This window comes from Massilia luteola, from assembly GCF_034420155.1.
Classification (GTDB): Bacteria; Pseudomonadota; Gammaproteobacteria; order Burkholderiales; family Burkholderiaceae_D; genus Telluria; species Telluria luteola.
Genome location: NZ_JAXOFN010000047.1, coordinates 1 through 41,883 on the forward strand (window position 1 = coordinate 1; position 41,883 = coordinate 41,883).

General features: G+C 66.8%; 39 protein-coding genes. 16 read left to right on the plus strand and 23 right to left on the minus strand.

Annotated elements, in window-relative coordinates:
• Window positions 1-61: 61 nt before the first annotated feature.
• The gene (locus tag U9J41_RS27425; protein WP_322402055.1) at window positions 62-1,387 is read right to left on the minus strand and encodes an ISNCY family transposase; all 1,326 of its coding nucleotides are present in this window, start codon (window positions 1,385-1,387) and stop codon (window positions 62-64) included.
• Between the two features lie 186 nt (window positions 1,388-1,573).
• Between U9J41_RS27425 and U9J41_RS27430 the strand changes: the two genes are divergently transcribed.
• Window positions 1,574-2,074, plus strand: a complete 501-nt coding sequence (locus tag U9J41_RS27430) for a hypothetical protein (RefSeq protein WP_322405341.1) — start codon at window positions 1,574-1,576, stop codon at window positions 2,072-2,074.
• A gap of 224 nt (window positions 2,075-2,298) precedes the next feature.
• On the opposite strand, the gene U9J41_RS27435 is transcribed toward U9J41_RS27430, so the two are convergent.
• The 9 genes from U9J41_RS27435 to U9J41_RS27475 form a co-directional block, all read right to left on the minus strand.
• Window positions 2,299-4,344 (minus strand): NADPH-dependent 2,4-dienoyl-CoA reductase, encoded by a 2,046-nt coding sequence (locus tag U9J41_RS27435; RefSeq protein ID WP_322405342.1) that lies wholly within the window; start codon window positions 4,342-4,344, stop codon window positions 2,299-2,301.
• An 80-nt stretch (window positions 4,345-4,424) separates the two neighbouring features.
• A complete protein-coding gene (locus U9J41_RS27440) occupies window positions 4,425-4,880 on the minus strand; it encodes a hypothetical protein (RefSeq protein ID WP_322405344.1) in 456 nt (151 codons plus the stop codon).
• A 21-nt stretch (window positions 4,881-4,901) separates the two neighbouring features.
• Entirely contained in the window at window positions 4,902-5,348 is a 447-nt protein-coding gene (locus tag U9J41_RS27445) for a DUF2721 domain-containing protein (RefSeq protein ID WP_322405345.1), read from the minus strand.
• 77 nt (window positions 5,349-5,425) lie between these two features.
• The gene (gene pip, locus U9J41_RS27450; protein WP_322405346.1) at window positions 5,426-6,382 is read right to left on the minus strand and encodes a prolyl aminopeptidase; all 957 of its coding nucleotides are present in this window, start codon (window positions 6,380-6,382) and stop codon (window positions 5,426-5,428) included.
• Between the two features lie 55 nt (window positions 6,383-6,437).
• Window positions 6,438-7,757 (minus strand): amino acid deaminase, encoded by a 1,320-nt coding sequence (locus tag U9J41_RS27455; RefSeq protein WP_322405348.1) that lies wholly within the window; start codon window positions 7,755-7,757, stop codon window positions 6,438-6,440.
• A gap of 14 nt (window positions 7,758-7,771) precedes the next feature.
• On the minus strand, window positions 7,772-8,158 hold the full coding sequence (locus U9J41_RS27460) for a DUF2750 domain-containing protein (protein ID WP_056445274.1): 387 nt from the start codon (window positions 8,156-8,158) through the stop codon (window positions 7,772-7,774).
• Between the two features lie 113 nt (window positions 8,159-8,271).
• A complete protein-coding gene (locus U9J41_RS27465) occupies window positions 8,272-8,598 on the minus strand; it encodes an AAA family ATPase (protein ID WP_322405349.1) in 327 nt (108 codons plus the stop codon).
• 64 nt (window positions 8,599-8,662) lie between these two features.
• Complete coding sequence (gene phbB, locus U9J41_RS27470; protein ID WP_322405351.1) at window positions 8,663-9,403, minus strand: acetoacetyl-CoA reductase; 741 nt, start codon at window positions 9,401-9,403, stop codon at window positions 8,663-8,665.
• Window positions 9,404-9,498: 95 nt separating this feature from the next.
• The gene (locus tag U9J41_RS27475; protein WP_322405352.1) at window positions 9,499-10,674 is read right to left on the minus strand and encodes an acetyl-CoA C-acetyltransferase; all 1,176 of its coding nucleotides are present in this window, start codon (window positions 10,672-10,674) and stop codon (window positions 9,499-9,501) included.
• Window positions 10,675-11,144: 470 nt separating this feature from the next.
• Between U9J41_RS27475 and minC the strand changes: the two genes are divergently transcribed.
• From minC to minE, 3 genes are read left to right on the plus strand one after another with little or no spacing between them, the layout of a single operon-like run.
• Window positions 11,145-11,915, plus strand: coding sequence for a septum site-determining protein MinC (gene minC / locus U9J41_RS27480; protein WP_322405353.1), 771 nt, complete (start codon window positions 11,145-11,147; stop codon window positions 11,913-11,915).
• 51 nt (window positions 11,916-11,966) lie between these two features.
• Entirely contained in the window at window positions 11,967-12,782 is an 816-nt protein-coding gene (gene minD / locus U9J41_RS27485) for a septum site-determining protein MinD (protein WP_322405355.1), read from the plus strand.
• Window position 12,783: 1 nt separating this feature from the next.
• The gene (minE, locus tag U9J41_RS27490) at window positions 12,784-13,035 is read left to right on the plus strand and encodes a cell division topological specificity factor MinE (RefSeq protein ID WP_036231293.1); all 252 of its coding nucleotides are present in this window, start codon (window positions 12,784-12,786) and stop codon (window positions 13,033-13,035) included.
• Window positions 13,036-13,058: 23 nt separating this feature from the next.
• Here the strand turns inward: minE and U9J41_RS27495 are convergent, their stop codons facing one another.
• Window positions 13,059-13,559 carry a hypothetical protein gene (locus U9J41_RS27495; protein WP_322405356.1) on the minus strand — a complete coding sequence of 167 codons (501 nt, stop codon included), beginning with the start codon at window positions 13,557-13,559 and terminating at the stop codon, window positions 13,059-13,061.
• Window positions 13,560-13,769: 210 nt separating this feature from the next.
• On the opposite strand from U9J41_RS27495, the gene U9J41_RS27500 reads away from it, so the two are divergent.
• The 9 genes from U9J41_RS27500 (at window position 13,770) to U9J41_RS27540 (ending at window position 23,582) form a co-directional block, all read left to right on the plus strand.
• Window positions 13,770-14,459: a response regulator transcription factor gene (locus U9J41_RS27500; protein WP_056445216.1), complete on the plus strand. Its 690-nt coding sequence runs from the start codon at window positions 13,770-13,772 to the stop codon at window positions 14,457-14,459.
• A gap of 53 nt (window positions 14,460-14,512) precedes the next feature.
• Window positions 14,513-15,787, plus strand: coding sequence for a glutamyl-tRNA reductase (gene hemA / locus U9J41_RS27505; RefSeq protein ID WP_322405358.1), 1,275 nt, complete (start codon window positions 14,513-14,515; stop codon window positions 15,785-15,787).
• A 72-nt stretch (window positions 15,788-15,859) separates the two neighbouring features.
• Window positions 15,860-16,936, plus strand: coding sequence for a peptide chain release factor 1 (gene prfA, locus U9J41_RS27510; protein ID WP_322405360.1), 1,077 nt, complete (start codon window positions 15,860-15,862; stop codon window positions 16,934-16,936).
• A 129-nt stretch (window positions 16,937-17,065) separates the two neighbouring features.
• Window positions 17,066-17,536 (plus strand): disulfide bond formation protein B, encoded by a 471-nt coding sequence (locus U9J41_RS27515; RefSeq protein ID WP_322405362.1) that lies wholly within the window; start codon window positions 17,066-17,068, stop codon window positions 17,534-17,536.
• Window positions 17,536-18,366 carry a peptide chain release factor N(5)-glutamine methyltransferase gene (prmC, locus tag U9J41_RS27520; RefSeq protein ID WP_322405364.1) on the plus strand — a complete coding sequence of 277 codons (831 nt, stop codon included), beginning with the start codon at window positions 17,536-17,538 and terminating at the stop codon, window positions 18,364-18,366. Before U9J41_RS27515 ends, prmC begins: the two co-directional genes overlap by 1 nt.
• 64 nt (window positions 18,367-18,430) lie before the next feature.
• Window positions 18,431-20,245: a DUF885 domain-containing protein gene (locus U9J41_RS27525; protein ID WP_322405366.1), complete on the plus strand. Its 1,815-nt coding sequence runs from the start codon at window positions 18,431-18,433 to the stop codon at window positions 20,243-20,245.
• 88 nt (window positions 20,246-20,333) lie between these two features.
• Window positions 20,334-21,929, plus strand: coding sequence for a glutamate--cysteine ligase (gene gshA / locus U9J41_RS27530; protein ID WP_322405367.1), 1,596 nt, complete (start codon window positions 20,334-20,336; stop codon window positions 21,927-21,929).
• A gap of 160 nt (window positions 21,930-22,089) precedes the next feature.
• On the plus strand, window positions 22,090-23,100 hold the full coding sequence (locus tag U9J41_RS27535; protein ID WP_322405369.1) for a histone deacetylase family protein: 1,011 nt from the start codon (window positions 22,090-22,092) through the stop codon (window positions 23,098-23,100).
• A 14-nt stretch (window positions 23,101-23,114) separates the two neighbouring features.
• Complete coding sequence (locus U9J41_RS27540; RefSeq protein ID WP_322405389.1) at window positions 23,115-23,582, plus strand: GNAT family N-acetyltransferase; 468 nt, start codon at window positions 23,115-23,117, stop codon at window positions 23,580-23,582.
• On the opposite strand, the gene U9J41_RS27545 is transcribed toward U9J41_RS27540, so the two are convergent.
• The 4 genes from U9J41_RS27545 to U9J41_RS27560 form a co-directional block, all read right to left on the minus strand.
• Window positions 23,575-24,885 (minus strand): MFS family transporter, encoded by a 1,311-nt coding sequence (locus U9J41_RS27545; RefSeq protein WP_322405372.1) that lies wholly within the window; start codon window positions 24,883-24,885, stop codon window positions 23,575-23,577. The two genes, U9J41_RS27540 and U9J41_RS27545, sit on opposite strands and share 8 nt — an antisense overlap.
• Before the next feature lie 133 nt (window positions 24,886-25,018).
• Window positions 25,019-27,244: a PEP-CTERM sorting domain-containing protein gene (locus U9J41_RS27550; RefSeq protein WP_322405373.1), complete on the minus strand. Its 2,226-nt coding sequence runs from the start codon at window positions 27,242-27,244 to the stop codon at window positions 25,019-25,021.
• A 95-nt stretch (window positions 27,245-27,339) separates the two neighbouring features.
• The gene (locus U9J41_RS27555; protein ID WP_322405375.1) at window positions 27,340-27,819 is read right to left on the minus strand and encodes an FKBP-type peptidyl-prolyl cis-trans isomerase; all 480 of its coding nucleotides are present in this window, start codon (window positions 27,817-27,819) and stop codon (window positions 27,340-27,342) included.
• Between the two features lie 101 nt (window positions 27,820-27,920).
• On the minus strand, window positions 27,921-29,798 hold the full coding sequence (locus tag U9J41_RS27560) for a potassium transporter Kup (RefSeq protein ID WP_322405377.1): 1,878 nt from the start codon (window positions 29,796-29,798) through the stop codon (window positions 27,921-27,923).
• Window positions 29,799-30,003: 205 nt separating this feature from the next.
• Here U9J41_RS27560 and rarD point away from each other — a divergent pair, with 205 nt between their 5' ends.
• Both rarD and ettA read left to right on the plus strand, forming a co-directional pair.
• Entirely contained in the window at window positions 30,004-30,888 is an 885-nt protein-coding gene (gene rarD / locus U9J41_RS27565) for an EamA family transporter RarD (protein WP_322405378.1), read from the plus strand.
• Window positions 30,889-31,055: 167 nt separating this feature from the next.
• Complete coding sequence (gene ettA / locus U9J41_RS27570) at window positions 31,056-32,723, plus strand: energy-dependent translational throttle protein EttA (RefSeq protein ID WP_056450432.1); 1,668 nt, start codon at window positions 31,056-31,058, stop codon at window positions 32,721-32,723.
• 17 nt (window positions 32,724-32,740) lie between these two features.
• On the opposite strand, the gene trxB is transcribed toward ettA, so the two are convergent.
• Genes trxB through mrtJ form a run of 8 tightly spaced genes read right to left on the minus strand, consistent with a single transcriptional unit; the run spans window position 32,741 to window position 40,770 of the window.
• Window positions 32,741-33,676 carry a thioredoxin-disulfide reductase gene (trxB, locus tag U9J41_RS27575; protein WP_425261228.1) on the minus strand — a complete coding sequence of 312 codons (936 nt, stop codon included), beginning with the start codon at window positions 33,674-33,676 and terminating at the stop codon, window positions 32,741-32,743.
• 9 nt (window positions 33,677-33,685) lie between these two features.
• Entirely contained in the window at window positions 33,686-35,530 is a 1,845-nt protein-coding gene (gene dsbD, locus U9J41_RS27580) for a protein-disulfide reductase DsbD (RefSeq protein ID WP_322405380.1), read from the minus strand.
• Complete coding sequence (locus U9J41_RS27585; protein ID WP_322405381.1) at window positions 35,527-36,441, minus strand: FAD:protein FMN transferase; 915 nt, start codon at window positions 36,439-36,441, stop codon at window positions 35,527-35,529. The genes dsbD and U9J41_RS27585 overlap by 4 nt, the downstream gene beginning before the upstream one ends.
• Window positions 36,435-37,583: a DUF3570 domain-containing protein gene (locus tag U9J41_RS27590; RefSeq protein WP_322405382.1), complete on the minus strand. Its 1,149-nt coding sequence runs from the start codon at window positions 37,581-37,583 to the stop codon at window positions 36,435-36,437. Before U9J41_RS27590 ends, U9J41_RS27585 begins: the two co-directional genes overlap by 7 nt.
• A 9-nt stretch (window positions 37,584-37,592) precedes the next feature.
• Window positions 37,593-37,808 carry a DUF4266 domain-containing protein gene (locus U9J41_RS27595; RefSeq protein WP_322405383.1) on the minus strand — a complete coding sequence of 72 codons (216 nt, stop codon included), beginning with the start codon at window positions 37,806-37,808 and terminating at the stop codon, window positions 37,593-37,595.
• Window positions 37,805-38,314 carry a TlpA family protein disulfide reductase gene (locus U9J41_RS27600; RefSeq protein WP_322405384.1) on the minus strand — a complete coding sequence of 170 codons (510 nt, stop codon included), beginning with the start codon at window positions 38,312-38,314 and terminating at the stop codon, window positions 37,805-37,807. The genes U9J41_RS27595 and U9J41_RS27600 overlap by 4 nt, the downstream gene beginning before the upstream one ends.
• Window positions 38,314-40,419, minus strand: a complete 2,106-nt coding sequence (locus U9J41_RS27605; RefSeq protein WP_322405385.1) for a choice-of-anchor D domain-containing protein — start codon at window positions 40,417-40,419, stop codon at window positions 38,314-38,316. The genes U9J41_RS27600 and U9J41_RS27605 overlap by 1 nt, the downstream gene beginning before the upstream one ends.
• An 18-nt stretch (window positions 40,420-40,437) precedes the next feature.
• The gene (mrtJ, locus tag U9J41_RS27610; protein ID WP_322405386.1) at window positions 40,438-40,770 is read right to left on the minus strand and encodes a JDVT-CTERM system glutamic-type intramembrane protease MrtJ; all 333 of its coding nucleotides are present in this window, start codon (window positions 40,768-40,770) and stop codon (window positions 40,438-40,440) included.
• A gap of 322 nt (window positions 40,771-41,092) precedes the next feature.
• On the opposite strand from mrtJ, the gene U9J41_RS27615 reads away from it, so the two are divergent.
• Entirely contained in the window at window positions 41,093-41,668 is a 576-nt protein-coding gene (locus U9J41_RS27615; protein ID WP_322405387.1) for an REP-associated tyrosine transposase, read from the plus strand.
• Window positions 41,669-41,883 lie beyond the last annotated feature (215 nt).

Genomic DNA, 41,883 nt, shown 5'->3' on the forward strand with positions numbered 1-41,883 from the left:
TGTAAAGGCAAAGTTAAAATGTCCGCTTTGAGCAAAGTTGAAATGTCCGTCATGTGACATTTCAAATGCGCTTCTGAGCGGACGTTTTCCTTGCCGTCATCACCCCCTGCACGACGGCGGCGGCAACTCGATCTTCGCGGTAGTTGCGATTGCGTTTCTTCTTGTCGAGAGTTGCGTGCAGCGTTTTGCTATCCACGTCGACATCCTTCGCCCGCAGCGGTTGCTCCATACGGATATAGGCGAGCACGTTGCCGTTAGCGCGCATTTCAACTCGACCATCAGCATAGGTATGGATGTTGATGGACTGACCGATCAGCTTGCGAAGCTCAGGCTTATCGTCAAACCGATACGGTACGCCGCCGTGATGCAAGGTGAGTTTGGCGCTGAGTTTTCGGCTGTCGCAAATGGCCAGGATCAGATCCAGGTTGTAAGTTGAGTTAAGGGCGACATGCAGGTCAAGCGGATTGCCCGGCTCGACTGAAAAGCGTGCGTTGTAGTTCTGGATGAAATCACCGCACCAGGCGTTTGCGGTCTCGATGTCGTTGATGCCGTCCAGTCGCAAGGTTTTAACCAGACGGTCTTGCAACGTACGGTTAGCCCGCTCCACGCGGCCCTTCGCTTGAGGAGAGTTGGCACAGATTAGCTCGATGCCAAGTTCATCGAGCGCACGCTGGAACTGGGTCTTCGTCTGGTTCGTTGCTGATGGTGAGCGAAAGACCGCTGCACGGTCGGCATAGAACGCTTGCGGTCTGCCGTGCTGCTCGATGTATCGTCGAGTCGCCTCAAAATAGCTGGCCGTCGTTTCTGTCTCGGCAAAGTGCAGATGCTGAATCCTGCCCGTCGCATCGTCGATATACACTAGCAAGGTGCAAGCGTCGCCACGTTTCTCGAACCAGTGATGACGACTGCCGTCTATCTGGACCAACTCTCCGATGCACCGACGTCGTTCTCGCGGCTGATAAAGACGGCTCTTGTGGGCAGATTTCGTGACCCATAGCCCGGCCTTGATCATCAAGTTGCGCAGGGTTTCCTTCGACAGTTTCAAGCCATGCCGCTCGCGTAGTTGCTCGCAAGCCAGCGTCGGCCCAAAGTCGGCATAGTGATCACGTAGCAGTCCCAGCGCCTTCTGCGCCACCTCAGGCGCAAGCCGATTGTTGCTCGGCTTGCCCCGCTGCCTGGATATCATCCCGCTCTGGCCTTCTTGTTCAAAGCGTTTTTGAAGACGGCGTATTTGACGCGTCGTTATCCCCAGCCGCCTGGCCGCAATGACCGCCGTGATCTCGCCCTTGATACTGGCGCCGATGACCCCGGCGCGTTCCAACTCCTCCATCGTAATGCTCCCGATTTTTCCCACGCTCGACTCCAAACCGTTCGGAATCGACAGCATGAGCTATCTAGCAAAAGCGGACATTTCAACTTTGCTAAATGCGGACATTACAACTTTGCCCTAACACACCCTACGGTAGTTCCAGTCCTACAAAGGTGCGCTCCTTGTTCCTCTGGAATAGCGCGTTCCCCGCGCGCATGATCCTTCTGTCAGCGCATCCGCATGCGCCGCTCACAGGAGAATCAAATGTCGAAACAAAAAGGGCCGGACACCACGCATTCGCGCGGCATTGCCAAGGAAAAAGCCGTCACCGTCGCGGAAAACAGCCAGCAGCCGCGCGCACCGGGCTGGGTGGCGCCGGGCAGCGCCAACGTCCAGTCGGCCAATATCGAACAGCAGGGTGCTGCCCTGCGTTCGCGCGGATCGCTGCAGGGCGGACTCGACAATGCGAACGTGGGCAGCCAGCGCGGCGGCGCCGGGGGCCAGCAAGCCGGCTGGAGCGCCCGCCAGAGCGCCCAGCGCATGCAGGCGCGCGGCGAGGAAGACCGCCTGAACGCGGCGCGCCAGTCGGGCTACGGCGGCATGGAACAGCAGCAGAAAGGCGGCTCGCTGGCGTCGCCGACGGGCTCGAATGGCTCCGTGCAGAGCGAAGCCAACATGCCGCGCCAGGGCGATCAGACGGCGCAGCCGGCATCGGATCATCGCAGCAGGAAGAGCAAGAAACGCAGCAGCGGGGCGGGACAATAAACCTCGAAGCCTGTCACGTCGTCCCCGCGCAGGCGGGGCCCCAATTACTTGGCGCAGCAAATTCGATCTTTCGACTCCGGATACTTAATCTTGGGCTCCCGCCTGCGCGGGAACGACGGATGATGACTGCCGGCGCGAAACGGCGTATTGGTCCCCGCCCGGACGAAACGAGGCATGGTTCCCGCCCGCGCGGCAACGCCGTATTGTCGTTCCGCGTTTCCGGGTCATAGCCGCGCCGCCAGCTCGGCGCCTTCCCGGATCGCCCGCTTCGCATCCAGTTCCGCCGCCAGCGCCGCGCCGCCGATCTTGTGGAATGCCGGCCCGCCGCGCTGGTCCTCCGGCGGCATCAGCTCCGCCAGGCTCTCCTGCCCGGCGCAGATCACCACGTTGTCCACTTCCAGCAGCTTCGCCTGGCCCCCGACCGTGATGTGCAGGCCCGCGTCGTCGATGCGGTCGTACTGCACGCCGGCCAGCATCACGACGCCGTTGCGCGCCAGGGTGGCGCGGTGCACCCAGCCCGACGTCTTGCCCAGGCCCGCGCCCGGCCGCGTGGTCTTGCGCTGCAGGAGCCAGATGCTGCGCGCGGGCGTCGTTCCGTGCGGCTTTGCCAGGCCGCCCGGTGCGGCCACGCGCAGGTCGACGCCCCATTCGCCGGCCCAGTCCTCGACCGGTTGCGGCCGCGCCGCATTCGCATCGTGGATCAGGTATTCGGCCGTGTCGAAGCCGATGCCGCCGGCGCCGATGATCGCCACGCGCCGGCCGACAGGCGCCCGTTCGCGCAGCACGTCCAGGTAGGACAGCACCTTCGGGTGCTCGATACCCTTGATGCGCGGACGGCGCATGGTGACGCCCGTCGCCACGATCACGTCGTCGTAGCCGGCCGCGACGAGTTCTTCGCGCGTGACGCGCCGGCCGAGGCGCAGCTCGACGCCGGCGAGCTCCAGCTGGCGGCGGAAATAGCGGATGGTTTCCGCGAATTCTTCCTTGCCGGGGATGCGCATGGCGATGTTGAACTGGCCGCCGATGCGGTCCCACGCGTCGAACAGCGTGACGGCGTGTCCGCACGCCGCCGCCACCGTCGCGGCGGACAAGCCGGCCGGCCCGGCGCCGACGACGGCGATGCGCTTGCGGCGCACGGCCGGCCGGTACACGAGTTCCGTCTCGTGGCAGGCGCGCGGGTTCACGAGGCAGCTCGCGCGCTTGTTGGCGAACGTGTGGTCGAGACAGGCCTGATTGCAGGCGATGCACGTGTTGATGCGGTCCGCCTGCCCCGCTTGCGCCTTGTTCACCCAGTCGGGATCGGCCAGGAACGGCCGCGCCATCGACACGAGGTCCGCGCTGTTTGTCGCCAGCAGGTGCTCGGCGTCGGCCGGCATGTTGATGCGGTTCGACGCCACCACCGGGATGCCGACCGCGTCGCGCAGCCGCGCCGCGACGGATGCGAACGCGGCGCGCGGCACCGACGTGACGATGGTCGGAATCCTCGCCTCGTGCCAGCCGTAGCCCGTATTGAGGATCGTGGTACCGGCGTCTTCCAGCGCCTGCGCCACCTGCACGATCTCGTCCCACGTGTTGCCGCCGTCGACGAGGTCCAGCACGGAATGGCGCACCATGACGATGAAATCGCGCCCGACGGCCGCGCGGATGCGCCGCACGATCTCCACCGGCAGGCGCATGCGGTTTTCGAGCGAACCGCCCCACGCGTCGGTGCGGCGGTTCGTGCGCGCGCAGAGGAACTGGTTGATCAGGTAACCCTCGCTGCCCATCACCTCCACGCCGTCGTAGCCGGCCTTCTGCGCCAGGCGCGCGCAGCGGACATACGATGCGATGGTCGACTCGACCCCGCGCGCCGTCAGCGCGCGCGGGCGGAACGGAGAAATGGGCGACTTGACGTTGGATGCGGAGACGACGAGCGGCTGGTAGCCGTAGCGTCCCGCGTGCAGGATCTGCAGCAGGATCTTGCCGCCTTCCTCGTGCACGGCGCGCGTGACGCGGCGGTGGTTGAACACGTCGCCGCGGAAGTTCAGCGTGCCGCCGAACGGCAGCAGCCAGCCCTGGCGGTTCGGCGCAATGCCGCCGGTGACGATCAGGCCGGCCCCGCCGCGCGCCCGCTCGCGATAGAACGCGGCCAGCTTCCCGTAGTTCCAGAACCGGTCTTCCAGCCCCGTGTGCATGGAGCCCATGATGACGCGGTTCTTCAGCGTCGTGAATCCGAGGTCGAGCGGCGCGAGGAGGTTCGGATAGGCGTTAACGGGCAGCGAAGCAGTCATGGGGGCGGCGAAAGTGGGAATCCCGGCATTACACCGGGATTTCCTGGAGCCGTGGTTCTAATCGCGCGCGCCGCCGGAGATCAGGCCGGATAACTCTCCGGCGTACGCAGTTCGGCGAACTGCTCGATGCTGCCGATGCGCACCGTGACGGGATTCAGGCTCGTATGCGGCGCCATCGAACGCCAGGCGAATTTCCACTCCTTTTCGCGGGCGTCGGCCGCCGTGTGCGAAAACGCCTGGCCGAGACGCGAGCGCACGCCGTATTCGACGGGACCGTCGATGCCGGCCCAGTTGGGCAGCGTGCGCTGGACGGCGCGGTGCAGGCGCTCGCCGAATTCCTCCGTGTTGTGGATCACGAGGCAGCTGTCGGCCGGGCCGAGGACGTCGAACAGCTGCCGGTTCCACGCGGTGGAAAACGACAGCGTCAGGAACCCGTTCTCGGGTTGGAGTTTGAACTGGCCGGTGGACAGCGCCAGTTCCAGCTCGGCGCGCAGGCCGTAGCGGTGCAGGGTGGGAGGGCGTTGATAGTCGTGCATGATAGTCTCGATTCGTGAAATCTAGTCCGGCCTGGCCGGATCGTCGTGACGGTGGATGCGCATGTAGCGGAACGAGACGGACACTTCGCGCAGCAGGAAGATGAAGCTGGCAATCAGCGCGACCATGGCCACCACGAACAGGCCGGCGATGTAGCGGTCCAGCGGCAGGTTCGCGGTATCGCCGAGGAACAGGCAGGCAATGATCACGCAGATCAGGAAGCCGCAGCCGGTGCTGGACGTGATCGCGTAATTGATCAGCCGCCAGCGCAGGTACAGCACGTCGAGCTCCTCGCTGCATTCGGGGTCGGGGCCGTTGCGCAACTCGATCTTGAGGTCGCGGGTACGGTCGATGATGCGCGCGAGGCGGTTCATCAGTACCGTCAGCTTGGTCGCCACGCCCGTGAGCAGGAACACGGGCGCGATCGACAGCTGGATGACATGGCCGATGTCGTTGGTCTGGATATTCATGCTGCGTAGCTTGTCGTTATTGTAAGAAGCTGGGGACAGTGTAGCAGGCGGCGGCCCGTGTCCGGATTACCATCGTTTCAATCGAAGCGGCCGTAACGCTTGAACTGTTCGGTGGCCGCGACGAGGGCGCGGGCGATGCCGACTTCCAGCGCGCCGTGGCCGGCGTCCGGGATCATGCGCAGGCGCGACCCGGTCCAGGCCTGGTGCAGGCGGTACGCGGACAGCGGCGGGCAGATCACGTCGTAGCGGCCCTGCACGATCACGGCCGGCAGGTGCGCGATGCGGCCGACGTCGCGCAACAGCTGGTCGGGCTCGAGAAAGCCGCCGTGCGCCATGTAGTGCGATTCGAGGCGGCCCACGCCCAGGTCGAGCGTGTCGGACGAATGGTCTTCTTCCTGCGGCAGCAGGAACACGCGGCGGCCTTCGAAACGGCTCCACGCGCGCGCGGCGGGCCAGTACTGCTGCGGGTCGTCGGACAACAGGCGCTTCGCGTACGCCGCCAGCAGGTCGCCGCGCTCCTCGACCGGAATCGGGGCGATGAACTCGTCGTACAGCTCCGGATAAAACCACTGCACGCCGTACAGGAAGAATTCGATCTCGGCCGGGGTGCACAGGAAAATCCCGCGCAGGACGAAGCCGAGGCAGCGTTCCGGATGCGCCTGTCCGTAGGCCAGCGCGAGGGTCGACCCCCAGGAGCCGCCGAACACGAGCCAGCGCTCGATGCCGAACATGGCGCGCAGGTGCTCGATGTCCTGAATGAGCAGCTGCGTCGTGTTGTTGCGCCATTCGCCCAGCGGGGTCGACTTGCCGGCGCCGCGCTGGTCGAACAGGATCACGCGGTACGTGGCCGGATCGAAGAAGCGGCGGTGCTGCGGCGACAGGCCCGCGCCCGGGCCGCCGTGCAGGAACACGACGGGGATGCCGTTCGGGTTGCCCACTTCTTCCCAGTAGATCGTGTGCAGGTCGTCCACGGCCAGCATGCCATGGCGATTCGGGAGGATGGGCGGGAACAGCGACGGCGGGGTGACGGGCATGGCGGATCGGTCTGTGAAAAAACGACAACCGATTGTAGCCTACCGCCCGGCCGATCTAGAAGAAAGTGTTGAGCGCGAAGCGCACGGCGTAGTCGTCGTCCACGGCCAGCAGCAGCGGCCAGCGGTCGAACGTCGTGCACGGATGCGAGATGCCGCAGCCGACCAGGTCGCCCACCGCCAGCATGTCGCGCACGGCTCCTTCCGGCAGGCGCAGGTATGCGTGCTGGTCGTTCATCTTGACGATCTCGCAGCCGTCCGGCAGCGCGTGCGCGACGCCGGGGCCGGGCCGGTGGTGCCACAGTGGCAGCGGCAGGCCGGCGTCGTGCGACGCGTCGCGCTTGCCCATCGTCAGGATCGCGAGGCCCGGTTCGGGACGCGACTGCACGACGCTCCAGATCTCCAGCGCGGCCCGCAATCCCTCGCCGTTTGCTGTGCCTTCGCGCGCGTCGAGCGCCTCGATGTGGCGCTGGTACATCCCGTGATCGCTCGTCAGGTAGCAGCCGCTGCGCAGCACCGGGACCAGCGGCAGCGACAGGCCGTGCAATTCCTGGAAGCCGCGCGCGACGAGGTCGAAGTACGACGAGCCGCCGGCCGTCACGAGGATCTCGCGCGTGCCGAACAGGCCTTCGTCGTCGGCCTCGCGCACGAGCGCGCACAGGCGCGCGACGAAGCTGGACACGGCGCGCAGATCGGCGTCGGGGTCGTCCGATACGAGCAGGCCCTCGTAACCCTCGAAGCCGGCCAGCACGAGGCCCGGCGCCCGTTCGATGGCGCGCGCCACGGTCAGCGCCTCCTCCGGCGTGCGGCAGCCGGCGCGCTTGCCCGACAGGCCCAGTTCGACCAGCACCGGCAGCGTGCGTGCGAGCGGGTGCATGTCGACTTCCTCGGCCAGGCGCGCCACGCCGGCCAGCGAATCGGCCAGCACGACGCATTCGAAACCGGGGTCCTCGTGCAGCAGTTGCAGCACCATGCGCACGTCGCTGCGCGCGACGAGCTGGTTCGCGACGAGCACGCGGCGCACGCCGAAACGGTGCGCCACCCGCACCTGCACGGCGTTCGCCAGCGTGATGCCCCATGCGCCATTGGCCAGCTGGGCGCCGAACAGCTGCGGGCACATCGTCGTCTTGCCGTGCGGCGCGATGCGCACGCCATGGCGCGCGCAGAAGTCGCGCATCCACTCGAGGTTATGGCGCAGCGCGGACGTTTTAAGCACCGCGACGGGGTAACTCGTGTCGCCATGCAGCACGTTCCATCCCTGCACGCCGATGGCCCCCTGGCGCAGCGGCGCGATCAACGGCAGCCCTTTCACACCGGGCAGCAGCACCTGTTCTTCCAGGCCGGACAAGGCGAGTGCGCCGTGCGGCAATGCGTTCATGTGTTCTTCTCCCATCAAGCGTCGAGGCTGCGCAATTCGTCCTCGAGGTCGACACGTAACAAGCCCGGCGTCGGCATCACGCCTTTCGAGCCGGGGGTACGGAAAATGCCCGGCACGAGGCCGTCCTGCTGCAGTTGGGGCAGCAATTCTCCCAGCAACTCGTCCAGCGCAAACGCGTGCGGCTCGTAGCCATCCCACTCGAATTCCGCGCACAGCCGGGCGAATTCGCGGTCCGGCCACATGGCGAACACGAGCGTGCCATCGTCCTTCTTCGCCAGCGCCCAGCCGTTGCGGTACAGGCCCCACACGGTGCCCGTGGCAGCGACGCGCTTGACGAAATATTCATAACGCTGCGGCGCCGGCAAGCGCACCACGGCCTTCACTTGTTCAGTATCGATCATTGCCCTCTTCCTCGCGCGCCCGGCGGCGGCCGTCGGGACGAGGATACGACACGTTGGCCCCATCACGGCGCGCAGGCCGACACCGGGGTCAGAGCCCGGTTTTAGGAAATTTCTCAAAATCGGGCTCTGACCCCGGTTCGTCGTCGAGAGCCCTTCGTCACGCGCAGGAGCCGGTGCAGCGGCGACACTTCCTGCTGTGCCCTGGATACGTTCTTCGTGCCACCCTCGGCCGGCAAGCCCAGCGCCACCGCGATCGCTTCCAGCACCGTCGACTTGCCGGCGCCGTTCTCGCCGACGAAAAAGGTGACGTCGGGATGCGGCTCGAGCACGCCGAGTTCGCGCACGGCGGGAATGGTAAACGGATAGCGGTCGAGGTCGATCGCGGCCCGCGGGTCGACCTGGACGGCACGCAAATACGGCTTGGCGGCAAGTGGTGGCATGATTGATCCGGAAAGAAAAACACCGCCCGGGGGCGGTGTCGATGCACGACGGCGCGACGGCCGCTTACTGCATGTGCTGGCCGCCGTTGATGGCGATGTTGGCGCCGGTGACGAAGGCTGCCTCGTCCGACGACAGGTAGGCGACCAGGCCGGCCACTTCTTCCGGCTTGCCCAGGCGGCCCATCGGGATCTGCGGCAGGATCTTCGATTCCAGCACTTCGGCCGGGATGTCGGTGACCATCTTGGTGCCGATGTAGCCCGGCGAGATGGTGTTCACGGTGACGCCCTTGCGCGCCACTTCCAGCGCCAGAGCCTTCGTGAAGCCGTGGATGCCGGCCTTGGCCGCGGAATAGTTGGTCTGGCCGAACGCGCCTTTCTGGCCGTTGACGGACGAGATGTTGATGATGCGGCCCCAGCCGCGCTCGACCATGCCGTCGGCGACGGGCTTGGTCATGTTGAACACGGAATCGAGATTGGTCTTCATGACCGCATCCCAATTGACCTTGTCCATCTTCTTGAACGTCATGTCACGCGTGATGCCGGCGTTGTTGACCAGCACGTCGACGGCACCGACTTCCTTCACGACCTTGGCCACGCAGGCCTGGGCCGAGTCGTAATCGGACACGTCGCATTCATACGCCTTGAAGTCATGGCCTTGTTCGCGCATCGCAGCGAGCCAGCCTTCCGCTTTCTTGCTGCCCGGCGAGTACGTCGTCACGACCTTGTAGCCGAGCGCCGCCAGCTTGATGCAGATCGCTTCACCCAGGCCGCCCATGCCGCCGGTCACTAATGCCACTCTAGCCATAGTCTTCTCCTCGTTTTTCGCTTAAATATTGCGCACACACTTGTTGATTACCGAACCTGCACGGCGCCCCAGCGGTGGCGCCGTGCCGGATTACTTCAGCGCTCGACCGCCAGGGCAACGCCCATGCCGCCGCCGATGCACAGCGCAGCCAGGCCCTTCTTGGCGTCGCGGCGGATCATTTCGTGCAGCAGGGTCACCAGCACGCGCGCGCCCGAGGCGCCGATCGGGTGGCCCAGCGCGATCGCGCCGCCGTTGACGTTGATCTTCGACGTGTCCCAGCCCATCTGCTTGTTGACGGCGACGGCCTGGGCGGCGAAGGCTTCGTTGATTTCCATCAGGTCGACGTCTTCGTGCTTCCAGCCGGCCTTTTCCAGGCACTGGCGGGCGGCGTCGACCGGGCCCATGCCCATGATGGCCGGGTCCAGGCCGGCCGACGAATAGGCCTTGATGCGGGCGATCGGGGTCAGGCCCAGTTCCTTGGCCTTCGAGGCCGACATCATGATCACGGCGGCGGCGCCGTCGTTCAGGCCGGACGCGTTGCCTGCGGTCACGGAACCCTCCTTATTGAAGGCCGGACGCAGGCTGGACAGGCCTTCCAGGGTGGCGCCGTGCTTCGGATACTCGTCGGTATCGAAGACGGTCGGGCCCTTCTTGGACGGGATCTCGATGGGGATGATCTCGTCCTTGAACTTGCCGGCCTTCATGGCCGCTTCCGCCTTCAGCTGCGATTGCAGCGCGAATTCGTCCTGTTCCTGGCGCGAGATCTCGTACTTGCGCGCGACGTTCTCGGCCGTCACGCCCATGTGGTACTGGTTGTAGACGTCCCACAGGCCGTCGACGATCATCGTGTCGGTCAGCTTGGCGTCGCCCATGCGGAAGCCGTCGCGCGAACCGTTCAGCACGTGCGGCGAGGCGCTCATGTTTTCCTGGCCGCCGGCGATCACGATCGACGCGTCGCCGCACTTGATGGCCTGGGCCGCCAGGTGGGTGGCGCGCAGTCCGGAGCCGCACACCATGTTGAGGGTAAAGGCCGGCACCTTGTCCGGCAGGCCGCTCTTGATGACGGCCTGGCGGGCCGGGTTCTGGCCGACGCCCGCCGTCAGGACCTGGCCCATGATGACTTCGCTGACGGCGGCCGGATCGATGCCCGTCTTCGTCAGCAGGTGCTTGATGACCTGGGCGCCTAGCTCGGCAGCCGGAACTTTTGAGAGCGTACCGCCGAACTTGCCGATTGCAGTACGGCCGGCGGCCACGATTACGACATCTTCCATATCAATCTCCGGTATCCCGGCCCCAGTGGCCGGGGTTCAATGAGTGGACAGCCCTGCTGTCGGCCTTTTTCTGACCAGGCCTGGAAGAATCCGAAAACCAGCGCAACGGTGGCACTGAACCGGCGGCAGCCGCATGCATGGGGTGCATCGGATGCGGGGGACACCGGTGTGCGCGGCAGGTCGACCATGTCGTGCGCTTGATGAATCACAATCTCCGCATAGGCTTGGACAGAAAGCCAACAATATTAGTGACCTTGCTTAAAGTTTGTTTAAGCAAAATCAATCTTATCAGCTTATTCATCGGAAAAAACAGTCCTTTTCTTCATTTTGCGCATGGCTGAGCATCTTTATCAGACATTATTTTTGTTCAGGAAACAGGGGTTGCCGCCTGTATAAACCGGACCAAAACCCTTTTCCGTTGGGTGAAAATTCACAGTAGAATGCACGGGCTAAGCCAACCACATTGATTTATGCCCAAAAGCTCGAGCTCCCTGCCCATCGAAATCAAGATCTCCACGGTCGTGGCCATTTCGACCATCCTGCACTCGGCCGATCCGATCGCGATCGATGCCGCGCTCAAGCAGATGACCGGGGGCGTCTCCGATTTCTTCGAGGATGAATTCGCCGTCATCGACGTCGCCGGCATCGCCGAGGAGGCCGCGCACATCGACTGGGAGGCGCTGGTCGCGCTGCTCAGGAAGTACCGGCTGAACGCCGTCGCCGTGCGCGGCGCGCCGGGCAAGCTGCACGACGTGATCCGGGCCCACGACCTGTTCCTCGACGACGGTACGAGCGGCCTGCAGGCCGGCGCCGGCCGCGAACGCGACATGCCTGCCGCCGCGCCGGAAGAACCGGCCGCCCCGGCGCCCGCACCGGCTCCGGCGCCGGTGCCGGCCCAGGCGATGATCGTCGACACCCCGGTGCGCGCCGGCCAGCGCATCTACGCGCGCGGAACCGACCTGATCGTGACCGCCGTCGTGAACAATGGCGCCGAGCTCATCGCCGACGGCAGCATCCACGTGTATGCGCCGCTGCACGGCCGCGCGCTGGCGGGCGCCTCGGGCAATGCCGGCGCGCGCATCTTCGCGCTGCAGTTGGAACCGGAACTGGTGTCGATCGCGGGCGTTTACCGGACGTTCGACGAAGGTGTCCCCCCGGAAGTGGCACGCCAGCCGGCACAAATCCGTTTGGTCGGCGACCGAATCGATATATCATCGCTGGGTTCGGCGACACGCAACTGAGCGCGCCCTGTACCAGCATTGACCAGATACTGAATAGGACACATTTTTTTCATGGCAAGAATTATCGTTGTAACGTCCGGTAAGGGCGGTGTGGGCAAGACCACCTCGAGCGCAAGTTTCTCGTCGGGCCTCGCGATGCGCGGCCACAAGACGGTCGTCATCGACTTCGACGTCGGCCTGCGCAATCTCGACCTGATCATGGGCTGCGAACGCCGCGTCGTCTACGACCTGATCAATGTCGTCAACGGCGAAGCGAGCCTGACCCAGGCCCTGATCAAGGATAAGCACTGCGACAACCTGTTCATCCTGCCGGCGTCGCAGACGCGCGACAAGGACGCGCTGACCGAAGAAGGCGTGGAAAACGTGCTGAACGAGCTGGTCAAGATGGACTTCGAGTACATCATCTGCGATTCGCCGGCCGGCATCGAACACGGCGCGCTGATGGCGCTGACGTTCGCCGACGAAGCGCTGATCGTCACCAATCCGGAAGTGTCGTCCGTGCGCGACTCCGACCGCATCCTCGGCATCCTGCAGGCCAAGTCGCGCCGCGCCCAGAGCGGCGGCGAGCCCGTCAGGGAACACCTGCTGATCACCCGCTATTCGCCGCGCCGCGTGGAAAACGACGAGATGCTGTCGTACGAGGACGTGCAGGAAATCCTGCGCATTCCCCTGCTCGGCATCATTCCGGAATCGGAAGCCGTGCTACACGCGTCGAACCAGGGCAATCCGGCGATCCACTTCAAGGACACCGACGTGGCCCAGGCCTACCAGGACGTCGTGTCGCGCTTCCTCGGCGACGAGATCCCGCTGCGCTTCACCAACTACGAAAAGCCGGGTTTCCTGCAGCGTCTGTTCGGAGCAAAGTGACATGCCTCTGCTCTCATTCCTGTTCCCGAAGAATCAGAAAAGCGCGACGGCGGCCAAGGAAAGGCTGCAGATCATCATCGCCCGCGAACGCAGCGGCCGCGGCGGCCCGGATTTCCTGCCCGCCCTGCACCGCGAGCTGATCGAGGTGATCTCCAAGTACACCAAGGTCAACGCCGAGGACATCAAGATTTCCCTCGACCGCCAGGGCAACCTGGAAGTGCTCGACGTCAACGTCGTCCTGCCGGACGCGTAGGGTGGACGGCTGTGCCGTCCACCCTATGCCGCGTTCCCGACCTCGCGCGCCACGCGCGTGCAGGCTTCGACGTGCTGGTAGCCCATCTGCCTGAACAAGGCGAAACCGATCGCCGCCGAGGCGATCTGCCCCGCCAGCGGCACGATCTTCGCCGCTGACTTGGCCGCCAGCTTGGCGCCCGACTTGCGTAATAGTTTCAAAACGAGTTCCTTGGTCACGATCTTGCCCACCAGCGTACCGCCCAGCGCCGCCACGGCCTGGTAGGCGGCGATGCGCATGCGCGGCTGCAGCCGGTCGATCTGGTCCGGCGACAGCCCGAACGCCTGGTTGATCTCTTCGACCATGACGGCGAAGCTGGACAGGTCGGCCACGACGTCAACGCCCGGCAACGGAATCACGGACACCCCCGCCGAAAAAGCCGCGCGCTTGCGCACGATGCCGCGGCAGCGCTCGCGCACGCGCTCGATGTCCTCGCTGGAGACCGGCAGCAGGGCCAGGTCATCCTTGCTCTTTCTCTTGAACATGTTAGCTCCTCAACCACAGTTTTGAGGACAGTGTAACCGGGAGTTTGTCCACGGTTTGACACAACTATGACGCAATTTCCCAACGAAAATGTGAATTTATCTGAGGCATCGGTAGCTTTGCGTTTTAAAAGTCTGATATATTTAGTGACATTGTAGGAATGTTCCTACAGTGACGTCCGATAGTCCCACAAGCCGAGACAGCTGAAAATCATGAGAATATCCGTACTGGACAACGACACGACCCAGGCAGAACTCATCTGCCAAGTTCTGAACGGAGCTGGGCACAGCTGTCAGGCATTCGACAGCGGCAAAGACTTGCTGGGGCAACTCCGCAAGGACAGCACCGACCTGCTGATCGTCGACTGGCAAGTGACCGACGTCCCGGCGGCGGAACTCCTGCGCCGCGCCAAGGAAAAACTGGCGCCGAATACCCCGACCATGTTCCTCGCCGGCAGCGCGGCCGAGGACGACATCGTGGCCGGCGTCACGGCCGGTGCCGACGACTACCTGGTGAAACCGCTGCGCCGCGGCGAACTGGTCGCGCGCACGCAGGCGCTGCTGCGCCGTGCCTACCCGTCGCAGAATGGCGCGGAACAGCTGCAGTTCGGCCCTTACGTGTTCGAAACCCGCCCGGGACGCCTCATGATGGACGGCGAGCAGATCGACGTCACCCACAAGGAATTCAACCTGGCGCTGCTGTTTTTCCGCAACCTCGGCCGGCCGTTGTCGCGCGCCTATATTCACGAGTCGATCTGGGTGCGCGAAACGGCCGTCCCGTCGCGCACGATGGACACCCACGTCTCGCGCGTGCGCAACAAGCTGCGCCTGCGTCCGGAAAACGGATTCCGCCTCGTGCCGGTATACAGTTACGGTTATAGACTGGAGAAGCTGGGCGCGTGAAACCCTGCCGCGGTAGGGGTATAATGGGCGCGCTGCCCAATTTTTGATCACCCATGCAACTGCTCGCCGTCGGCCTCAATCACACCACAGCACCGGTCTCGCTGCGCGAGCAACTGGCGCTGGCGCCCGAGCAATTGGGCGCCGCGGTGCAGGCCGCGCGGGGGTGGTTCTCCCGTTTCAATACCCAGGGCGAAGACGAAGCGGCGCTGCTCTCGACGTGCAACCGCACCGAGATGTATGCCGCCAGCTGCGCGCCCGATCCGCTCGATGCGTCGGCGCGCTTCCTGGCCGATTATCACGACCTGAATTTCTCCGAGCTGCGCCCGCACCTGTACATGCTGCCGCAGCATGACGCCGTGCGCCACGCGTTCCGCGTCGCCTCCGGCCTCGATTCGATGGTGCTGGGCGAGGCCCAGATCCTGGGCCAGATGAAGGACGCCGTGCGCGTCGCCGACGCGGCGGGCGGCCTCGGGACCTATCTGCACCAGCTGTTCCAGCGCAGCTTCGCCGTGGCGAAGGAAGTGCGCACGACCACCGAGATCGGCGCGCACAGCGTGTCGATGGCCGCCGCCGCCGTGCGCCTGTCGGAACGCATTTTCGACCGCGTCAGCGAGCAGAACGTGCTGTTCATCGGCGCCGGCGACATGATCGAGCTGTGCGCCACGCACTTCGCCGCCCACAATCCCAAGTCGATCACGATCGCCAACCGCACCCTGGCGCGCGGCGAGATCCTGGCCGCGCGCTTCAACGGCCGGGCGATCGGCCTCGCCGACCTGTCCGAGCGCCTGCCGGAGTTCGACATCGTGATCGCGTCGACCGGATCGACCCTGCCGCTGATCGGCAAGGGCCTCGTCGAACGCGCCGTCAAGGTGCGCCGCCACCGGCCGATGTTCATGGTCGACCTGGCCGTCCCGCGCGACATCGAGCCGGAAGTCGGCCGCCTGAACGACGTGTTCCTGTACACGGTCGACGACCTCGCCGAGGTGGTCAGGACCGGCGTCGAAAGCCGCCAGGCGGCCGTCGCCCAGGCCGAGGCCATCATCGAAACGCGCGTGCAGTCGTTCATGCACTGGGTCGGCGACCGCGCCGTGGTGCCGGTGATCCGCGACATGCACGAATCGAGCGAAGCGATGCGCCTGGCCGAACTGGAACGGGCGCGCAAGCTCCTGGCCAGGGGCGAGGACATCGACACGGTGCTCGACGCCCTGTCCAAGGGTCTTACCGCGAAATTCCTGCACGGCCCGCAACAGGCCCTGCACCGCGCCCAGGGCGACGAGCGCGCCCGCCTCGCGAGCTTGCTGCCCCAGTTGTTCCGCAGCCGCCGTTAGCGGCCCGCACTCCTTCGTCGTACCCGCGTGCCGCTCCCGCGGCTTGTCCGCTGTCATTCCAATAAGAACACTATGAAACCATCCATGCTGGCCAAGCTGGACCAACTGGCCAACCGCCTCGTCGAACTGGACGAACTTCTCATGTCCGAAGGCGCCACCGCGAACATGGACAGCTTCCGCAAGCTGAACCGCGAACACGCCGAGCTGAGCCCGCTCGTCGCCGTGTATCGCCAGTACCAGACCGCGCAGGCCGACATCGACGCCGCGCAGGAGATGTTGGGCGACCCGGACATGAAGGATTTCGCCCAGGACGAAATCGACGATGCCAGGGCGCGCATGGCGGCACTGGACATCGAGCTGCAGAAGATGCTGCTGCCCAAGGACGAGAACGACGAGCGCAACATCTTCCTCGAGATCCGCGCGGGCACGGGCGGCGACGAATCGGCGCTGTTCGCGGGCGACCTGCTGCGCATGTACACCCGCTACGCCGAGCGCAACCGCTGGCAGGTGGAGATGGTGTCGGAATCGTCATCCGACCTGGGCGGCTACCGCGAAGTCATCGTGCGCATCGTCGGCCAGGGCGCCTATTCGAAGCTGAAATTCGAATCGGGCGGCCACCGCGTGCAGCGCGTGCCGGCGACGGAAACGCAGGGACGCATCCACACCTCCGCCTGCACCGTCGCCGTGATGCCGGAGGCGGACGAGGTCGAGGACGTGCAGATCAACCCGGCCGACCTGCGCATCGACACCTATCGCGCCTCGGGCGCCGGCGGCCAGCACATCAACAAGACCGATTCCGCCGTGCGCCTGACGCACCTGCCGACCGGCATCGTCGTCGAATGCCAGGACGACCGCAGCCAGCACAAGAACAAGGCGCAGGCAATGAAGGTGCTGGCCGCGCGCATCAAGGATGTGCAACTGCGCGAACAACAGAGCAAGGAAGCGGCGACCCGCAAGAGCCTGATCGGCTCGGGCGACCGCAGCGAGCGCATCCGCACCTATAACTTCCCGCAGGGCCGCCTGACCGACCACCGCATCAACCTGACGCTGTATAAACTGGACATGATCATGGACGGCGACCTGAACGAGCTGACGAACGCCCTGTCCGCCGAGCACCAGGCCGAACAGCTGGCCGCGCTGGGCGACTGACAATCGTCAAACCGGGGTCAGAGCCCGGTTTTGGGCAATTTCCAAAAATCGGGCTCTGACCCCGGTGTTAAGACGGTTATAAGTTGCTAGACTGAAAATATCATCTTCGACAACGCCACCAGGAAACCCATGTCCTCATCCCGCAACCTCCTGCTCGCCATCGCCGCCGCCAGCATCGCCGTGGTCGGCGCCGCCTTGTACCTCCAGCACGCGAAGGACATGCTGCCCTGCCCGCTGTGCGTCATCCAGCGCTACCTGTATCTCGGCATCGCCATCTTCAGCCTGATCGGCGCGTTCTCCGGCAAGATCAAGGCCGGCGCGGGTGTCGCGCTGCTGTGCGCGCTGGGGGGTCTCGGCTTTGTCGGCAAGCATTTGTATGTGCTCGCGCACCCGGGCTTTTCGTGCGGGATCGATCCGATGGAGACGGCCCTCAACAAGATCCCAACCGCGACCCTGCTGCCCTGGCTGTTCCGCGCGGACGGCCTGTGCGAAGCGGCCCAGGAAACCGTGTTCGGCCTGAACGTGCCGCAGTGGTCGGCCGTCTGGTTCGTGATCCTCACGCTGGCCCTGGCCTGGGTGCTGGTGCGGCGCGCGCGTTGATGCCGATCGCGCCCGGCGCCGGCATCGCCGCGGTGCAGGCCGGCCTGCCCCTCGATCCGCTGGAAAACCGCATCCTCCTGTGCCAGGCGACGGGCCTGTCCCGCGTCCAGCTGATCACGCAGGGCGACCGCCCGCTCACGCCCGAGGAGGCGCAACGCCTCGATGCGCTGGTGGCGCGCCGGCTGGGCGGCGAGCCGATCGCCTACATCGTCGGCAGGCGCGAATTCTTCGGCCTCGATTTCCAGGTCGGCCCCGCCGTGCTGATTCCCCGTCCCGACACGGAACTGATCGTCGAGCTGGCGCTCGAACGCCTGCAGCAAGGCCCGTCCCGCCTGCTCGACATGGGCACCGGCAGCGGCGCGATCGCCGTGGCCGTCGCGCACACGCGGCCGGATGCCGACGTCACCGCGCTCGACATCAGCCCGGACGCGCTGGCCGTCGCGCAGGCGAATGCGGCCGCCAACGGCGCGCGCGTGCGTTTCCTGCTCGGCAGCTGGTTCGATGCGCTCGCCGCCGACAGCACCTTCGACGTCATCGCCTCGAACCCGCCCTACATCGCGGCCGGCGACGACCACCTGGCGCAGGGCGATTTGCGCTTCGAACCGGTGGGCGCGCTCACCGACCATGCGGACGGGTTGTCCGCGCTGCGCATCATCATCGAGGGCAGCCCGCGCCACCTCGTGCCGGGCGGCTGGCTGCTGCTGGAACACGGCTACGACCAGGCGGCGGCCGTGCGGGCGTTGCTGCTGGACGCCGGTTTCACGGACGTGCAAAGCTGGCGGGACCTGGGCGGCATCGAACGGGTCAGCGGGGGACGGTTCGGTCGCTAGCACCCCGGCGCGGCACGCCTGCCCGCTTTGCTACAATGCCCGGTCCACCACCCGGAGCCACACGATGCGTCGACTGTTCGCGACCCTCATCCTGCTGGGGCCCCTGGTCGCACTCGCCGCGGACGTCGCCACGCCCGCCCCGGCCGGCGCCGCCGAACAGGCGCAGGCCCTGTTCGAGCGCGACTGGCAATGGCGCCTCAAGCACCAGCCCGAATTCGCCACGGGCGTCGGCGACCACCGCTACGACGCCCTGCTGACCGACACGTCGCTCGCCGCGCACACGGCCGCCGCCGACCACGCGCGCCGCATGCTCGACCTCGCGCGCCAGATCGACCGCGCGCAACTGACGGGCCAGGACCGCCTGTCCTGGGACCTGTTCACGGGCGACCAGGAACGCCTCCTCGCGCGCGCCGCCTTCGTGGCGTTCGACCCGCAGCCGATCAGCGCCCAGGACGGACTGCAGTTCCGCTTTCCCCAACTGGTCGCGCAAATGCCGTTCTTTACGGAGGACGACTACCGCAACTACATCGCGCGCCTGAACGCGCTGCCGCGCCACGTCGACGGCATCATCGAGCAGATGCGCGAAGGGATGCGTACCGGCTGGACGGCGCCGAAAGCCATCATGGCCGGCCTGCCCGCGCAGCTGCGCGCGATGCGCGAGCACATGCAGGACGGCGCGCTCGCCGCGCCGTTCCAGCGCCTGCCCGCCACCATCGACGAAGAAACGCGCACGCAGCTCGCGCTGGACGGCGCGGCCGCCCTGCGCACGGCGGCGGGCGCACTGCAAAAGCTGGAAGACTTCGTGCGCACCGACTACCTGCCGGCCGCGCGCACGACGATCGGCGCGGCGAACCTGCCCGGCGGGGCGGCGTGGTATGCGTATCTCGTGCAGGCCGCGACGACGACGGCGCTGACGCCGGCCGAGATCCACGCGCTGGGCGAGCGCGAAGTGGCGCGCATCCGCGCCGAAATGGAGGCGACGGCCGTGCGCACGGGCTTCAAGGGCAGCTATCCCCAATTCGTCGCGTTCGCGCGCAGCGATCCGCGCCTGTTTCCGACCAGCGCCGACGCGCTGCTGCAACGCTACCGGCGCACCATCGCGCGCGTCTACGCCCAGCTCCCGCTGCTGTTCGGCGTCATTCCGCAAGAGGAGCTGGCGGTAAAACCCGTGCAGCAGGAAGGCGCCGACACGCAGGGCGGCGCCTACTACGAAGCCGGCACGCCGGCGCGCACAGCGGCCCTCGTCGTCAACACCAGCCGCCTGGACACGCGGCCGCTGTGGGAGGTCGAGACGCTCGCCCTGCACGAGGGCGTCCCCGGCCACCATTTACAGGTCGCGCGCGCCCACGCCATCGAGGGCCTGCCGGCATTCCGCCGCCACGCCTGGTATCCCGCGTTCGGCGAAGGCTGGGCGCTGTACGCCGAGGGCCTCGGGCCGGAACTGGGGCTGATGCGCGATCCGTTCTCGCAGTTCGGCAGGCTGGCCGACGAACAGCTGCGCGCCGCGCGCCTCGTCGTCGACACGGGCATCCACGCGCTGAACTGGTCGCGCCAGCAGGCCGTCGATTACCTGGGCGCGAATACGGCCAATCCGCCGTCCGACAACGAGGTCGAAGTCGACCGCATGATTGCGCGTCCGGGCCAGGCGCTGGCATATAAAATCGGCCAGCTGCGCATCGTCGCGCTGCTGGCGCGCGCGCAGGCGGCGCTGGGCGCGCGCTTCGACGTACGCGCCTTCCACGACGCCGTGCTGGAGAACGGCGCGCTGCCGCTGGACGTGCTGGAACGCCGCATCGACCGCTGGATCGCCACGCAGAATACGCCCTCCGCGCCCGCGCCGGCGGCGCCGGTTTCAGCGGAGCCGGCGCTGTTCCATTAACCAGAATGTCATATTGAGGGGCGCCCGGCGCACTCGGCCAATTTCGGTTACTCTCTGCGTTTGAAGGCAGTATAAGAAAGGAAACCTCGTGTCGAACCAACTGACCCGCCGCCTGGCCCTGCTGGACGACGATGCCCACCGCGGCCTGCTCCTGCAAGGCCTGCGCGGCATCGAGCGCGAGACCTTGCGCGTCGATGGCCAGGGCCACCTGGCCCGGACGCCGCATCCGGTCCGACTCGGCTCGGCCCTGACCCATCCGCAGATCACGACGGATTACGCGGAAGCGCTCCTCGAATTCATCACGCCGGCCGAACACGACATCGGCCTGGCGCTGCACCGCCTGGACGCGATCCACCGCCACGCCTATTCCCGGCTGGGCGGCGAGCTGCTGTGGAGCCAGTCGATGCCCTGCGAGCTGCCGTCCGAGGAAGACATCGAGATCGCCTGGTACGGCAAGTCGAACATCGGCATGCTCAAGCACGTGTACCGCCGCGGCCTGGCCCTACGCTACGGCAAGGCCATGCAATGCATCGCCGGCATCCACTACAACTATTCGCTGCCGGAAGGCCTGTGGAAGCTGCTGGCGGAGAACGAGGGCATTCCGGAAGAACGCCGCAACGCCCTGCGCGACTTCCAGTCCGAAAGCTATATCGCGACCATCCGCAACTTCCGCCGCTACAGCTGGCTCCTGATGTACCTGTTCGGCGCGTCGCCCACGCTGTCGACCGGTTTTTTGCGCGGCCGCGAACACAATCTCGAGACGCTGTCGGACGACACGCTGTATCTGCCGTATGCGACCAGCCTGCGCATGAGCGACCTGGGTTACCAGAACGACGCGCAATCCGGCCTGCGCCCGCACGAGAACAGCCTGGAAAGCTACGTCACGTCGCTGATGGACGCCGTCAAGCGCCCGTACCCGCCGTACGAGGACATCGGCACGAAGAAGGACGGACAGTGGGTCCAGCTGTCGACCAACATCCTGCAAATCGAGAACGAATACTATTCGACGATCCGGCCCAAGCGCGTCATCCGCACGGGCGAGCGTCCCGTGCAGGCGCTGTGCAGCCGCGGCGTGCAGTACATCGAGGTGCGCTGCCTGGACGTCGATCCGTTCGAACCGGTCGGCATCGCGCTCGAGACGGGCCGCTTCCTGGACGCCTTCCTGCTGTTCTGCGCGCTCGAGGAAAGCCCGATGATCAATGCGATGGAGGGGCAGGTCCACGCGCGCAACTTCGCGCGCACCGTGAAGGAAGGCCGCCGTCCGGGCCTGACCCTCACGCGCAACGACCACGACGTGCCGCTCACGGATTGGGCGGAAGACCTGCTGGAACGCATCCGCCCCATCGCCGAACTGCTGGACCACGAGCACAATTACAAGGGCGCGCATATGGACGCCCTGGACGCGCAGAAGGCCAAGGTGCGCGATCCCGAACAGACCCCGTCCGCACGCGTGCTGCGGGAAGTGCGCGCGCTCGGCTCGTTCGCGCAGTTCGGCCTGCGCCAGAGCGAGCTGCACGCCGAGGCCTTCCGCACGGATCCGCTGATGCCGACGGAGACGGCCCTGTTCGACGAGATGGCGCAGGCGTCGCTGGCCGAGCAGGCGCAGATCGAGGCGACGGATACCGGGTCGTTCGACGACTTCGTGGCGGCATACAACAGTAGTACACTGTGCCGTAACAGCTGACCGAGAAAGCTTTAAAGCCGGGCAAGTCGCGCGCACTGCTCACTCGATCACGAGATGCACGTCGCTCCCGCGGAGGCGGGAGCCCAATTGCCGTGGGCACGCACGCAAACCTGGGTCCCCGGCTGGGCCGGGACGACGGTCGTGCTGAATCGAGGCCTCTTTGCTTACCTTTTTCAACGAACACCACGCCCAGCACGCCCCCGCATCGGAACCGCCCCAGCGCATCGACCTCGTCGCAAACGAGTTCACGCGGCGCGGCCTGGGCCGCATCGTCACGCCGCACGGCGTACCCCTCACGTCGCTGGAACGCACGCACACGCCGCGCTACCTGCACTTCCTGCGCGGCGCCTGGAGCGCGTGGCTCGCACTCGATCCGCACAATGCCGAGCGTGACCCGTTGCCGTCCGTGTGGCCCGTGCAAGGCATGCGCCGCGACGTCGAACCGGACAATTTTGCGGCCCGCCTCGGCCTGTACGCCTTCGACGGCAGCACGCCGCTGACGGCCGGCACGTGGACCGCGGCCAGGACGGGCGCCGATTGCGCGATCAACGCCGCACACGCACTGCGCCTGGGCGAACGCGGCACGTTCGCCCTCACGCGTCCGCCCGGCCACCACGCCGGTGCCGATTATTTCGGCGGCTACTGCTTCCTGAACAACGCGGCGCTGGCGGCCCAGCACCTGCTCGACGACGGCCTGCAGCGCGTGGCCATCCTCGACCTCGACTACCACCACGGCAACGGCACGCAGGACATCTTTTATCGGCGCAAGGACGTGCTGTTCGCCTCGCTCCACGCCGACCCGCGCACCGACTATCCATTTTATGCCGGCCACGCGGACGAGACGGGAGAAGGCGCCGGCCTGGGCTACAACCTGAACGTGCCGCTGCCGCGCGGGACCGGCGCGGCGCAATGGTTCGCCGCGCTCGAAACGGCCTGCATCAAGATGGCCGGCTTCGCGCCGCAGGCGCTCGTCGTGTCGCTCGGCGTCGACGGTTTCGACGGCGATCCGCGCTCGCACTTCGGCCTCGGCAGCGGCGACTTCCTGCGCATCGGCGAGCGCATCGGCTTCCTCGGCCTGCCGACCGTCTTCGTGTTCGAAGGCGGCTCGGTCGTGCCGGAGTTGGGCATCAACGTGGTCAACGTGCTCGAAGGTTTCGAGACGGCGGCCTGAACCTGGAAATGAAGATGATCGAATGGCAGTGGAGCGGCTTCGCCGACCTGACGGCGGCGGCGCTGTACGAGATGCTGGCGCTGCGCCAGCAGGTGTTCGTGCTCGAGCAGGCGTGTCTGTACCCGGACATCGACGGCCTCGATCCGGGCGCGCACCACCTGCTCGGCTGGAAGACGGTCGCCGGCAAGCGGGAACTGGTCGCCACCCTGCGCTGCCTGGCGCCGGGCGCGAAATACGACGAGATGTCGCTGGGCCGCGTCGTCACCAGCCCCTCCGCGCGCGGCACGGGACTGGGTCGCGAACTGGTCGCGCAAGGCATCGCCTGCGCCGATCGCCTGCATCCGGGCCACGCGATCCGCATCGGCGCCCAGGCCCACCTGGAAGCGTTTTATGCGAGCTTCGGCTTCCGCACGGTGTCCGCCCCCTACGACGAGGACGGCATCCTGCACATCGACATGCTGCGTCCGGCCGCCGTCATTTGAGCAGGCCGGACTTCGCCGGATCGGGCATGCGGATCGCGACGAGGCAGGCCACCGCGCACATGACGCTCACATACCAGTAGAAATACGGCTCGTGGCCGGCCTGCTTGAACCACAGGGCCACATATTCCGCCGAGCCGCCGAAGATCGCGTTGGCGACGGCATACGACAGGCCCACGCCCAGCGCGCGCACCTCGATGGGGAACATCTCGGCCTTGACCAGGCCGCTGATCGACGTATAAAAACTGACGATCGCCAGCGCGCAGATGATCAGCGCACCGGCCGCCAACGGACTGGACACGTGGCGCAGCGTCGTCATGATCGGCGTCGTGAAGATGGCGGCGAGCGCGCCGAACAGGATCATCGACGTGCGCCGGCCGATGCGGTCGGACAGCGCGCCGAACGCCGGCTGCAGCAGCATGTAGACCAGCAGGCAGACGGTCATGATCCGGCTCGCCGTTTCCGTGCTCATGCCGGCCGTGTTGACGAGGTATTTCTGCATATACGTCGTGAACGCGTAAAAGATCAGCGAGCCGCCGGCCGTGAATCCCAGCACCGTGACGAATGCGCGCCCGTGGTTGCGCAGCAGCGACGCGACGCTGCCGGCGGCCTCGCTCTTGCGCTCGCTGGCGGTGGTCGTCTCGTGCAGCGAACGGCGCAGGTACAGCGACACGAGCGCGGCGCAGGCGCCGACGACGAACGGGATGCGCCAGCCCCAGGCCTTGAGCTCGTCGTGCGTCAGGAATAGCTGCAGGATGCCCAGCACGAGCAGTGCCGCCAGCTGCCCGCCGATCAGCGTCACGTACTGGAACGACGCGAAAAAACCCTTGCGACCCGCCTGGGCCACCTCGCTCATGTAGGTGGCGCTGGTGCCGTATTCGCCGCCCACGGACAGGCCCTGGAACAGGCGCGCCACCAGCAGCAGAAACGGCGCCGCCGTGCCGATGGTGGCATACGTCGGCAGCGCCGCGATCATCAGCGAGCCGCCGCACATCATGAGCACGGAAATCATCATCGCGTTGCGCCGGCCGTAGCGGTCGGCGACGCGGCCGAACAGCCAGCCGCCGATGGGCCGCATGAGAAAACCGGCGGCGAAGATGCCGGCCGTGTTCAGCAGCTGCGTGGTGGGATTACCCTTGGGGAAAAAGGCCGACGAAAAATACAGCGCGCAGAAGGAATAAATGTAGAAGTCGAACCACTCGACCAGGTTGCCCGACGACGCGCCGACGATGGCGAAGATGCGCTGGCGCGGTGTGAGGTTGTCGATGGCATGCGCGTCCGCCGTGTCCGTATCCGTCGTGGTCATTGTCGTCTCCGAGAGTGCACCGATTGCCCTGGCCGCGGCTGGGCGAATCCCGGATGGGTTCACGGAGGCTCCGCCTGCCCGGCACGGCCGCAAACCGAAGATAACAGTTTCCCGATTTTGCCGGCGCCACGGATCAGCGCCGCATCCCCCGGCGGCGCCATAGCAGTGCCGCGCTGCCCGCCAGCAGCATGAGGGCCGCCGGCGGTTCCGGCAGCGGCGAGAGCAGGACCGGGGCGCAATAGCCGAAGTCGTTGCAACTGTTGGCCGCGATCTGGCCGGCATCGTTGATCCCGACCGCGTCCATCAATACCTGGATGCCGAGGCCGTCCGTGACGGTGTTCAGGTCGGTCAGGCTGCCGCCGGCAGACACGAAGGCATGCGAAAAACCGTACTCGACAAAACTCGAATAGCCGACCACGACACCGGCCGCATTGATGGCGTGGGCTTCGCCGTACTCGCCGCCGAACGAGCCGAGGTCTTGCATCACGCCGTCGCTGTACAAAAAGGGATGCCAGGCCGCATCGCCGCTGGTCAGGCTGTAGCCGGCCACCTGGCCCGCATCGTTGATCGCTTCGGCCCAGCTGAAGCCGCCGCCCAGCGTGCCGAGGTCCTGCATGGCGCCGCCGTGGTACAGGAAGGCGTGCGCCCCGTCGTTCGGGAAACCCGGCCCCGGCTGCGAACCGCCGACGATCATGCCCGCGTCGTTGATGGCGCGCGCCCGGGCGTCCGTCCCGCCCAAGGTGCCGAGGTCCGTCAGCGTGCCGCCGCTGTACAGGAACGCGCGGTTGTTGCCGGATGTATCCGTGGAATCGCCCACGACCTGGCCGGCGGCATTGATGCCGTAGGCGACGCTGTCGCCGCCGTACAGCGTGCCGATGCCCTGGATGTCGCCATCGCGATAGACGAAGCCGCGCGTGACGTCGCCGGACAGGGACGCGCCGATCACGGCGCCGTTGCCGGTCGCCGTCGCATAGGCGGACGGGCCGCCCAGGGTCGGCAGGAAGGTCGTCGCGCCGTCCTGCCAGACGAAGGCGCGTCCTTGGCCGTCCGCATTGGCGCCGCTGCCGACGATGCTGCCGTCGTTGCCGATGCCGTAGGCCGTGAAGTCGGAAGGCAGGAAGGTCGCGCTGTACAGCGGGTCGGCCAGCGCGGCCGGCGCGGCCAGTGCCAGCGCACACCCCAGCGCCGCGAGCGCGCGCGAGCGGCGCCGGCGCAGGCGCCAGGCCAGCAGGCCGAGCCCGGCGGACAGCAGCGCCCGGCTGCCCGGCTCGGGCACGGCCGGCACGAGGTCCAGGCGGACGTCCGCGCACGTGCCCAGGCGGCACGCGCGGCCCAGGATCTGGCCGGCGTCGTTGATGTCGGTGGCGTCGATGATTTCCCAGCCGCCCGCCCCCGCCACGAGCGTGTTCAGGTCGACCATGCGGCCGTCGAGATAGATGAACGCATGGTAGCCCCAGCCGACGTCGGTGATGAGGTCCGATGCGCCGACGACGACGCCGGCATTGTTCAGCGCCCGCGCATAGCCCCAGGTGCCGCCCAGCGAACCGAGGTCGACCAGGTGGCCGTCGCGGTATTCGAAGGGCCGCGACAGCGCGGCGGTGTCCGGGTCGACGTTCGTCTCCGACCAGCCGACCGCCAGCCCGGCGTCGTTGATGTCATAGGCTTCGCTGCGCAGGCCGCCCAGCGTGCCGAGGTCCTGCATCGTGCCGGCCTGGTAGATGTAGGCGTGGCGGTCCGGGTCGACCGGGGCTTGCGTGGGGACGAGCGCGGCCGTGCCGGTCACCGCGCCGGACGCGTTGATGGCCGCGGCATCGCTCCAGTCGCCGCCGAAGGTGCCGATCAGGTGGATGCCGCCGCTGTCGTACAAGAAGCCGCGCTGCGCCTCGCCGACGAAGGGCTCGGCGTTGCCGGCGACCATGCCGGCGTCGTTGATGCCGCGCGCGTTCGAGGTCGGGTACATGTCGGCGGGCAGGCTCGCGCCGACCGGCACCACGGTGCTGCCCACGTAGGCGAAGGCGCTGCCGTTGTACGGGCTGGATTGCGAGCCCGCGACGTCGCCATGGTTGTTGATCGCGCTGCCGTAGCTGTCCGGCACGACACCGCCCAGGCTCGTGATCGTGGCGCCGGACAGGATCGCGGCCGCGCCGGCATAGGTGCCGACGATCTGGCCCGCATCGTTGAGCGCCGCCGGCGCGAAGCCCGCCGGCGCGAAGCCCGCCGGCGCGAAGCCCGCCGGCGCGAAGCCCGCCGGCAGGAAGTCGACGGTGTACCGCGCGACGGTGTACAGCGGATCGGCCCACGCATGCGCGCTGGCGCACAACGACAACCACAAGGCGAACAGGCAACGGCGTATCGACATGGCAGGCTCCGGATGAAATACAGGCGTGCCAACAATAAGGGTCGATACGCCGCGCAGGCCTGAGCGAAATCAGGCGTGCGCGACTCCGTGCCGGATCAGCAGGCGGCGCTGCCGCAGACTTTCACCAGCTCCACTTCGAACACGAGGCCGGTGTTGCCCGGAATGACGCCCTGCACGCCCTGGGCACCGTAGCCCAGGCTGCTCGGCATCACGATCGTGCGCTTGCCGCCGACCTTCATGCCCTGCACGCCCTGGCTGAAGCCGGGGATCACGGATTCGCTCGTGCCCGTGGCGCCGACGACGAACGTGAACGGCTTGCCGGGCTGCGACGCGTCGAACTTGGTGCCCTTGAAATCGGCGGCGGCGGCGCTGTACAGCCAGCCCGTGTAATTGACCTGCACGCGCGCGCCGCTGACGGCTTCGGCGCCGGTGCCGATCGAACTGTCCGTCTTGGTCAGCGCGGCGGGATCGTTGACGACGGCGGGGCTGCCGCCCGAATCGCCGCCGCCGCCGCCGCACGCGGACAGGCTCAGGAGGGCGGCGAAGGCGGCGGCCAGCGGGAAGGACAGTTTCATGGGACTCCTACGGAACAGGTTGGGTTAGCGGATGGAAACCCGCACCTTACCAACCGGTCCCGCAAGCGTCTGTCGAGGATTTGTATGCTTTTGTAATGGCGTCAGATTTCGACCTGCGTGCCGAGTTCGATCACGCGGTTGCTCGGAATCTGGTAATAGTCCGCGGCCGTGCGGGCATTGCGCTGCATGGCCACGTACAGGTGTTCGCGCCACGGCGCCATGCCCTGGCCCGGCACCGAGATCACGGTCTGGCGCGCGATGAAGAACGAGGTCTCCATCATCTCGAATTCGAGCGCCTTGGCCGCGCACAGGCGCAGGATGTGCGGGATGTCGGCCTCGTCCTTGAAGCCATAGGTCACGTTCAATTGGAAGCAGTTGTGGCCCAGCGGGACGACGTCGACCTGCTCGTTTTCCGGCACGTACGGCTCTTCGCGGATGCGCACCGTGAGGAACACGACGCGCTCGTGCAGCACCTTGTTGTGCAGCAGGTTGTGCAACAGCGCGTGCGGCACGCCGTCGGTTTCGCCGCGCAGGAAAATGGCGGTGCCGGCGACGCGGTCTGGCGGCGCCACGAACAGCGATTGTAGGAAGTCGTCGAGCGGGATCGCGTGCTTTTCCAGGTTCTCGAACACCAGTTCGCGGCCGCGCTTCCAGGTCAGCATCGTCGTCAGCAGGATCGCGCCGAGCAGCAGCGGGAACCAGCCGCCGTGCAGCAGTTTCAGGGTACTGGCCGAGAACAGCATGATATCCATCGCCATGAAGAAACCGGTGGCGCCGAAGCACAGCAACAGCGGCAGGTGCCAGCGGTAGCGGATCACGAAGAAGGTCAGGATCGTCGTCGCGAACATGGTCGCCGTCACCGCGATGCCGTAGGCGCCGGCCAGCTTGTCCGACGAACCGAAGCCGACCACCGCGATCAGCACGACGATCAGCTGCAGCCAGTTCACGGCGGGGATGTAGATCTGGCCGATCTCGCTCTCCGACGTGTGCATCACGCGCATGCGCGGCAGCAGGCCCAGTGCGATGGCCTGCTTGGTCATCGAGAACGTGCCGGAGATCGTGGCCTGCGACGCGATCACGGTGGCCATCGTCGACAGCAGCACGAGCGGCAGCACGCTCCAGCTGCCGAGCTGGTGGAAGAACGGGTTGTCGAGCGCTTCCGGATGCGTGATCAACAGGCCGCCCTGGCCGAGGTAATTGACGGCGAGGGCCGGGAACACGACGAGGAACCAGGCGGAGCGGATCGGCTTCTTGCCGAAGTGCCCCATGTCGGCGTACAGCGCCTCCGCCCCCGTAAAGGCCAGCACGACGGCACCCAGCGCGACGAACGCGATCATGCGCTCGCGCAGCATGAATTCGAAGGCGTGCAGCGGGTTCAACGCCTGCAGGATCACGGGCGCCTGCACGATGTTGATGACGCCCATGACGGCCAGCGCGGTGAACCATACGACCATGATCGGACCGAACCAGCGGCCGATGCCGGCCGTGCCGTGGCGCTGCACGCTGTACAGCCCGACCAGCACGACGATCGTCAGCGGCACCACGTATTTTTCCAGGCCGGGCGTGGCCACTTCGAGACCCTCGATCGCACCGAGCACCGAGATCGCCGGCGTGATCACGCTGTCGCCGTAGAACATCGTGGCGCCGAACACGCCCAGCACCATCAGCACGTAGTGCCAGCGCGACGTGCGCGTGACGGAATTCAGCGCGAGCGCCATCAGGGCCATGATGCCGCCTTCGCCGCGGTTGTCGGCGCGCAGCACCAGCGTGACGTACTTGAGCGAGACGATCATCGTCAGGCCCCAGAAGATCAGGGAAACGATGCCGAGGAGGTTTGGCGTGGACAGTTTCAGCCCGTGGACGGGATCGAAGATGGTCTTGAGCGTGTACAGCGGGCTGGTGCCGATGTCGCCATAGACGATACCGACTGCGGCCAGCGTCAGTGCCGCCAGGCTGCTTTTATTGTGTTGCGCCGTCAAGGTTTCACCGTTTTGTTGTTCTGATGCGTTGCACAATAGAATAATTGACAAGGAATGGCAAGAGTGCGTCCTTTCTGTCCGGGTGCCATTTCCCAGAGTCTGCATCAACGATGGCGGCCTGAGCGCACGTCAGAAACGGGGCGCCTCCAGCACGGCCGCGTCCGTTCAGGGATAATCGCCGGACCATCACCTGCTCCGCCTTCCCATGAACACCGGCATCCTGTCCGCCGTCCTCGCCTTCCTGTGCTGGGGGCTGTTTCCGCTGTATTTTCACGCCATCGGCGACGTGCCGCCGCTGCAGATCCTCGCACACCGCATGCTGTGGTCGCTGCTATTCCTCATGATCGTCCTCGCCGTGCGCCGCCAGTGGGCCTGGCTGAATATCGTGCGCCAGCCGCGTGTGTTCGGCAGCTTTATTGCCTCGGCCCTCCTTCTCAGCGTCAACTGGCTCATCTACATCTGGGCCGTGAACAACGGCCACGTCATCGAGGCCAGCCTGGGCTATTTCATCAATCCGCTCGTCAACATCATGTTCGGCTCGGTGCTGCTGAAGGAGCGCTTGCGGCGCACGCAGTGGATGGCGATCGCGGTGGCGGCGCTGGGTGTCGCATGGCTGACCTGGCAGGCCGGCAACGTGCCCTGGGTCGCGCTGGCGCTGGCCGTGTCGTTCGGAGGCTACGGCCTGCTGCGCAAGACGGCCGCGCTCGGCGCGCTGGAGGGGCTGTCGTTCGAGACGATGGTCCTGTTCCCGCTCGCGGCCGCCTATGTCGCCTGGCTCACGGTGCACGGCCAGAACGCGTTCCTCAACACCGGCTCGGACACGACGCGCCTGCTGCTCGTCGCGGCCGGGCCGATCACGGCGATCCCGCTGCTGCTGTTCGCGTCGGGCGCGCGCAAGATTCCGCTGTCGGTCGTGGGCCTGCTGCAATACCTGTCGCCGACCCTGCAATTCCTGCTGGGCGTCTGGCTGTTCCACGAAGCTTTTACGCCCGACCGCCTCGTCGGCTTCGTCCTGATCTGGCTGGCCCTCGCCCTGTTCGCGGCCGAAGGCCTGCTGAACCGGCCGCAACCGGTAGCCAAACAAGCTTGAACCGGGGTCAGAGCCCGATTTTTGGCAATTTCCTGAAACCGGGCTCTGACCCCGGTTTAGGGAAATTTCCTGTTTTCGGGCTCTGACCCCGGTTGCGGGCGCGACGGGCGCGCCGTTCTACAGTATCCTGTCGTCCTCATTTCACATCGAAGCACTAGAACATATCAATGGCCAATTACGTCTACACCATGAACCGCGTGGGCAAGATCGTCCCACCGAAACGCCAGATCCTGAAGGACATTTCGCTGTCGTTCTTCCCAGGCGCGAAGATCGGCGTGCTGGGCCTGAACGGCTCCGGCAAGTCGACCCTGCTGAAGATCATGGCCGGCATCGACACCGACATCCAGGGCGAAGCACGTCCGATGCCCGGCCTGAACATCGGCTACCTGCCGCAGGAGCCGCAGCTCGATCCGGAAAAAACCGTGCGCCAGGAAGTGGAAAGCGGCCTGGGCGAAGCGTTCGAAGCACAGGCGAAACTGGAAGCCGTGTATGCCGCCTACGCCGAGGAAGACGCCGATTTCGACGCGCTGGCGAAAGAGCAGGAGCGCCTGGAATCGATCATCGCCGCGTCCGACGGCGGCAACCTGAACCTGCAGCTGGAAATGGCTGCCGACGCGCTGCGCCTGCCGCCGTGGGATGCGAAGATCGGCGTGCTGTCGGGCGGCGAAAAGCGCCGCGTGGCGCTGTGCAAGCTGCTGCTCAGCAAACCGGACATGCTGCTGCTGGACGAACCCACCAACCACCTGGACGCCGAATCGGTCGAGTGGCTGGAGCAGTTCCTGCTGCGCTTCCCGGGCACCGTCGTCGGCATCACCCACGACCGCTACTTCCTCGACAACGCCGCCGAATGGATCCTGGAACTGGACCGCGGCCACGGCATCCCCTGGAAGGGCAATTACTCGTCCTGGCTGGACCAGAAGCAGGCACGCCTGAAGCAGGAGGAAGCGACCGAATCGGCGCGCCAGAAGGCACTGCAGAAGGAACTCGAATGGTCGCGCCAGAATCCGAAGGCACGGCAGGCCAAGTCGAAGGCGCGCCTGGCCCGCTTCAACGAACTGTCCGAATACGAATACCAGAAGCGCAACGAGACGCAGGAGATTTTCATTCCCGTCGCGGAACGCCTGGGCAATGAAGTCATCGAATTCAAGAACGTCTCGAAAGCCTTCGGCGACCGCCTCCTGATCGACAACCTGTCGTTCACTGTGCCGCCGGGCGCGATCGTCGGCATCATCGGCCCGAACGGCGCCGGTAAATCGACCCTGTTCCGCATGATCGCCGGCGTCGAGCAGCCGGACAGCGGCGAAGTCGTCATCGGCAAGACGGCGCAGGTCTCGCTCGTCGACCAGTCGCGCGACAGCCTCGCGGCCGGCAAGACCGTGTTCGAAGACGTCAGCGGCGGTGCCGACATGCTCAGCGTCGGCCGCTTCGAGATGCCGTCGCGCGCCTATCTCGGCCGCTTCAACTTCAAGGGCGCCGACCAGCAGAAACTCGTCGGCAACCTGTCCGGTGGTGAACGCGGCCGCCTGCACCTGGCCAAGACGCTGCTCAAGGGCGGCAACGTGCTGCTGCTGGACGAACCGTCGAACGACCTGGACGTCGAAACCCTGCGCGCGCTGGAAGACGCGCTGCTGGAATTCGCGGGCAGCGTGATGGTCATCTCGCACGACCGCTGGTTCCTCGACCGCATCGCCACCCACATCCTGGCGTTCGAAGGCGACTCGCAAGTCACCTTCTTCAACGGTAACTACCAGGAGTACGAAGCCGACAAGAAGAAGCGTCTGGGCGAAGAAGGCGCCAAGCCGAAGCGGATCCGCTACAAGCCGCTCAGCGCCTGACCGGCAATGCGCCCGGCCTACTCCTCCAGGTAGCGCTGGGCGTCCAGCGCCGCCATGCAACCGCTGGCGGCGCTGGTGATCGCCTGCCGGTAGACGTGGTCCTGCACGTCGCCGGCGGCGAACACACCCGGCACGTTGGTGGCCGTCGCGAAGCCGTGGCGCCCCGTGCGCGTGACGATGTAGCCGTTCTCCATGTGCAGCTGGCCCGCGAAGATCGCCGTATTCGGCTGGTGGCCGATGGCCACGAACACGCCGTGGACCGGCAGCACGCGCGTGCCCGTGGGGTCGCGCAGGCGCAACGCCTGCACGCCCGCATCATCGCCCAGCACCTCTTCCAGCTCGTGGTTCCACAGGATGTCCACCTTGCGCTCTTCCACGCGCGCCAGCAGGCGCTCGACCAGGATCGCCTCGGCACGCAGGTGGTCGCGGCGGTGCACCAGCGTCACCTTCGCCGCGATGTTCGACAGGTACAAGGCTTCTTCCACGGCCGTGTTGCCGCCACCGATCACGGCGACCTCCCTGCCGCGATAAAAGAAGCCGTCGCACGTGGCGCAGGCCGACACGCCGCGGCCCATGAAGGCCTGCTCCGACGGCAGCCCCAGGTAGCGCGCGGAGGCGCCGGTGGCGATGATCAGCGCGTCGCACGTGTAGTCGCCCAGGTCGCCGGACAGGCGCAGCGGCCGCTCGTGCAGGTGCGCGGTGTGGATGTGGTCGAGGACGATCTGCGTCTCGAAACGCCGGGCGTGCAGCTCGAAGCGGCGCATCAGGTCCGGTCCCTGCACGCCGTCCGGGTCGGCGGGCCAGTTCTCGACGTCGGTGGTGGTCATCAGTTGTCCGCCCTGCGCGACGCCGGTGACGAGCAGTGGATGCAGGTTGGCGCGCGCCGCGTACACGGCGGCGGAATAGCCTGCCGGGCCGGAACCCAGGATCAGGACGTTGGCATGTCGGTTCATGGGCAGGTATCAGGAAGCGAAGTGGCGGGACAGGTGGGCGGCGAACTGCTCGGGCGCCATGAAGCCGATCACGCGGCTCTGCGGCACCTCGCGGCCCTGGCGGAACAGGATGATGCCGGGTGGTCCGAACAGGCCGAATTTCTTCATCAGCGCGCGGTCGTCCTCGTTGTTGGCGGTGACGTCGACCTGCAGCAGGCGCACCTGCTTCATCTGCGCTTCCACCTGCGGCTTGGAGAACGTGAAGCGCTCCATCTCCTTGCACGACACGCACCAGTCGGCATAGAAATCCAGCATGACGGGCGTGGCAGACGACGCGAGCACGCGATCCAGTTCGGCCAGCGTGCGGATGCGTTCGAACCGCGTTTCCTTGCCCTGCTTGCCGTCCGGCGCCGCGGCGGCGAGCGCCGTGCCGCGCAGGTGGGCGAGCGGCTGCAGCACGTCCTGGCCCGCGCTGGCCGCCCCCACCAGTTCGAACAGGCCGCCCGTCAACAGCACGAGGCCCAGCGTCTTGCCGGCGTAGCGGCTCAGCCCCGCGCCGGCGGCGACGGGTTCGAACACGCGCAGGAACACGGCGCACAGCACGGCGAACGCGCCCCACAGCAGCATCGCGACGGCGACCGGGAACACGGGCGTCACCATCCAGATGGCCACCGCCAGCAGCAGCAGGCCGAACACGCGCTTGACGTGGTTCATCCAGGCGCCGGCGCGCGGCAGCAGGCTGCCCGCGGAGACGCCCGTCAGCAGCAACGGCACGCTCATGCCGGCCGCCATCGAGAACAACGCCCAGCCGCCCGTCCACACATTGCGCGTCTGGCTGATGTACAACAGCGCGCCCGCCAGCGGACCGGCCACGCACGGACCGACGATCAGCGCCGACAGCGCGCCCATGACGAACACGCCGGCGAAACGGCCGCCGCTCATGCTCCCGCTGGTCGTGCTCAGGCGGCTCTGCAGGCTGCTGGGCAGCTGCAGCTGGTAGACGTCGAACATCGACAGCGCCAGCACCACGAGCAAGCCGCCGAACGTGAGCAAGACCCACGGCTTCTGCAGCGCGCCGGCGAGGCCTTCGCCGGCCAGGCCCGCCGCGACGCCGAGCGCCGTGTAGACCAGCGCCATGCCCAGGCTGTAGGCGAGCGCCAGGATAAAACCCTTGCTGCGCGTGGCATTGCCCTCGCCGACGATGATGGACGACAGGATCGGCACCATCGGCAGCACGCACGGCGTGAACGACAACAACAGGCCGAAGGCGAGGAACGCGAGGCCGATGCGCCAGGCGCTGCCCGATTGCAGGGTGCGGCGGGCCAGCGAGCTGTCGTCTTCCTGCGCGGGCGCGGCCTGCGGTGCCGGTGCGGCTGCGGTTGCCGGCGTGGCTGCCGGTGCGGGCGCCGGCGCCGCGGCGGCATCGGGCGCCGCAGGCTTCAGCGCGCCCGGCGCCGCCGGGTCGACCGTGAACGCGACTTCGGCGGGCGGATAGCACAGGCCCGCGTCCGCGCAGCCCTGGTAGCCCACGCGCAGCACGAACGGCTGTTGCGCGTCCGCGCGGATCGGCAGGTCGGCCGCCAGCCTGCCGGCATAGGTTTCCATCTCCTTATTAAAATTGCTGTCGAACTTGCGCAGGCCGTCCGGCAGCGCGGGCTGGCCGACCTGCGGCGCCGAGAACACGAGGCGGTCGCGGTACAGGTGGTAGCCGGGCGCGATGGCCCAGGCCAGGTGCACGGTACCGCCGGCGCGCAGTTCGGCGCTCAGTTTGAACGCCTGTTCGGGCGGCAGGAAATCGTCGGCGGCCATGGCCGACTGCCCGGCCGCGCAGATCAGCAGAGTGAGCGCGGCCATCCATCGAAAGAGGTGCTTCATGATGCGTAATCTCCTGAAATACTGTGGTGATGCGTTTGTCCCGCGCCGTCGATGGCGAAGTACGCGAGGCCGCTGGCGGCCAGGAAGGCCAACCCGTCCGCTTCCTTGAGCATGGCGATGGTCGACACGCTGCCGCCCAGCACGGCCAGCGGCGCCAGCACGCTCACGGAGCGCCAGTGCGACACCGGCATGCCCGTGCGCGGATTCAATACATGGCAATAACGAGTCCCGTCGATGTCGAAAAAGCGTTCGTAATCGCCGCTCGTCGCCAGCGCGCCCTGGCTCACGGCGATGCTGGCGACGATGCCGTCCGGCTGGCGCGGGTCCTGGATGCCGATGGACCAGGGCCTGCCATCCGGTTGCGGCCCGGCGAAGCGCATGTCGCCGCCGAGGTTCACGTAGCCGTGCCGCGCGCCGCCTTGCAGGAGCAATGCGCACGCGCGGTCGGCCGCGTATTCCTTGCCGAAGCCGCCGAAGTCGATCTCCATGCCGGCACGCGGCAGGAAGATGGCACCGTCCTCGCGGCGTACGGCCGGCCAGTCCACCAATGCCAGCAGCGGCGTCAGTTCGTCCGGCGCCGGCACGCGCGGACGGCGGAAGTCCCAGGCGCGGCGCAGCACGCCCGAGGTGATGTCGAACAGGCCATCGCTGGCGCGATATAAATGGTCGGCGTAGGCGAGCAGCTGGAACGTCTCGGCGTCGCATGCCACGCGATGGCGCCCCGCCGCAGCGTTGATGCGGCCGACGATGCTGTCGGTGCGGTAGCGCGAATACGTCCGCTCGATGCGCCGCACCTCGGCGATCGCCGCCTGCGCCAGTTCTTCCGCCGCACGTCCATCCACCGCGGCGAGCCGGATTTCACACCGGCTGGCCATCGCGTCGAACGGAAAGCGGTAGACCTGTTCTACCATCGGCGCGTCAATCCGACCTGGAAGATGCGGGCGCGCAGCGGCGCCAGTCCCGGACTGCCGTCGTGGAACAGGCGCCAGCTGCCGCGCTGTTCGTAACCCTCGACCTTGACGTCGACCGTCCACAGCTTGCCGATCTCGCGCACGACCTTCAGCCCCACCGTGACGGCGCCGAAGCCGGACAGGCGCTGGTCCGGCGACGACAAGCGATCGACGTTCGCGCCGCTCGAAAAGCCCGGCGGGAACGGCGGGCCGAGCGTGCCGTCGTACACGGGATCGTAGTAGAACGAGGCCGCGCTCTGCGTGTAGAGGCGTACGTCCGGCACGACGCTCCAGCCGCCGCCGAGCGGCTGCACGTACTCGCCGGACAGCGTGTGCGCGCGGATGCGGTACGAATCGCTGTAGTAGCGGTAGCCCAGGCGCGTCGTGCCGCCCGTGCTGTCCAGGTAGTGGTTCCAGCGCAGCAGCACCGTGTTCTGGCGGCGCGAACGGGGCCGGTTGTCAAACGATTTATACGGATCGTTGAAATAGCCGTCGCCGTTCGTGCGCGTGAGTGTCAGCTGGCCGATGTCGTTCGGCGTCAGCACCCGCGTCACGCCGGCCAGCACGCTGATCGTTTTCTTGTGCTCATCGACGACGACGTGGTTGACCGGATCGATGCTGTCGCGGCTGCCCGCGAGCCCGAACGCCCACGTCGTGTCGTTGTCCTCGCTGGACAGGGTGCCGTTCAGCGACAGCGCGCGCGACACGTAATCGTGCTCGGTCGAATACGCCGCGCCGGCCGTCAGCGTGCCGCGCCGGAAGTAGCGCGTGACGGCGACGTCGCCCGCCTTGCGTTCGTCCTGCATGTGCGAGGCGCCGGAGACGGCCGTGTGGTAGCGCGGCGAGGCGCCAGACACGTCGTCGGCCGTCAGCGTGCCTTCGATGGACCAGTCGCTGGCGACGGGCGCCGTCACCGCGATCGACGGCGAGTGCGCGCGGATGCGGTCCAGGCCGGACTGGCGGTCGGCGTAATCGAGATAGCGCAGGCTGATGCTGCCGTTTTGCGGCGGCTCGTCGGCCAGCGCCTGCACGCCGGGCAGCAGCAGCGCGGCGGCGAGGAGCGAGGCCGCGAGTTCCTGCGGAGGTTGCATGGGTTTCGTCATGTGTTCGCCTCAGTTGCAGCCGCAGCCGCCGCCGCCGACACCCGCGCCGCCGGACGCGGCTTCGCGGCTCGTGTAGATATGGTCGGCGTAACGGGTTTCGAGCCTGTCGCCGCCGAAGGTCATCTCCGGCTTGGCCAGTTTTCCCTTTTCCCAGGGCTGCACGGTGGCGCAGCCCGCCAGCGCCAGCAGCGCCGGCGCGATCAGGAGGAAGAAGCGCGCCCTCATTTCGCACCTCCCAGCGCCTTCTGGATCACCTGTTCGAGCGCCGCGCGGTCGGCCTCCTTGAAGCCGGCGTGCTCGTACAGGACCTTGCCGTCCGGGCCGACCAGGACGCTGCTCGGCATGCCCTTGATGCCGTAGGCGCGCGGCGTGGCGCCGGCCGGATCGAAGGCGATCGTGAAGCGCGCGGGCGTCTCGGCCAGGAAGCGGCGCGCATCGTCGCTTTTCGCGTCGAGGTTCACGCCGACGACCTGCAACCCGCGCGCGCCGTAGCGCGCCTGCATCTCGTTCATCCACGGGAAGGACTGGCGGCACGGGCCGCACCACGAGGCCCAGAAATCCACGTACACGAGCCGGCCCTGGAACTTCGCCAGCTGCACCGTGCCATCCTTGCCCGGCAGGTCGAACTGCGGCGCCGCGGCGCCTTTATCCAGCGCGGAGGCGGTCGATGCCTCCAGCGCCGCGGCCAGCACCAGCGCCATGCGCAATACGCGCGTCGTACGGGCGCCCATTACTTCACCTCCTTGCGGACGAAGCGGCGCCATCCCAGCACGCCGAACGACAGCACCACCAGCAGGGCCAGCACTGGATCGTTGCCGTTCCTGATGGAAGAGCAGCCGCCGCCGCCGGCGTTCTGCGGCGCTTGCACGGTCTGCACATTGCCCTTGCCGCTCAAGGCGACGGTCCAGGTGCCGCCGCCGTCGGCCGCGAGCGCCAGGCTGCCGGCCGCGTCGCCAGCACCGACCGGCGTGAAGCGCACCACCAGGTCGCAGCTCGCCCCCGGCTGCAAGGTGAACGGAACGGCTGCGCAGCCCGATGCATCGGCCTGCAGCGCGAACGGACCGGAGAACGTGGCGGCCGTCACCGTGGCCACATTGCCGCCCGTGTTGGCCAGCGTGATGTGGTGCGTGGGCGCGGTGCCGTTGACGTCCGCGGCGCCGAAGTCGAACGATTGCGGATTCACCGTCAGCATCGGCACGGGCACGGCGACGCCGGTTCCGCCCAGGGCCACGGTGAACTGGGTGCCCGCGTCGGTCATCAGCACGAGGGTCCCGGCGCGCTGGCCGGCGGCGGTCGGTTTGAAGCCGATATCGATGGTGCAGCTGGCCGCTGCGGCGATCGATGCGTTGGTCGCGCAGGTGCCGCCCAACGTGAAGTCGGACGCCTGCGCGCCGTCCAGCACGAGCGAGGCGATTGTCAATGCGGCCGTGCCGCCGTTCGACAGCGTGACGGTGTGCGTCGCGGCGCTTTTACCGACTTGCGTGTCCGCGAAGGCGACCGGTCCCGCTTCGGACAGCGCGGGCTTGGCCACGGGCGCCGTGGTGCCGGTGCCGCTGATCGTCACCTGCAGCGGCGCCGCGTTCGACGTGACCGCCAGCGTGGCCGCCGCGGCGCCTGCCGCAGTCGGTGCGAAGGACAGGGTCACGGTGCAGCTGGCGCCGACCGCCAGCGACGTGCCGCAGGTTTTATTCGCGATGGCGACGGTGGCCGCGCCCGAGACGGCGATGCCGTTCAGCGCCAGCGCCACGTTGCCCTTGTTTGCCAGCGTGACCGTCTGCGTGGCGGCCGGGGCGCCGATCGTCTGCGAGCCGAACGACACGGCCGAGGGGCTGGCCGTGACGGCCGGCGTGGCCGCGGCCACGGTGCCGGACAGCGGCACGGATACGGCGCCGTTGGATGCATTCGACGCCAGTGCGAGATTGCCGCTGAACGCGCCGTTGCCGGAGGAATTCGCGGTCACGGTCACGGTGCAGCTGGCGCCCGCCGCGACCGATGCGGCGGTGCTGCAGCTGCCACCCAGCGTGAAGACGCCGGCGTTGGCGCCGCCGACGGCGATGCTGCTGAAGGTCAGCGCGGCCTGTCCCGTGTTGCTGACGGTGACATTCCGTGCGGGCGATGCGGCGCCGGCGACGAGGGCGCCGAAGTCGATGGCATTGGCCGACAGCGCGATGGTCGGCTGCGCCACGGCGTTGCCGGTGCCGGACAGCGCCACGGTGCTGGAACCGCCGGTGGCATTGTGCGCGATGACGAGCGACGCGCTGCGCGCACCGGCGGCGGCAGGCTTGAAGCCGATCTGCACGGTGCAGCTGGCGCCGGCCGCGAGCGATGCGCCGTTGGCGCAGGTGCCGCCGCTGATGGCGTAGTCGCCCGCGGCCGCGCCGGAGAGACTCAACGTGCCCACGGTCAGCGCCGCGTTACCGGTGTTGGAGAGCGTCGTGGCGAGCGGCGACGCCGACTGGCCGATGGTGGTGGCCGCGAAGCTCAGCGAAGCCGGATTGACGGCGGCCGCCGGCGCGGCGGTCACGGCCGGGTTGCCGATGAAGGCGGCCAGATCCGCGATTTCCGCCGTCGTGAAATGCCCGTTGAACAGCGTGCCCATGCCGCCCTTGTTGGCGGCGAAGGCGTTACTGATCACGCTCGGATCATTCGCCGCGGCGAGAATGCCGTTGACGTTCGCGGCGGGCGACGGGCCGTGGCACGACGCGCAGCTGGTGCCGCCGCCAACCGGCCCGTTCAGGTACAGGCTCTTGCCGTTCAATGCATCGGCAGCGTGCACCGCCGGGACGATGGCGAGCAGGACGAGGACGGAGGAGAGACTTCGATGCAGCCCGATCATAGGGACTCCCAAATTCGTTCAAAGGACACAGCCGCCGAGGGCCAGTGCATTCATTCCGCAGTGCGCCAGCGCGCACAGGCGCCAGTCGCGGCTGTACTGGTAGAGCAGCGCCAGCGCCAATCCCGGCGCCAGCACCAGCCCTACCGCGCGCCAGCCGGAACCGACATGCAGCAACGCGAACGCGGCCGCCGACAGGACCGCCGGCACAGGCACCGCGCGCCGGATCAGCCACTCCTGCAGCCCGGCCCGCACCACCCACTCCTCCAGCACGGGCGCCAGCAACAGCAGACGCACCAGCGCAGCGGCGTCGGGCGCAACGACCTGGCCGGTGCAAACCAGCTGCTTGGACATCAGGACAATGGATGGCATGAACGACACAGCGGACCCGATCGGCTACCGGTAGCGGTTGCTACTACGGAAATCGTCCGGTTAATACCGATGGGGGCGGAAAGGTTCAGGCAGATTGAAAAAAAATTATGGACAGCGCGCGAACGGCGTCCGGACGGTGTCAAAACGGCAGGTTTGTCATATCCACCATGTCGCGTAACGCGCGGAAATGGATCGTCGTCAAACAAACATCGTAGGTAAAATCGATGTGGTTGAGGTTCTTCAACTCGTGCGCGTTTGCGCCAGATCGACACGGCATGGCTGCGCCGCTTGGCAGACTACGTTCATGACAAATTACCGCGACAACCGCGTCCCGGGCGGGACTTTTTTCTTTACGGTGCGTCTGCTGGATCGGGACAGCACCCTGCTGACGGACCATTTCTCCGCGTTCGGCGAAGCGATGCGCCAGGCGCGCGTCCGCAAGCCGTTCCACGTCGACGCCTGGGTCGTGCTACCGGACCACGCGCACGCGATCTGGACGCTGCCGCCGGGCGACCACGACTGCGCGTCGCGCTGGCGCGCGGTCAAGATCGCGTTTTCGAAAGCCCTCCATAAAGCCTGCCTGCCGGGCGGCGCGAAGGCGAAGGGCGATGCGGGCACGGGCGACGGCACCATCTGGGAGCGTCACTACCGCGACTACCGCGTGGGCGACGACGAGGAATATTCGAGCCTGATCGACTACGTGCACAGCAATCCGATGCGCCACGGCTTTTGCCAGCATCCGGCGGAATGGCCGTGGTCGTCGCTGCACCGCTTCGTCGCCGCCGGCTTCACGCCGCCCGCGCGGCCACCCGCGGCGCCGCCGTGGATGCGGCCGGCAAATCAGCCGACGCGGAAAATCCGCAGGCAGACCACGTATTAGTGCACGTCCTTTGCAACAAGCGCGTTCAGCCGGATGACCGGCAGGGCTCGTTGTACGCCAAGAAATTGCCCAGAACCGGGCTCTGACCCTAATGCCGTTAAGTTAAGGCCAAAAAGACCGCTCCGACTAACATCTGAGTGGCCTTTTCAAGGGCTTCGCGCGGACCTTACCGGTCCTAAACTGGCTGAAATCACGCTTAACTTAACGGCATTAGG

Coding starts and splice junctions, on each gene's coding strand:
- U9J41_RS27425 (WP_322402055.1), bottom strand. CDS start 1,387: ATGCTGTCGATTCCGAACGGTTTGGAGTCGAGCGTGGGAAAAATCGGG.
- U9J41_RS27430 (WP_322405341.1), top strand. CDS start 1,574: ATGTCGAAACAAAAAGGGCCGGACACCACGCATTCGCGCGGCATTGCC.
- U9J41_RS27435 (WP_322405342.1), bottom strand. CDS start 4,344: ATGACTGCTTCGCTGCCCGTTAACGCCTATCCGAACCTCCTCGCGCCG.
- U9J41_RS27440 (WP_322405344.1), bottom strand. CDS start 4,880: ATGCACGACTATCAACGCCCTCCCACCCTGCACCGCTACGGCCTGCGC.
- U9J41_RS27445 (WP_322405345.1), bottom strand. CDS start 5,348: ATGAATATCCAGACCAACGACATCGGCCATGTCATCCAGCTGTCGATC.
- pip (WP_322405346.1), bottom strand. CDS start 6,382: ATGCCCGTCACCCCGCCGTCGCTGTTCCCGCCCATCCTCCCGAATCGC.
- U9J41_RS27455 (WP_322405348.1), bottom strand. CDS start 7,757: ATGAACGCATTGCCGCACGGCGCACTCGCCTTGTCCGGCCTGGAAGAA.
- U9J41_RS27460 (WP_056445274.1), bottom strand. CDS start 8,158: ATGATCGATACTGAACAAGTGAAGGCCGTGGTGCGCTTGCCGGCGCCG.
- U9J41_RS27465 (WP_322405349.1), bottom strand. CDS start 8,598: ATGCCACCACTTGCCGCCAAGCCGTATTTGCGTGCCGTCCAGGTCGAC.
- phbB (WP_322405351.1), bottom strand. CDS start 9,403: ATGGCTAGAGTGGCATTAGTGACCGGCGGCATGGGCGGCCTGGGTGAA.
- U9J41_RS27475 (WP_322405352.1), bottom strand. CDS start 10,674: ATGGAAGATGTCGTAATCGTGGCCGCCGGCCGTACTGCAATCGGCAAG.
- minC (WP_322405353.1), top strand. CDS start 11,145: ATGCCCAAAAGCTCGAGCTCCCTGCCCATCGAAATCAAGATCTCCACG.
- minD (WP_322405355.1), top strand. CDS start 11,967: ATGGCAAGAATTATCGTTGTAACGTCCGGTAAGGGCGGTGTGGGCAAG.
- minE (WP_036231293.1), top strand. CDS start 12,784: ATGCCTCTGCTCTCATTCCTGTTCCCGAAGAATCAGAAAAGCGCGACG.
- U9J41_RS27495 (WP_322405356.1), bottom strand. CDS start 13,559: ATGTTCAAGAGAAAGAGCAAGGATGACCTGGCCCTGCTGCCGGTCTCC.
- U9J41_RS27500 (WP_056445216.1), top strand. CDS start 13,770: ATGAGAATATCCGTACTGGACAACGACACGACCCAGGCAGAACTCATC.
- hemA (WP_322405358.1), top strand. CDS start 14,513: ATGCAACTGCTCGCCGTCGGCCTCAATCACACCACAGCACCGGTCTCG.
- prfA (WP_322405360.1), top strand. CDS start 15,860: ATGAAACCATCCATGCTGGCCAAGCTGGACCAACTGGCCAACCGCCTC.
- U9J41_RS27515 (WP_322405362.1), top strand. CDS start 17,066: ATGTCCTCATCCCGCAACCTCCTGCTCGCCATCGCCGCCGCCAGCATC.
- prmC (WP_322405364.1), top strand. CDS start 17,536: ATGCCGATCGCGCCCGGCGCCGGCATCGCCGCGGTGCAGGCCGGCCTG.
- U9J41_RS27525 (WP_322405366.1), top strand. CDS start 18,431: ATGCGTCGACTGTTCGCGACCCTCATCCTGCTGGGGCCCCTGGTCGCA.
- U9J41_RS27540 (WP_322405389.1), top strand. CDS start 23,115: ATGATCGAATGGCAGTGGAGCGGCTTCGCCGACCTGACGGCGGCGGCG.
- U9J41_RS27545 (WP_322405372.1), bottom strand. CDS start 24,885: ATGACCACGACGGATACGGACACGGCGGACGCGCATGCCATCGACAAC.
- U9J41_RS27550 (WP_322405373.1), bottom strand. CDS start 27,244: ATGTCGATACGCCGTTGCCTGTTCGCCTTGTGGTTGTCGTTGTGCGCC.
- U9J41_RS27555 (WP_322405375.1), bottom strand. CDS start 27,819: ATGAAACTGTCCTTCCCGCTGGCCGCCGCCTTCGCCGCCCTCCTGAGC.
- rarD (WP_322405378.1), top strand. CDS start 30,004: ATGAACACCGGCATCCTGTCCGCCGTCCTCGCCTTCCTGTGCTGGGGG.
- ettA (WP_056450432.1), top strand. CDS start 31,056: ATGGCCAATTACGTCTACACCATGAACCGCGTGGGCAAGATCGTCCCA.
- trxB (WP_425261228.1), bottom strand. CDS start 33,676: ATGAACCGACATGCCAACGTCCTGATCCTGGGTTCCGGCCCGGCAGGC.
- dsbD (WP_322405380.1), bottom strand. CDS start 35,530: ATGAAGCACCTCTTTCGATGGATGGCCGCGCTCACTCTGCTGATCTGC.
- U9J41_RS27585 (WP_322405381.1), bottom strand. CDS start 36,441: ATGGTAGAACAGGTCTACCGCTTTCCGTTCGACGCGATGGCCAGCCGG.
- U9J41_RS27590 (WP_322405382.1), bottom strand. CDS start 37,583: ATGACGAAACCCATGCAACCTCCGCAGGAACTCGCGGCCTCGCTCCTC.
- U9J41_RS27595 (WP_322405383.1), bottom strand. CDS start 37,808: ATGAGGGCGCGCTTCTTCCTCCTGATCGCGCCGGCGCTGCTGGCGCTG.
- U9J41_RS27600 (WP_322405384.1), bottom strand. CDS start 38,314: ATGGGCGCCCGTACGACGCGCGTATTGCGCATGGCGCTGGTGCTGGCC.
- U9J41_RS27605 (WP_322405385.1), bottom strand. CDS start 40,419: ATGATCGGGCTGCATCGAAGTCTCTCCTCCGTCCTCGTCCTGCTCGCC.
- mrtJ (WP_322405386.1), bottom strand. CDS start 40,770: ATGTCCAAGCAGCTGGTTTGCACCGGCCAGGTCGTTGCGCCCGACGCC.
- U9J41_RS27615 (WP_322405387.1), top strand. CDS start 41,093: ATGACAAATTACCGCGACAACCGCGTCCCGGGCGGGACTTTTTTCTTT.